A 57,671-nucleotide genomic window follows, 5' to 3' on the forward strand; every position below is an offset into this window, starting at 1 on the left:
CCGCGTCGGGCAGCAACAGCACGGCGAATGGTGCGAACTCGACCGCGTCGGGCGACAACAGCACGGCGAGCGGCACGAATGCGTCGGCGACGGGCGATAACAGCACGGCAACCGGCACGGATTCGACCGCGTCGGGCAGCAACAGCACGGCCAACGGTGCGAACTCGACCGCGTCGGGCAGCAACAGCACGGCCAACGGTGCGAACTCGACCGCGTCGGGCGACAACAGCACGGCCAACGGCACGAACGCGTCGGCGACGGGTGAAAACAGCACCGCCAACGGCGCGAACTCGACCGCATCCGGCGCGGGCGCGACGGCAACGGGCGAAAACGCCGCGGCTACCGGCGACAGCGCGACGGCGACGGGCAACAACGCGTCGGCGTCGGGCACGAGCAGCACGGCCAATGGCGCAAACGCAACCGCGTCGGGCGATAACAGCACCGCCAACGGCGCGAACTCGACCGCATCCGGCAACAGCAGCTCGGCGTTCGGTGAGAACGCGGCGGCAGCCGGCGACAGCAGCACGGCCCTCGGCGTCAACACGGTTGCTTCCGGTACGACGAGCACCGCTGCCGGCGCGAATGCTTCCGCCACCGGCGATTCGAGCACGGCGCTGGGCGGAAACGCGGTTGCGTCGGGCGATAACAGCGTCGCGACGGGCGCCGGTGCGACGGCGTCGGGCGCGAACAGCTCGGCGTACGGCACGAACTCGAGCGCGACGGGTACGGACAGTGTCGCCGTCGGTCAGGGCGCGATGGCGTCGGGATCGAATTCGGTCGCGCTTGGCACGGGTTCCGTTGCGTCGGAGGCCAATACGGTGTCGGTCGGTTCCGCGGGCAACGAGCGCAGGATCACCAACGTCGCGGCCGGCGTCAATGCGACGGACGCCGTCAACGTCGGCCAGTTGAACAGCGCCGTGTCGGGCATCCAGAATCAGATGACCGGCATGCAAAGCCAGATCGATACGCTCTCGCGCGACGCCTATTCCGGCATCGCGGCCGCCACCGCGTTGACGATGATTCCGGACGTGGACCCGGGCAAGACGCTGGCCGTGGGCGTAGGCACGGCCAACTTCAAGGGCTATCAGGCGTCCGCGCTCGGCGCGACCGCTCGTATCACCCAGAACATCAAGGTGAAGACGGGCGTGAGCTACAGCGGCAGCAACTACGTGTGGGGCGCCGGCATGTCGTATCAGTGGTAATCGCGTAGCGCTCCCCGCGCGCCGGCGCTCGACGCCCGGCCCGCGGGGCGTGGTTCGGGCCGTCGCATGCACGCATGCGGTGGCCCATTTTTTTTACGACGTTCGTCTTTGCTCGCTTCGTGCGAAGCCGTGCGCGTAATCGGCTTCGTTCGGGCAGAGCAAGCCGCCCGAGCCGACACGTGTCGGATGGCGCTGCTCTTCGAATGTGCGGGCCTGCCGGGATGCGCCGCCGCCGTGCTTGCGGGTGCGTGGATCAATAAACGGCGCATGCATGCGAAATGCAGCAGCCGCGCTTCAGTATCTCGGTCGACACGGACATGCGGGTATCCGGCAGGATGGCCTGCGCCGGAACGCGGGCTTTCTCGCAGCGTCCGCCCGTGCCTTCCTTTCGTTGCGACGATCGATGCCGAAAGATGCGGTGCGCTCAACCGCGCGGCGCTCGGCCTGCTGTGCAGCGGCTATTCGCCGATTCGCAACGCCGAGCGGACAAGATCGGCCGATTACCGCTATCCCGACAGTGACATCAAGCAAGCCTGCCGGCTCGTCGGCCGAGCGATCGTGCGCCCCGTGCGATTCGCCGGCGACTCCGAACGCGCCGCCGCACGATCCTTGCCGCTGTCGATCCGTTTCGCCGGAACAACTCGGTTCATAGGGATCGGCGCGTCAACGCCGGCGTTGGTGCGCCGGCATCTTCGATGCACGGCATGGGCGCAGGCAAGGCGCGCTTCGCTTCGATGCGCGGCTGCGAGCGCGCACATCACGCGTATCCGAACATGCTGGAAGCGGTCAACGTCTGCAACGCGCTTCATCCTGAATTCGCGGACTTTCGCATGCTCGCTCGATGTCGCCAAGCCAAGCCACGGCCTCGCGTCGTTCGGAGGAACTCATCCGGCATGCCGTGCCGTCGCGTCCCGCGTCGATTCGATCGTCGCCCGCCAATGGGAAAGCGCACAGAGCGATGTCGATTTCGACGCGTTCCCCGGTGATTGCCTGCTGTCGCACGATCCGCACCTGATCTCGCACCCGATCGGGAACCGCGGATGCCGACGTCGCAACTTCGATTGCAAAGGCAGCGCTACGGCGCACCTGCGCGCTTCACGGCGCTCGGCTCGGACACGATCGTCGAATCGCGCGCCGTTTCCGAGCAGCCCCTCGCATCGGGCCGCCAAGACAACGCGTGCGCTTATCCCGGCGCAATCGTTTCGTTATACGAAGGTCCTTGAACGGACGAGCCGAGCGGCGCGCGCTCTGTTTGCGCCGGTTTCGGCGGAATTGGCGGAATTGGCGGAATTGGCGGGGTCGTCGGCGGATTCCGCGGCATCGATCATGCGCGTCGCACGCGCGCGGCGAGACAACAGGGCGAACACGCGCAGCCGGAGCGGCCAGTTGACGGAACGTCAGGGATGCAAAGCATGGGATGTGCCGCCATGCCGTATACGAGTCGGCCGGTTCGCGCCTGGGTCGTCCGGGCAGAAATTCTAACTTTTTTGATGTTCGTCGAATGCTCGTTTGCATAAAAATGGATATCGGCCGCAGCAAGGCGGCCGCATGAGACGCATGCGACGCATCCGATCAAGAGAATAGCGATACGTTGATCCGGATGCGGCCGTCGAACGACAACGAGATGTCGGCGCCGGCACGACCGTTTTCGGGGCGGACGCCATTCTGTCGCACGCACGCTCATTCGAAAGTTCGATCGCGAATCGCGCGGCGTTCGGACTCCAGAATTGGCGCGCTCCGGGGAGCGCGTCTTCTTGCGATGCGCGAATCGGCCGCTTCCCGCGGAAGCGTTCGGCCCGGCGCGCATCGATCGCCGCTCGCGGCGCTTTTTTCGGAACGCTATTTTTTTTCGGCCCGGATGCGTGTCTATCTTCGCGAAATCCCGACGTGAAGATCCGTGAATTTTCAAATCATGTTAATTCCCGTTCGATTCAACGAGCGGATGCTTTTTTCTCTGGGTCAGGATCGTATTGGGCAATTGCGCCGCTCGGCTTTCGCGGCGAGGTCAATGGGAGATTTACTTGATGGAGCAGACGACGTCGATTGGATGGACGACTCGCTCGCATGCGCGATCCGAGGACTCGTGGGATCAGATTTCGCAATGGATTCTTTTTCTGGTGCCGGTCGTTTTCGTCGCGTTTTGCGTACTCCTGCTGTCGCTTTGGTACGTCGATATCTTGACCGGATGGTTGATCGTGGCTTTTGCGTTGCTCATTGAAGCCATGTTGATCGGCATCGGGTTTTTCGTTTTCGTGACGGTGCGGATATCGCGTTGGCAGCGGCACGAACACGATGCGAAGACGGCCCCGTGCTGCGCGGATCAGCAGGCGGACGAGGATTCGCCGATTCCGGTGGGATTCGACGGCGTGAAGACGGTTCATTGCATGTTTAAGTCAGGGCGGGTCGGCGCGTTTCGGGTAAGCTGTTACAACACGAATTGCCCGCTCATGCGCGAAGCGGACGAAGCCGAACGGCTGCCCCGGCGGACGGAACGAGCGTATTCGCACGAAGCGCTGCTGTATGAAAAATGAAAGGCGCAATGGAAACTCGAATACCGAACGGACGCGTTCGTGACTCGAAGTCGATGTGCGGCGTTCGGGCGAATCGTGCTCGCGAAGCATAGGCAGGAAAGCAGGCATTCGATATCGTGTTGCATGGAATGCGCATGACGGCGCGCCGGACATCATTCGCGCGCCGCTTCCGCGCTTTCCGCTTTTTTCGGAGCCGCCATGTCCAACGTTGCCCTGCATACAAGAAGTGTCGTCGTGGCTGACGATCATCCGATCGTTCTCCGCGCGGTGACGGACTACGTCAACTCGCTGCCGGGCTTTCGGGTGGTGGCGTCGGTCTCGTCGGGCGACGCGCTGCTGTCCGCGATGCGGGAGCAGGAGGTCAATCTCGTCGTCACCGATTTCGCGATGCATCAGGCGGATGACGACAAGGACGGCTTGCGCCTGATCTCTCACCTGATGAGGGCGTACGAGCGCACGCCCATCATCGTTTTCACGATGTTGACCAATAGCGGCGTGATCAGCCAGCTGTGCCGCATGGGCGTGGCGGGGCTCGTCGGCAAGGAGGAGGAGATCACCGAGCTCGGGCGCGTGTGCCTCAACGTCGCGCGCGGCGCCGGCCAGTCGTTGTCTCCCGGCATGGCGCACCGCCTCGCCGTCGCCGGCAGCATCAGGCCCGGCGAAGCGGCGTTCAATGCATTGACGCCGAAGGAGCTCGAGGTCGTGCGGCTGTTCACGGGCGGCATGTCGCTGACGGACATCGCCCGGACGCTGAATCGCTCGCTGGGGACGGTCTCGACGCAGAAGCGTTCGGCGATGCGCAAGCTCCATGTGGACACCAACGTCGATCTCATCAACTGCGCCCGAGAGCAAGGACTGCTCTGATGCAAAGACTCATGCAAGAACTCGAGGGATCGCCGCTGAGAAAGTTCCATTCGCTCGAGTCCAATTTGAAGCGCGAGCGCCGGGTCTTCGCGACCGTCATCGTGCTGCTCGTCTCGGCGGCCATCAGTATCGCGGCCATGACCGTCACCGGATTGTTTCAGACGGCTTTCCGGCAGGAGGAGCAATCCGCGCGCATCCACGAAAAGGAAGTGGTCGACGCTTTCCTGCAGCGCCGCATGATGTTGACGACGGCGAGCCTCGTGCTGCAGCTTCGAATGAACGGCGCGCCTTCGGCGCTGAGCGCGCCGGCGCCGAACGCGTGCACGCCGATGGCCCACAGCGCCCGCGACGACACGATCCTGCGCGAGAGCTGCGATTACACGGTGCAGTTGCTGGCCAACTCGGGGCAGACGCCGAGCGTCGAAATGGTGACGGCCGACAGTTCGGTCGGCTACGGATATCTGTTTCCCGCGGGCGACTTGAGCGCACTTCGCGCCAGCACCCCGTCCGAGCTCGTTTCGGCCGTGCTCGAGCGGTACAGAAAGCGCGGCCTTGATCCGCTCGACGCCGCGCGCAAGAAGCAGATTCTCTGGTTCGCGATCGGAAGCGGGGCGAGCGGCGAGGAGTTGCACATGATCGGCGCGTCCGTCGTGTTAAAGGACGACAGGCTTTACGCGCTCGTCCTGACCAGCGTGGACCTGCACAGCCTCGCTTCTCCGATCGAGCGCGCCGGCCGCGTTCAGCAGCCGGTCATCGTGGACGCGGACGGCGTGCCGCTCGTGAACGCGGACGACTCGGAAATGGTCCGCAAGGTCGACGAGCGGCTCGCCGCAAGACAGGACGGCCTGTACCACTGGATTCCCGGCTTCGGATGGGCGCTTCGCCGCCCGGCGCCGTTCTCCGGTTTCGGGCACATGATGTATCTGCTTCCGCTCGATCTGCAACTGCAGTCGATGCAGTACGAACTGGGTCTCGTCGGCGGCGCGACGCTCGTTCTGATCGTGTTGCTGCTCGTCGCGTTCCGATACTGGAACTACCGGTTTCTGACGCGCATCTACGAGGAGGCGTCGCGAGCGCTCGAAAGCGAAATGCTCAACCATCTGCTGGTTCATGCGACACCGGTCGGGTTGTGCATCGTGCAGCGCACGACGCTGGAAATCGTCGTCGCCAATCCGATCGCGCGCACGATGCTCGGCTTGCGGCTCTCGGACCGGCATTTGCCGCAGGAGCTGCAGAACGCATTCGAATCGTCGCTGGCTACGCAGGACACCCAATCGGACGACGCGCGCATTTTCCAGTTCCCGTTCACGCTGTCGCGCGCCGGGCATTCCGCCGTCCACATCGAAATCACGTACGCACCCGCGACGCTGAACGCGCGGGAGGTGTTCTTTTGCGCGATCACGGACATGACGGCGCACCACCAGGCGGAAATCCTGCTGCGCGAGGCGAAGCTGACGAGCGACGCGGCGGCCAAGGCGAAGGTGGCGTTCTTCGCGTCGATGAGCCACGAAATCCGCACGCCCCTGTCGTCGCTCGTGGGCAACATCGAGCTGATCGCGCGCGGGCCGCTCGCGCCGGAGCAGCAGGCGCGCGTGAAGGCGATGGAGACGTCGGCTCGCGGTTTGATGCAGATCGTCAACGACGTCCTCGATTTCTCGAAGATCGACGTCGGCGAGCTGAGCCTCATGGAGGAGTGGTCGAACATCGCCGATCTGCTCGACCGGTTGGCGCTCTCGCATGCGCCGCTCGCGACGCAGCAGGGGTTGAAGTTCTACGTGGTGTTCGAGCGAAGCCTGCCCGCGCGGCTTTACTTCGATCCCGTCCGGGTATCGCAGATCGTGAACAATCTGCTGAGCAATGCGCTGAAGTTCACCCCGTCGGGCAAGATCGTGCTGCGCGCCGGCTGGCATGCCGGCGAGCTCGAAATCAGCGTGACGGACTCCGGCATCGGCATTCCGGATGACCTGAAGCACCGGCTCTTCCTGCCCTTTACGCAGGGAGACAGCAACCGGCTGAGGCAGGCGCGCGGCACCGGCCTCGGCTTGTCGATCTGCGCGCGCCTTTGCGAGCTGATGAAGGGGCGCATCGATCTGGAAAGCACGGTCGGCGTGGGAACCCGCATCGCGGTGTCCCTGCCGCTCGACGCATCGGAGGGCGATTCGAGCAACGCGTACTGGACGCTTCCGTATCGCCGCGTCGCCGTGCTCGGCCGTGCACAGGAAAACCTCGAATGGCTGACCAATCTGTTCGACCCGGGCGTCACGGCCGTGACTGCCTTCGCGAATCCCGCCGATCCGATCGACGAGCATGCGCACGACTTCCTGATGGCCACCGACGAATTCGCGCCGGCCGAAGTGCGGGCGTGGTGGAAAAGGCCGGATTCGATCGTGTGGGTCGGGCAGACGGGGCCGCTCGTGCCGAGACGGCGCGACGGCGGCGGCGTGGAAATCAGCATATATAGCCTTGCGGGGGTGAAATCCGCGGCGCAGATGCTCGCCGCCGGCCGCACGGCGCTCGTCGATGCCGGGCAAGCGCCCCGAGGGGCGGAGGCGGGAATCACGGTGCTGATCGTCGAAGACAATCTTCTCAATCGCAGCCTTCTGTTCGATCAGCTCACGACGCTCGGCGTGCGGGTCATCGAGGCGAAGAACGGCGAGGAGGCGCTCGCGCTGCTGTCGAAGGAGCCGGTGGACGCCGTGATGACCGACATCGACATGCCGGTGATGGACGGCTTCCAGTTGCTCGCCGAGATGAGGAAGCTCGGCATGACGATGCCGGTGTACGCGGTGAGCGCGAGCGCGCGTCCTGAAGACGTCGCGGACGGCCGGGCGCGCGGCTTTACCGACTACCTCGCGAAGCCGGTTCCGCTGGAAGGGCTCGAGACGGTCGTTCGCGCGTGTTGCAGCGCGCAGACAGGCGAGCGCGCGCAAGACGACGCGCAGGACGATCTGCCCGACGTCCCCAACGTGCCGGCCGCGTATGCGCGGGTGTTCGTCGCGCAGACCGGTGGAGAAATCGCGGAATTCGACGCGATCCTGCACGAACGCGCGCTGCCGAAACTGAGACGATGGCTTCACGGCGTGTCGGGCGGCATCGCCGTTCTCGGGCCTTCCGCGCTGCATGAGCAATGCCAGGAGCTTCGGAGCTACGTGCGCGAAGCCGGCGAGTGGAATCGCGAGATCGAGCTGCAGGCGTTGGCCATTCGGGATGCGCTCGAGCGGATGGTCGCGGCGCTGACGAACGAATGATCGTCGAACGCCGGGGCCTGCCGGATCGGGGGGCGCTCCCCCGCGGGAAGGCTCCGCGCCGAGTTTCGCGCTTTGCTGCGGGTTCAGGCTCGGATTCGAAGATTTGTGATTCTCTTCACGCTCGACATGATTTAACGTTTCCTGAAGATTTGAGGGCGATCGGACCGGCGGGCGTCGGCGTCGTGCTGCGAGGCCGCCTTCCGGCGGGCGCGAAGCCGCGACGGACGCCGCCGCGACGGCGGCGTCTTTGGGAGAATGATATGGAAACGGGCATCACGCGTCGTAGGGGTGCATTCTTTGCCCGGGAACACGAAAAGGGACTTCCGTTGGATGAGGCCGATCTCGAGCGGGCGCTCGAGGCCGGAGAGCTCGTCATGGATTATCAGCCGATCGTTTCCGTCCGTTCGGGGGCCGTGACCGGCGCCGAAGCGACGATACGATGGGATCATCCGGATTGGGGGGCGCTGCCTCAGCGCGTCGTGTACGCCGTCGCGGACCGGCTGGGCGCAGCGCCCCGGATCGCCGGCCACGCCGTGGGCGAGGCCTGCCGGCAACTCGCGCGCTGGAAGCACGAGGGCGGCGGCGTGTCGGCGCTGTCGATGCGGTTCTCGGGCGCTCAGTTGTGCGCCGAAAGCGTGTTCGAGCGGCTCGCGCAATCGATTGCGGAATTCGACATCTCGAGCAGCCAGTTGACGCTCGAAGTGCCGGAAATGTCGGCGCCGGAGGAATCGCTGAGTCTTCTCGATCGTCTGAAGCGGTTGAGGCAGAAAGGATACGGCATCGTGCTCAGCGATTTCGGGGCGCATCACACGGCGATGTCGACGTTGATGGTGCTGCCCGTCACAGGCGTCAAGTTCGGCGCATCGTTCACCGAGCGTCTGCCTGGTTCGCCGACCGCGGAGGCGATATTGTCAAGCGTCTCGCGGCTCGCGCACGATCTGGGTTTCTCGTTGACGGTGTCCGGCGTCGCAAACGGGCGCCAGTTGGAGCTACTGCGTCGATATCGCGATATCGAGCTGCAGGGCGCCTATCTGTTCAAGCCGATGCGCGCGCAAGACTGGCACGAGCGCGTGAATCCGAGAGCGCTGTCGCAACTGAATCTGCGCGAGCCGCCGTTCTGACGCGGCGAGCGAGGCCGTTTGCGTTTCATCGCGCCGATCGCGATCGGGCGCGCCGGCAGACAGGCCGGCCACCGTTGCGGGCCAGGTTCCGAATCCGCTGCGCGAGCGCCGACGCAAGGGCTGCCGTCAGACGCGGCCGGCGCGATTCGCGCCGCACTCCGGCGCGCCGATGTCTGCGCGGGTCGTGGCGAACGGCGCTCATGCCGTTCTCGCGCGGCCCGAGAGCGCCTCGGTCGGCTCGGCAATGCGCGCGTGACACGCGCGGACGTTCTTCGGGCTGGACGGCGCGGGCAGCCGCTTTGCCGGCAGCGCCCGGCATGCGAGCCCGAATGCCGCGTCTCGCGCACGGCGAGCGCAAAGGCTGGGCGATTCGACTTTGTCGCGCGCCTGGTCGCGCGCGGCGAGCCGCGTGGAATCCGGATGCCGCGTCAGCGCCGCCGCGCGACATCGTCGCCGTTGCCGCGCGAGCGGTCCTTCGGGACCGGACACGGACATCGCGGCGGCCCTGGGCGGCGCGTCGAGGGCCGCGTCGAGGTCGGCTCGCGCCGGATCGCCGCCGAATACGCCGCTCGGCGCGCGCAATGCAACGCATGCGGGCCGCGACGAAAGCGCGCACGAGCACGCCGCGTGCGCATCGTACGACAAGGCGCGCCGCGCGGTCGCTCGCCGCATCCGAGCTTCGAAGATCCGGCCGCTCGGCAACGGCGCATCCGGCACCGGCGCGTGTTCCCGCGCTTGCAGGAAGTGCGGCGTCGCGTGATCGAAGCGGCCCGCGCGCGGCGCGATGTCGCTGACAAGGCGATACGGGGCCGGGGCTGACCCAACGCGGGGCCTCCCGGCCGCTCGAATGCCGTCGAGCCTGCCTGCGAGTTCGCATGCGATGGATGGGCGCAATGGCGCGACCGGCGAACGTTCGATGAGGTCCGTGCTCATTTTCCTGTCCTTACTCCATACGGTTGAACGGCGGATTCGCTCCCGCCGATGTCGGACGTTTCCGCCGAAGGCCGGGCTTGCGTTCGCGCCGATGTCCTCGGCGGTGCGTGGCGCGACGGCGTGCCGTTTGCAATCGGCACGAGCCGGCTCGTCCGGTGTCGACGAAAGCGGAGTGGCGACCGGCTGCCCCGCGCGTCGGCCGCTCGACCCCACGCCGGCGCAGCTCGGAGAGGCGGATGCGTTGCCCGGCCGCTCGCCGGCGACGCGGCGCGTTGCCCGCCGCGCACGCGCTCGACGCCGCTCGATGAACGCGGCCGTGCCGAGCGCGAACCCATGAACAGACATTGCCTTTCTTTTCTTACCGCGGAAATCGCAATTGTTTGAGACGCGGCCTCCATGTCGCCGCGCGTTCGCGATTTCGTCGTTGGCTGCCGCGTTGACTGTCGTCGGACTTGTCGGCCGCGCGCGTCGTGCCCGTGGGGCCGAAATTTCTAAGAACTCTGATTCAACGGTCGATTCGCGATCGGTACAGTCGAATGAATCCGGATAGGCGATGCGGGTGCGTTGCGCGATTTCGCCGATTGCCGCGACGGCGCGGCGTGTCGGGCGCGTTGCGTTTCGTGCGTGCTTGGGCGCCATCGACGGGAAACGCGCGGATGCCGCGCGATTCGTCCGCGAGCGCATGAGCGCAGATGGGCGTGCGTTGCGGGTTGCGGGCCGTCGCGTTCGGCAGCTTCCCGTGCATTACGCGGCAACTAATTTCCCGCGCCATCATTCATCGGCGTTCGCCATGGAGCCGCGCGATACGCGCCGTGCCGACGCTTCCGGCACGGCACGTTCGCAAGCCCGTTATCAGCGTGAAAAGGCCCTGGCCCAATACCGGCACGTGATCGCGGCAGCGGCGGCGTGGCTTTCGGCCGGTTGCTGCAGTTTTGGCGCTCCGGTCCGCCCACACGACGAGACGCAGGGCGAGTGTGCCGCGGCTCGATACCCGCCGGCACGCCCCCTTGTCGCCGCTTCGTTCGTGCTCTCGCGAACATCCGCATGACTCGGGGCCGCCGTGGCGGGCCGCGCCTTCGGCACGCGTTTTTTTCATTCACGACATCTCGTCGGTCTCGACCGACACGCAGGAGGGCACATGCCGTCAGTAGTGGTCGCATACGCACCGAGGAACCGCGATGCCCGGCATTCTGATTGTCGATGATCATCCCGCCATCGGTTTGGCGATCCGTACCGTGCTGTCCGGAAGGCAGGAGTTCGGGCCGATCCGCGAAGCGGCCAACGCAGTCGATGCGATGGCGCTCCTGCGCGAGCACCCCATCGAGTTGGCCATTCTCGACATCGAGATCCCGGGCGGCGACGGTTTCCGTTTGTTGAAGCGGATTCGTGCGGAAGGGCTGAAAACCCGGGTTTTGATTTTTTCCGCGATGGACGAAAAGATCTATTCGGTGCGGGCGAGCCAGGCTGGAGCCAACGGCTTCCTGAGCAAGCGAAACGACATGGCCCAGATCCTCAACGCCGTGAAGACCATCCTGTCCGGCTATCTGTTCTTCCCCGCCGAGGCCGTTTCGGCGCTCTACCACGATCGCGCGCAGGAAGCCGCGAACAGGATCGGCGGGTTGACGAATCGCGAGCTGACGGTGCTGCGCGGGCTCGCGCGCGGATCGTCGAACAGGCAGATCAGCGAGGATCTGTGCATCAGCAACAAGACGGTCAGCACGTACAAATCCAACATATTCGAGAAGCTCGGGGTGTCGTCGGTCGTGGGCTTGGCCGATTACGCGAAAAAGAACGGTCTGATCTGAGAACGATTCGCGGCAAGCCGCACCGCCGATCAATGGCGCAGGCGAGCCTCGTCGACATGAATACGATGTCATCCTGCATTTGGTCGAAGATCGGCCGCGCCGGGCGCCGCAATGCCGTCCGGCTGTCGGCCATCTTGTGTTTCGCGTCGGTTGGCGCTCATGCGGGCACGGCGAACCCGGAATATCCGCCGCGCAAACTGCAGTTGCACAGCATCGAGGACGCCAATCGGCACTTGTCCGCGGAGCCCGGTGATCGGAGCCGACCGCATTTGCCGAGGACGGTGCGGGTGGCGGTCGCGCGCGACGGCGGCGTCCCGTACAACCTGTATCGCGATCGCGACCTGTACGAAGGCGTGACCGCGGATTATCTCCACGTCATCCAGCATGCCGGCGGGCTTCGCTTCGAGATCTGGATGTTCGATACGCGCGCGCAGGCTCGAGCCGCGTTGATGAGCGGCTCGGTCGATCTCGTCGGCGGCGTTCGGCTGGACGCCGATCGGCACCTGCTTCGGTCGCGCCCGTACTTCACGGACCGGCGGGTCGAAGTGCGTGTGCTCGGAGAAAAAGGCCGGATGGAATCCGCGTCGGCGCCGCCGGAAAGCTATGCCGTGACGGCGGACGATTTCGGCAACGCGGCTTTTCGCGCCCGCTACCGGCACGAAAAGATCACGGCCTATCCGACGGCGCTCGGCGCGCTGCAAGCGGTGGCCTATCGCACGGCCGACGCGTTCATCGGCCAGGCCACCGAAGCGAACTACCTGATCGACCAATTGCAGTTGCCGCTGTCGATCACCAATTTCGCCGACGTGGACGCGCCGCCGTTCGTGTTCGCCGCCCGCGCCGCGGACACGGACCTGATCAACCATATCAACGCGGCGCTGCGAGCCATTCCGATTCGCACGGCCGGCGAAATCCAGCGACGCTGGTTCGGTTCGGCGAATCATTTCAAGATCCGTCGAGACCTCGTGCTGACGGAGGAGGAGCGCGAGTACGTGAGGACGCATCGCACCATTCGCTATGCGAGCGCGATCGATCTGCCGCCCTATATGTTCGTCGAGAGCGGCCGCGGAAAAATCACGGGCCTGGGCGTCGACGTCATGGACTTGATCGGCGAGCGCACCGGGCTGAGTTTCCAGCCCGTGTCCTTCGGCACTCAGCGGGAATGCCTCGCGGCGCTCGCGGACGGCAGGGTCGATTTGCTGCCGAACGTCGCGATCGGCGACGCACGCGAGAACTGGATGACATCGACCGCGCCGTATGCGCAGACGCTCTGGGTCATCCTCGTGCGCGCGGGCGATGGCGCTATCACCAGCACCGCGCATCTTGGCGGCAAGCGTATCGGCATCATGCCCGAGACGCGCGGGTTCCAGCGGTTCAATCCGGAACCGCTCATCGGCGAGCCGCAGCTCGTCGAGGCACGCGATATCCCGACGCTGTTCCGCATGCTTCTCGACGGCAGCGTCGATGCGATTTCCCTGCCCGGCACCACCGCCAACTATTTCATCGCGCAGTACGAGCTCGCGAGGCTGGTGAAGGCGGTGACGACGGTCAACGAGTCGGTCACCAGCATTGCGATGGCGGTGCGGCGCGACAACGAGCTGTTGCTCGGCATTCTCGACAAGGTGTTTCAGGCAACGCCGCCGGAGGATCTCGACGCCTTGCGGCGCGACCGGATGCGCTACCGCCCGACCAACGTGATCGCCGGTTGGTCCACCATGCAGCGGCAGCGGGTCGTCAAGGCGCTCACGGCGCTGTCCGTCGTGCTGAGCTTGAGCGCGGCCGCGCTCGGCGCGATTCGCTACGGCCAGCGACGCCGCGCGCGCGAGCTGCGCGAGAGGATCGCATTGCAGGATGCGCTGATCAACGCTTTGCCCTTCGCGGTCTACCTGCGCCAGGCGGACGGGCGCGTGGTCAGCTGCAATGCATCCTTCGCCGAGGCCTACGGGTTGCCGCGGGATGCGCTCGGCGACGCCGACGCGCTGCCTGCGTCGACCCTCCGGCAACAGGCATTGAACGCGATGCTCGATGAACTGTTTCAGGCCACGCTGACGGAGCGCCGGGCGCAATTCGCCGACAGAACCTTGGCGGACAACGGCGGCGATTCGGATCTGTTCGTCTGGACGGTTCCGCTCGGGTGTTCGAGCTCGGGCGCCGGCGCCGTGCTCGGCGGCTGGATCGACATCACGCTTCGCAAGCAGACCGAGCGCGCGCTGAAGCAGGCGACGCTCGAAGCGGAGACCGCGAACCGGGCCAAGAGCGCGTTTCTCGCGACAATCAGCCACGAAATCCGTACGCCGATGAACGCGATTCTCGGCTTGCTCGAACTGGAGCTCGGCCTTCCAGGCGCGCCGAACCGGGACACGATCTGGACGGTGCGCGAAACCGCGCAGTCGCTGCTGCGCCTCATCAACGATTTGCTCGACACGTCCAGGGCCGAGTCGGGGCAGCTTCAACTCGATCCCCGGCCGACCTGCGTCGTGAGCTGCGTCGAGCGGCTGTTGTTGATGTATCGGCGGCTCTGCGCGGAAAAAGGCCTGGCGCTGAACGCCGAAATCGATCCCGGCGTGCCGCAGACGCTGCAAATGGATGGCTTGCGGGTGCGTCAGGTGATCGGCAATCTGCTGGGCAATGCACTGAAGTTCACTGACCGCGGCGGCATCAGCCTGAGCCTGCGATGGCAATCTCGCGACGATTCCCGCGGGACGCTCGAGATCGTCGTGCGCGACACCGGCGTGGGAATACGCGCGGAAGACCAGGCCCGGCTATTTCAGCCTTTTGAGCAGGTGACGGGCGCCGGGGCCGGCCTCGACGGCTCCGGCCTCGGGCTCTGGATCTGCGGTACGCTGGTGGCTCAGATGCGCGGCCGGATCGCGCTGGAGAGCGAGTTCGGCGAAGGCACGCAGGTGCGCGTTTCGATTCCGCTGATGCGAGCGTCGTCGGACGATGCAATGCCGCCGGCGCTGCCGACACCGCGAGACTGGGCGTGCAAGCTGCGCGCGCTCGTGGTCGACGACCACGCGCCGAACCGCATGCTGCTGGTGCGCCAGCTGCACGCGCTAGGCTTCGAGGAAACGTTCGAGGCCGGCGACGGCGAGCAGGCGCTCGAACTGCTGGAACGGGAAACGGTGGACGTGATCCTCACCGATTGCTCGATGTCGCGCATGAGCGGCTATGCCTTCACCGCCGCGGTGCGAGCGGACGAGCGATGGCGTGATTTGCCGATCTTCGGATGCAGCGCCGACGCGCGCGCCGAAGCGCATGAGCAGGCGTTGTCCGCGGGCATGACCGCGTTCTTGGCCAAGCCGGTCGGCCTGCTGGATCTGGCGCATGCATTCGATGCACATCTTCGCGGTGCGGTGCTCGTCGCCCCCCGCGCCGCGGAAGCGGCCGCGGACCCGACATCCGATGCGATGGCGCTTGCCGCGCGCCACGCGCTGTATGCGATCGCCGGCAACGACATCGACGCGCGCAACGCGTTGATCGACACGCTCGTGCGGAGCAACGACGCCGATATCCGGGCCTTGCAGCAGGCGATGGACAACGGCGACGTCGAAACCGCGATCCGGACCGCGCATCGCATCAAGGGCAGTTCGCAGATCGTTGGCGCGGCGGAACTCGAGCATGGCTGCGTCCAACTGGAGCAGCGTCTGCGAGAGGACGACACGGCGGCATCGAGGGCGCACGCTGCGCGCGTCGTCGCGCTGTGCGCCGTCTTGCATGCGCATCTGCGCGCATTGCGGCAGCGCGCGATCGCATGAAAGGGCCTGCGCAGGGCAGGACGCCGATCTGACGCCGCGGCTGCATCGACCGAAGGCGCAATGCAGCGCGCCGCGTCGCTCGCTTCGTTCGTCGCGCTGCAATCATGAATCGGCGGCGAGCGGCACGTCGTGTTCGCCGCGTATTGCATCGAATCGCATCGCATCGAATCGCCACACGATCCTTCATACCCGAATGCGCGAACCGGTCGCGACGATCGCGGCGATCGCGTGCAGCAATCGCGTTTGCGCGAGATCGTCGCGGCGCGCCGCCGCGCGTCGCGTGACGAAACCACGTTCGATGCGATTCGGCCGGCGCTGCGAAGTTCGGCGACGAACGCGCCTGCGCCCGACGCAATCGGCAACGTGCCGGCCTCGCGCGCGGCCTCGCCGCGCATATCGCGAGCCTGCAGCCTGGAGCGTTGTCGCTCCATCCGGATTTCCGGGCGAGGTCCGGCTGGCCGCTCCGCGTGACGACAATCGATTTCTCCATTGAACGCCGCCGCACGGCGGCCCGCCAGCCGGGCAGATCCGAACAGATTCCATCGAGCCGTGCGGGCAGGACGGCCTTGACCCGAGCCCGGCGACGCCCCGGAAAATTCCGATGCCGTTCTCGGAAAAGCGTCGTCGCGTCTTCCGACGCGGCCTATCGCGTGCGACGGGCCTGAAGAAAAGAATAACGTCCGAGCCATTCAGCACCTGCGCCGACATCGACGGGCATGTGGGACAACCGCTCATTTCACGCCGGCCCCGAATTGGCCGGCGGCACGACTCACACGTTCCTTCATCCGGGATCTCACATGGCAGGCATCACGCTATCGATCGCCGACGATCATCCGATCGTCCTGCACTCGATCAAGCTGCTCGTCGAACCGCAGCCGTTGCTGCAATTGCGGCACGTGTGCAGCAGCGGGCGCGAACTCCTTTCCGCGTTGACTCGCGAACCGACTCATCTGGTGCTGACCGATCTCACCATGCCCGCGCAAGGCGGCTCATACGACGGCCTGGCACTGCTGCGCGCGGTGCGCGCGGCGGCGCCGCGCAGCAGAGTGATCGTCCTGACCGCGCAGAGCAACGCCGCGATATTGACGAAGGCGATGCAGCTCGGCGCGCGGGCGCTGGTCGGCAAGGCCGACCCGGCGCACGAAATCATCCGCGCCTGCATGCACGTCCACGCGGGAGCGACGCGCCATTTGTCGCCGGTCATGCGCAGGAACATCGAAGACGGCCAGTCCGCGCACATGCGCAATTGCAACCTGACGCAAAAGGAGCTCGACGTCGTGCGTCTGACGGCGACCGGGCTTTCGTTGTCGGAGATCGCGCTGCAGTACCGGCGATCGGTCAGCACCGTCGCATCGCAGAAATCCACCGCGATGCGCAAGCTCGGCATCCATTCCACGGCGGACCTGATCCGCTACGCCACTGAAAACGGATTGACATGAAAGCGACTCCGAACGCCGCGGCGGCGCGACGCGGCACATCGGCATCCGAAAAAATGGACGAATTGCGATTTTCACCGCGCGCAGCGACGTTCAGACTGCGTGCTTCGAGCGATGCCGACGCAGGCATGAGCGCCGCCGCCGTTTCGCGTTTCTTGCCGCGCGGGCGCTGGGCGCTGCTGTGGTTCGCGTTCGCCGCACCGGCGCCGAGCGCGCATGCGACGACGCTGCCGCAGGCCGTGGCGGCCGCGCGCACGTTCGATGCGGCGATCTCGGCCGCGCGTCACGGCGAGCGGGCCGGCGCGCAGAAGCGTTGGGAAGGGCTCGCCGGGCTGCTGCCGAAGGTGCAGCTCGAGGGCGCGTATACGCGCCAGGATCAGCCGAGCGCGTCGTACGCAGCCGGCGTGCGGCGCCATTACTACGCGATCACGCTGACGCAGCCGCTGTTCGACCTCGGCCGCTATGCCGACTACCAGCGCGGCGCCGCGCAGGCGAGCGGGGCGGAGGTGGAGCTCGCCAGCGCGCAGCAGCAGCTCGTGAGCAACGTTTCCGATGCGTTCTTCGAGATCCTGTATCAGCGCGAGGTGCTGCAGGCCACGCGCGCGGCCAAGGAGACCTTCGGTCAACAGCTCGAGCGTGCGCGCCTCGCGCTGAACATCGGTGAGGGCACCCGGACCGACGTCGACGAGGCTCAGGCCAATTACGACGACGCGCAGGCGCGCGAGATCGGTGCGCTCAACGATCTCGAAACCGCCGGCGGCGCATACGAGCGGCTGACCGGCCTGCGTGCGGCCGACGTCGATCCGCTTGCCGGCGTATGTCGCTCGCCGCCTTCGATGGCCGAACTGGAGCCGATGCTCGCGCGTGCGGAAGAGGACAACCTCGAAGTCCGCGCGGCCGCGTTCCAGCTCGACGAGGCGCAGGCCGACGTGACGACGGCGCGCGCGAGCCATTTGCCGGTGGTGAACCTTCAGGGCAGCTACGGCGGCAACTGGAGCCGCGCGCAGAACGGCAACGCGCTCGACGAGCTGTTCGGCACGACGTCGAAAACGCGAACGTCGATGATCGGCATCACGGTGACGATCCCGCTGTTCGCCGGCGGCGCGGCGGTGGCCACGTCGCGCGAAGCGTACAGCCGCCGCGCGCAGCGCCGCGATCAGTTCGAGGATGCGCGCCGGCGCGCGCGCCAGGATGCGCGCGCCGCGTTCCTCGGCATCGTCAACGGCGCGGCCAAGCTCAGGGCGCAGCAGCGCGCGGTGGAATCCGCGCGCAGCCGCGTCGAGTCGACGCATTACGGCCGCGAAGTCGGGCTGCGCACCAATGTCGACGAGCTGACGGCGCAGCAGAAGTATTTCGAGGCGGCGCGGGATCTTGCCGATGCGCGCTTTCGCTATATCACCGCGCGGCTGAAATTGTCGGCCGTGCTGGGCACGATCGCTCAGGACGACCTGAACGAATTTGGATGTTTGACCGTCGGCTAGGCGCATGCGGCCCGAGGTTTCATTGATGGATTGTCATGTCTGACTCACTGTTTCGCCCCGAGGCGCTCGAAGCCGGCAAGGGCAAGCTGATCGGCACGGTTGCGCTGTACTCGCCGCCTTACCGCTGGTTGCTCATCGCCATCGTGGCGGTCATCGCCGTTTCCGTCGCGGCGTTCATGGCGCTCGGCACGTATACGAAGCGCGAACGCGTGATGGGGCAGATCGTGCCCACCGCCGGCGTGCTCAATGTCAGCCCGCCCGTCACCGGCACGGTGGAAAAGATCGAGGCCCGCGAAGGCCAGCGCGTGCGCGCAGGCGAGCCGCTAGTCACGGTGTCGGCCGAGGTGACGACTTCGTTGGGCGACGCCCGCGAGATGGTTCGCACCCAGCTCGAGACGCAGCGCGAGCGGCTCCGGAGCGATCTGAGCGGCCAGACGGTGCTGGCCGACGAAGCGATTCGCGGGCTGAAGGATCGCGCGGCGACATTGGAGGGCCAACTGCGCGAACTTCAACTGCAGCACGCGCACCGCGTGCGCCAGGTGGAGCTCGCCCGCAGCCAGCTCGAGAAGCTGGCGATGATGCGAACTCAAGGCTATGCGTCGAATTCGCAGGTCGATCAGCAGGAAGCCAGCGTGCTCGACGCGGAGGCTCGCCTGCAGGATTCCGTGCGCGCGCGGCTCGACGTGCAGGGCCAGTTGATCCAGGTGCGACAGCAGTTGCGCGAGCAGCCGCTGAATGCACGGCAACGGCGCAACGAAACCGGACGCAAGCTGGCGGAAACCGAACAGGCCATCGTCGAGAACGAAGCGCGCCGCTCCGTCGTGCTGCGCGCACCGGCCGACGGCGTGGTGGGGGCGATGCTGTTCAAGGTCGGCCAGATCGTCAGCGCCGGACAGACCGCGGTGTCGGTGCTGCCCGCCGACGGCAAGCTCGAAGCGCAACTGATGGTGCCGAGCCGCGCCATCGGCTTCATTCATCCGGGGCAGACCGTGGTGCTGCGCTACGAGGCTTATCCCTACCAGAAATTCGGCCAGCAATTCGGCCGGGTGTCGGGCGTGTCGCGCAGCGCGCTGTCGCCGCAGGAAGTCGCGGCGTTGACGGGCCAACCGAACGTGCAAGAGCAGCACTACCGGCTGACCGTCGCGCTGGATCGTCAGGACATCGCGGTCTACGACCGCACGGAGCGCCTGCGTCCCGGCATGGCGCTCGATGCCGATCTCCTGCTCGACCGTCGCACGCTGATCGAATGGGTGCTGGAGCCGATCTACGCGCTCGGCCGTCGCGCGAGCGCCTGAAACCGAACTGTCACGAACCACCGGCTTGCCGCTCGCGGCGCGCATGCCGGCACTGAAATCCGAACGATGAGTATTCTGAATGCCTTGCGCTTTGGCTGGGGACGCCGGCTGCCAGTGATCCTGCAAACGCAGGCGGCCGAATGCGGGCTTGCCTGCGTGGGAATGGTGGCGGGATTCTTCGGCCACGATATCGACATGATGCATCTGCGTCAGCGCTTCACCACGTCGCTCAAGGGCGCCACGCTCGGCGACGTGATGCGCATAGCCCAGCGCCTCGGGCTGGCGTCGCGCGCGCTGCGGCTCGAGCTGGACGAGCTTGGCCAACTGCGGCGGCCCTGCATCCTGCATTGGGAGATGAGCCATTTCGTGGTGCTCAAGCGCGTCGAGCGCGATCACATCGTCATCCATGATCCCGCGCGCGGCGCGCGCAAGGTGCCGATGGACGAAGTCTCGCGCTGCTTCACCGGCGTCGCGCTGGAATTGCTGCCGACCGCCGCGTTCGAACGCAAGCGCGAGCGCGAATCGATTTCGATGCTGCGGCTGATCGGCAGCGTGCTCGGCGTGCGCTCGGCATTCGTCCAGGTGCTGACCTTGTCCGTCGCGCTGGAGTTGTTCGGCATCCTGACGCCGTTCTACATGCAGTGGGTGATGGATCACGTGCTGGTTTCGTCCGATCGCGATCTCCTGACGCTGCTCGGCATCGGCTTCGCGATGGTGGCGCTGTTCCAGACCGCCATCACGGCGCTGCGCTCGTGGGTCGTGACGTGGTTCTCGAGCCTGCTCAGCGTGCAATGGAGCGCCAATGTCTGCGCGCATCTGCTGCGGTTGCCGATGACGTATTTCGAGCAGCGCCATATCGGCGACGTGGTGTCGCGCTTCGGTGCGGTGGGCACGATCCAGAGCACGCTGACCTCGCGTTTCGTCGGCACCTTGCTCGACGGCGTGATGGCCGTCGTCACGCTGGGCATGCTGTTCGTCTACAACCGCACGCTGACCTGGCTCGTGATCGCGCTGTTCGCCGCATACGCGCTGCTGCGCGCCGTCGCGTACCGTCCGTTCCGGCAGGCCAACGAAGACCAGATCGTCTACGCGGCGCGGACCGAGACTCAATTGCTGGAATCGATCCGCGGCGTTCAAGCCATCAAGCTCGCCAACAAGCAGGACGAGCGCGTGGCGATCTACGCCAATGCGATGGTCGAGACCGCCAACAAGGGAATCGCGATCCAGCGCTTGTCCATCGGTTTCTCCGCCGTTCACGGACTGGTTTCCGGTATGGGCCGGGTCGCGCTCGTGTGGCTGGCCGCGCAGCAGGTCATCGACGGCAGCTTCTCCGCCGGCATGCTGGTGGCCTACATCAGCTTTGCGGATCAGTTCATCGGACGCGGCTCCGGCCTGATCGACGCGCTGATCGATTTCCGCATGCTGCGGCTGTACGGCGAGCGCCTCGCCGATATCGTGCTGACGGATGTCGAGGCCGACATGGAAGGGAGCGTCGCGCACATGCCGAGCACGCAACGGGATGCGCCGCCCGCGATCTCCGTTCGCAATTTGCGCTATCGCTACGCGGAAGGCGAACCGTGGGTGCTCGACGGCTGCTCGTTCGATATCGCCGCCGGCGAATCGGTGGCCATCGTCGGCCCCTCGGGGCAGGGGAAGACCACGCTGGCCAAGCTGCTGCTGGGGCTGCTCGAACCTCAGGAGGGCACGATCGCGGTGGATGGCGTCGACATTCGCCACATCGGCTTGCAGCACTACCGCGACCGCATCGGTTGCGTGATGCAGGACGACATTCTCTTCGCGGGCTCGATCGCGGACAACATCGGCTTCTTCGATCTCGAACCGGATCTGGCGCGGATCGAGGACGCGGCGCGGCTCGCGCAGATCCACGACGACATCGCCGCGATGCCCATGGGCTATCAGAGCCTGGTGGGGGACATGGGATCGTCCCTGTCGGGCGGGCAGTGTCAGCGTGTGCTGCTGGCGCGCGCGCTGTATCGGCGTCCGGACATTCTGGTGCTGGACGAGGCCACGAGCCATCTCGACGTCGCACGCGAACTCGCGATCAACGAGGCCGTCAGCGCGATGCCGATCACGCGCATTCTGATCGCTCATCGCCCCGAAACCATCCGCAGCGCGCAGCGGGCCTTACTGCTGGAAAACGGGCGCGCCGCGTTCGTACCGTTGCCCGTCGCGACGCGGTGAGGCGCGCGTCGGACGCGCGTCGCGCATCGGTGCGCATCGGCGCGCGACCGACGAGCCCGCTGACGATTCGAGCCGCCGGCGAACCGGCCTTTCTTTGTTCGCCAATCCACTATTTCAAAAGGAGTATTTCAATGCGTGAACTGACCGTGATGGAATTGGAGCATGTCGCCGGCGCAGGCTTCTGGTCGAGTCTGGGTGCCAGCGTTCTCGGCGCGCTCACGGGCTTCGGCACGGGCTTCTTCAAGGGCGGCGTGACGGGCGGCAGCACGGGCGGCATCGTGGGCGCGGGCATCATTTCGGCCGGCGTCGGTGCAATCGCCGGTGCGATCGTCGGCCTCGTGGGCGGCGCCATTTACGGCCTCATGAACGACTGGGCCCCGACGGCGTCGTGGTTCAACGAGAACATGAACAGCCTGCTCGATCCGACCTATCCGGCACTGAAGTAAATCCGGCGGCCGTCTTGTCCCGCGCGGCGCGACCGCTGCACGCCAAGTGCCGGGGACGAGACGGCTCCGTGTCACAACGTCGGAGTCCAGACGATCCGACGCTAACGAAGGAGCTGAAAATGCGCGAACTCAACTACATGGAAACGGCGAACGTCGCAGGCGCGTGGAGCTGGTCGGATATCACGACGAGCTCGATCATGGCGATGTTTCGTCCGGCGTCGAACGCCGAGCTCACCGTGAGGGAGCCGCCGGAGTTGACGGGCGGCGCGGCCGGATTGGGCGACACCTTCGGCAAGGTTGCCGCGGCGCTGCTCGTCGGCGGCGTACTGCTCGCCGGCGGCATCGGCGCGGGCTTGCTGTCGCTCGCACGTCGCTGATCCGACGGCCTGTCCGCATCGTCCCCCTCGCGCCGCGGCACGCGAGCGCGAGGGGGCATGACGCTGTCGCCGCAGCTGTCTTCTGCGTTGCGCATTTGGACGTTTTGCGATTTAAGGACTCCGAATAATGGAACAGAATGAATCGTTGTCCGCAATGCCACGCATGGCGCGACAACGATCAAACCCTGTTCAATCAAACGGAAAACGTAAATCGAATGAACCAGAAAATCGCCTTCGGCATTCTTTCCGCCGCTCTCGCACTGCCCATGGCCGCTCACGCATCGGACGGCACCATCACGTTCAATGGCGCAATCGAGGCGCAGACCTGCACGATCAGCGTGAACGGCGGTAACCAGGACGCCACCGTTCAGCTTCCGACGGTGTCGGCAAGCACGCTGAGCACGAAGGGCAGCACGGCGGGCGCGACCAACTTCACGATCGCGCTGAGCGAGTGCTCCGGCGACGCCACGCAAGTCCGCGCCTTCTTCGAGGCGGGCCCGAACGTCGACGCCACGAGCGGCAACCTGAACAACAACGGTTCCGCCACGCAAGTGCAGGTTCAACTGCTGAACGCGGACGGCGTCGTGCTGCAAGCGGGCGACGAGTCGCAGCGCAGCAATGCCGCTTCCGCTCTGACGGACGGCGCGGCAACGCTGGTCTACGGCGCTCAGTACTACGCGACCGGCGCCGCCACCGCGGGTGACGTTCAAACTTCGGTGACCTACTCGATCGACTATCTGTAAGCACCGTCGGCGAGGCTCCGTCGTCTGCATGGAGCCTTTTACGGCAAGGGGGGCTATTCCAGCCCTCCTTCGTAGGCTGGAATTCACTATGCTCTCATTCAGAACGCCGAAGCGCGGCCGCTCGCGGTTGCATCTCTTCGTCCTTTCCCTTGCCCTTGTCGTCAGCACCGAGGCGGCAGCCAACATCGTTCTGTTCGGCACGCGCGTGATCTATCCCGAGGGGCGGCGCGAAGTGTCCGTGCGCATGAACAATCGGGGCGATCAGCCCGCACTGGTTCAGGCATGGGTCGATCGCGGCGACACGACGGCGACGCCCGACAAGGCGGACGCGCCGTTCGTCATCACGCCGCCGATTTCCCGCGTCGAGCCCGGCAAGGGGCAGACGTTGCGGCTCTCCTTTCTCGGCGACGACGTGCCCGAGGACAAGGAATCGCTCTACTGGCTGAACGTGCTCGACATTCCGCCCAGGCCGAAGGCCGTCGAAGGTGAAAACCTGATGCAGCTCGCCATCCGTTCGCGCGTCAAGATATTCCTGCGGCCCGCGGCGTTGACCGACGAAGGGGCGATGGCCGCCGCGCAACAGGTGCGATGGCAGGTGCAGCGCGACGGCAACGGGCGCGTTCAAGGCGTCTTGGCGAGCAATCCCAGCGCTTACTACGTCAATATCGCGACGGTCGAGATCGGCCCCGAAGGCAAATCCGTCATTGCCGGCGAGGGGGCGATGATCGCGCCGGGCGCGACCCATTTGTTCCGTTTCGCCTCGTCGCTTCCGGCACAGCTCGAGAAGGCGCGCGTGGCGTTCGGCTATATCACCGACTACGGCGGCATTGCGCGCGGCGAAAGCACCCTCGGCACGCCCTGACACCCCCGGTTTCGCTCCGCGCCGCGCCTTGCCCCACAGCCGGCGGCGGCGCCCGGCGCGACGCACTTCAACCTTCAGTCACCATGGATATCAATCACTCGGCCCGTGCGAGGGCGGGGCGCGCTCGCGCGCGCCTGCCGGTTCTCAAACCACTTCCCGCAGCGGCGTTGCTGGCCAGCATGAGCGTGGCGCAGTGCGCGTCGGCCGCGAGCGATGGCGCATCCGCTTCCGCGCCGCGGCGCGAGCCGACGGCGACGCTCGCCAGCGCGAGCTTCGATCAGAATTTCCTGCGCTCCGGTTCGGGCGAGACCGTCGATTTGTCCCGGTTCGCCAACGGTAATCCGCTGCTGCCCGGCGAGTACCGCGTGGACGTCTACGTGGCGGATCGCTTCATCGGCCGAGAAACCGTTACCGTCAAGCAGGGCGACGGCTCCGAAGGCTCCGACGGCGGCGCCGCGCGCGTCTGCGTGTCGCGCACGCTGTTCGACCGCCTGGCCATCGACCCCGCACAGGTGCCTGCGGACACGCTCGCGCGGCTGGCCGACGCGGCCGGCTGCGTCAGCATCGAGGCGCTGTCCGACGATGCGCGCGCCAGCCTCGACACAGCGGAGCTGCGTCTCGACGTCAGCCTGCCGCAGGCGTTGATACGCCGCCATGCGCGAGGCTACGTCGATCCGGCGCTGTGGGATTCGGGCGTCACGGCGGGCATGCTGGGCTACAACGCCACCTTTTACCGCAGCGAATCCGGCAACCTGACGCAGCAGTCGGCTTACGTCGGCATCAATGCCGGCTTCAACGTCGGCGGCTGGATGTTTCGCCATAGCGGCTCCTACCAGTGGCGCGAACGCGAACCTTCACGCTACAGCTCGATCCGGACCTACGTGCAGCGCGACATCACGCCGCTGAAGGCGCGCGTGACGTTGGGCGAATCCAATACCAGCGGCGAAATCTTCGACACCTTCGCGTTCCGCGGCGTGCAGCTCGCCACCGACGATCAGATGTGGCCGGAGTCGATGCGCGGATACGCGCCGGTCGTGCGCGGCATCGCGCAAACCAACGCGCGCGTGACGGTGCGCCAGGGCGACGCGGTGCTGTACGAGACCTCGGTTGCGCCGGGCGAATTCGTGATCGACGATCTGTATCCCACCGGCTACGGCGGCAACCTCGACGTCACGGTGACGGAGGCGGACGGCCGCGTGCAGCAGTTCAAGGTGCCTTACGCGTCGGTCGCGCAACTGCTGCGCCCCGGCAGGACGCGCTACAGCGTGGTCGCCGGTATGGTGCGGTACGGCGGGTTGAGCTATCTGCCGAGGGTGATTCAGGCAACCGTGCAGCGAGGCTTGTCCAACAGCTTCACCGCGTATGCGGGAGCCCAGGTCACGAACGACTATGGGGCCGTGCTCGCGGGCGGCGCGTTCAGCACGCCCTTGGGCGCCTTCGCGCTCGACGTGACCAAGTCGTGGGCATCGGCCGCCGGCTTCAGGCGCAACGGCACCAGCGTGCGTGCGACGTACAGCAAGCTGATCACCGCCACCAACAGCAATTTGTCGGTGGCGGCGTACCGCTTCTCGTCGTCGGGCTACATGGACCTGCAAAACGCGCTGCAATACAGCGATCAGGCGCGGCGCGGCACGCTGAGCGATACCTCGTGGGTGACGAGCAGGCCGCGCAATCGCCTGTCGGTCACGGCAAGCCAGGGCTTCGGCTCGCGTGCCGGCAATCTCTACGTCAGCGGCTACAGCCAGAACTTCTGGGACCGTTCGGGCAGCGATACCCAGTTCCAGATCGGCTACAGCAACAATTTTCGCGCGCTCGGCTATACGGCTTCGATCAGCCGCAGCCGCACGTCGCTTGGGCGGATGGAAAACCTCTACATGCTGTCGCTGTCGGTGCCGCTCGGCGGCAAGTCGCGCGCGCCGACGCTCAACATGGCGGTGACCAACGGATCGGACGGCACCAGCGTGCGTTCCACCGTCAACGGCACCGCGCTGAAAGACAGCTCGCTCGATTACAGCGTCGGCGTGACGCGCAATTCGAGCCGCGACGTCGGCGCCAACGGGTCGGTGCTGTACCGCTCGCACTACAGCGCATTGCAGGGCAGCTTCGATGTGGCCGATCGCTACCGCGCGATGTCCGCCGGCGCGAGCGGCATGCTCGTTGCCGATGGCGGCGGCGTCACGGCCTCGCCGTACAACGCGCAGTCGATCGCGATCGTGGAAGCGCCCGCGGCGGCCGGCGCGCGCGTGCTCGGGTATTCGGCCATCGTGCTCGATCGCAACGGCCATGCGGTGGTGCCGTACCTGAATCCGTACCGGCTCAACGAAGTGTCCATCGATCCCAATGGGCTGCCCGACGACGTCGAACTGCTCACGACGCGGCAGCAGGTTGCGCCCCGGAACGGCGCGATCGTCAAGGTTCGCTACGGCACCGTGGTCGGCCGGCCGGTCCTGATCCGGGGAACGCTGCCTGGCGGCAGCGTGCTGCCGTTCGGCGCGTCCGTGGCCGATCCGGACGGCAACGTGGTCGGCACCGTCGGTCAGAGCGGGCGGTTGTACGCGCGCCTCGCCGACGGGCTCGAGAAGCTCGTCGTCAGATGGGGCGAGCGAGACCGCAATGCCTGCACGCTTGCATTGCCCGAGCAGGCGCCCGACGCGCCCGACGGCAAGACCGGTCCGCTGAAACATCTGCAGCGTTTCGACGCGGTGTGTCAGCCGTTCTCGACGGACGCCGATCAGGCCGCATCGATGCACCCGCGCGCGGCGACGCGGACATCGGGTTGACCGTGCGCTCCCGCGGCGGAGATTGCCGCGCGCATGGCGTTTTCTCACGATGATGAAAGGACGATTGTGATCAAGGAATACACACTGAAGCTTGGGCGCACGTCGATGCGGCGCCTGCTGCCGTGGGTGGCGCTGAGCCTGCTCTGCGCCGGCGCGGCGCACGCGACGCAGAACTGTTCGGTAGGCAGCGGCGAAAGCGTCGTGCTGCTCGATTTGACCCAGAAAATCCTGGTGCCGGAAGACGCGCCGATCGGCACCGTGCTGATGAGCGCCCACGGCGTCAGCCGTACGGCTCAATGCATGCTGAACGTCACGTATCCGTTGACGAGCGAGTACGCGTACGTGCGTCGTCCCGATCTGACCACCAGCAACAGGATCGGCAGCGGCCTCGCGATCTACGTGACCTACAACGGCGACCGCGGCAATTCCGCGGCCAACTGGAAGACCGACGTGCTGGTCGACTCGGCGGTCAAGAGCGTTTCGGTGCCGTTCACGGTGGACATCGAACTCGTGAAGATCGGGGAGACGCCCACGAGCTCCGACACCAAGCTGCCGAGCAACTACGTGCACGTGCTCAGCGTGGCGGACCCGAACCAGAACTTGCTGGCCCAGGGCGGCAACGCGATGTACTTCATCAGAGGACTGCAAGATGTCGTGGTGTTTACCAAGAGCACGTGCTCGGTTGTCGGAGACGCCAATCCCGTCGTCAATCTCGGCACGTTCGCGGCCAATGGCCGCTCGGGCCTCGGCTCCGGCATCGGTTCGACATCGCCGTCGCGGGATTTCATGCTGGAGCTCGACTGCAAGCAGGGCAATACCGGCGCGTTTTCGGTCGCGCTGACGTTGGACGGCCAGACCGCATCAGGCTATGACAGCGCCGGTGTGCTGGCGCTGTCGGCGCAGGCGGGCGCGGCGACCGGCGTCGGCGTGCAGGTACTGAAAGGCGATTCCGGCTCTCAGGCGGCCGTGCAGTTCGGTTCTGCCTGGGACGTCACCTCGCGATGGCAATCGGACGGACGAATCCAGCTTCCGTTTTCGGCACGCTATTACCAAACCGCCGACACCATCACGCCCGGCCCCGCCAACGCCACGGCGACTTACACCATCAGCTACATGTAGCCTCCACGCCCTTCGCCGCGCTATCCGGCGACGTGGTCGGATAGCCGCGGCGGCGATAGGCAGGCCGCGTTTTCGACGCGACGGAGCGCGCGTAATCACATCGCCGCCGCGTGAGCTTCTTTCGCATTTGGGCTGCTTTCGGAGAAGAACCGGTCATCCCTCGTTTCCCCGTCATGCCGGACAAGACGAGAACGCATGGCATCCGCCCATCCGCCCATCCGCCCATTCGAGCGCGAAGCGGTACGGCCGTGCAATGAGCGGCAGGCTTGACGGCAAGGTCCGCCAGGGAGGATCGGATTTGTATTCGCCTGTACCGAACATTACAATTTGGGACCGACTCCAGCTCGGCTTTCGCATTGTCCGGGTGCGAAGCGCCGGGTGCGCGCACGGTCCGATTCCGTAATTGGACCGTGATTCATGCATCAATTCGCTCTGCGAAGCCTATGTCCCATTCATCGAACATGATGCGTCGATTCCGAATGGCTCGAGCCGCGCGCTTCGTGCTGCTTGCTCTCGCCCTGCTGGCCGCCCTGCTCCTCGCGCTGCGCGCCTACGATGTTCGCAACGGGCCCGCGCTCGAACCCTGGCATACCTTCGTGCCGGACGAACTCGACGTCGAGCAACTCGACCGGAGCGGCTGGGACGGCTATTTGCGTCGCGAGGACGCTCTGTTCGAACAAGTCAAAACGCAAGTGAGCGAGCGCTTGCCGCCGGAGGCGCGCGTGCCTTCGAATCGTTATTTCGAAGGCAGTCCGATCTATCCGCCGCACTTCGAGCACGATTGGAACCGTTCTTACGAAATGCTGCCGGCCGGCAAGCCCGTCGGCGCGGTCGTGTTGCTGCACGGCCTGACGGATTCGCCATACAGCCTGCGCCACATCGCGCGGCATTATGTCGAGCGCGGTTTCGTGGCGGTGGGCATCCGGCTTCCGGGGCACGGCACGGTTCCCGCGGGCCTGTCGAACGTCGATTGGGAAACGTGGATGGCGGCGACTCGGCTTGCCGTGCGCGAGGCGCAGCGCCGCGCCGGCCCCGGCAACCCGATTCATCTCGTCGGCTTTTCCAATGGCGGCGCGCTGGCGATGAAATATGCGCTCGACAGCCTCGAGGACAGTCGTCTTGCCCGTCCCGCGCGCATCATCCTGGTTTCGCCGATGATCGGCATCACTCGCTATGCGAGGTTTGCCGGTCTCGCGGCGCTTCCCGCGCTGCTGCCGCCATTTGAGAGGGCCGCGTGGCTCGGCATCGTGCCGGAGTTCAATCCGTTCAAGTACAACTCGTTTCCGGTCAACGGGGCGCGCCAGTCGCATCGCCTCACCAGCGCGCTGCAGCAACAGATCGCGCGCCTCGCGCGCGCGGGCAAGCTGGACGGACTTCCTCCCGTACTGACTTTCCAGTCGGTGCTTGATTTCACGGTCAGCACCCGGGCGATTGTCAGGCGGCTCTATGCGATGCTTCCCGACAACGGCAGCGAACTGGTGGTGTTCGACGTCAATCGGCGCGCGAAATTCGGCGCGCTGATCGATCCGGCATCGACACGGGAACTGTCCAGGATACTGCCGACGTTGCCGGTGAACTACCGGCTCACGACGATCGGCAACGCCGCGGACAAACCGGAGGCGGCGCATGGGGGCGTGGTCGAGCGCACCGTCGAGCCGGGCGATATGGGAGATGCGGGAGATGCGGGAGATGCGGGAGATGCGGGCACGCACTTCCGTGATCTGGGGCTCCCCTATCCGCCGCAGATTTTCTCGCTGTCGCACGTGGCGCTGCCGTTTCCGCCCGATGACGCGCTTTACGGCTCGCAACCGGCGAATGCGGACAACCCGCGATACGGCGTTTCGCTCGGTGCGCTCGTGCCGCGCGGCGAGCGGGGCGTGTTGACGATCAGCCTCGATTCCATGTTCAGGATTTCGTCGAATCCGTTCTTTTCCTATCTGCTTGCCCGCATCGACGATGCGATTGCCACACCGGCGCGCGTGATCGGCGTTCGGCCCGACGCGACACGGCGCGCGAAAGCTCCGAACGCGATCGCATCGACGGAGCCGGACCCGGAATTCGAGGACATGCAGCGACGGGTGGTTGACCTCGAACTAGAACCCGCGACCATTCCCTGATCGCGCGCGGTCATGCGGCGGCCGTCCTGCACGGGCGAGCCGCCCGGCGCTTCCGCCACCTGAATGCACAAGAGACTCGGCGCGATGAATCCGAGCGTCATTTCCGCGCATGCCGAGGCGATTGACGCCCTGTCGCTATCGACCTGCGTCGCGATGGTGATGTTCGCGCTCGGCAAGCCGAGGGTTGGTGCCGTCGCGCTTTTCTCGATCGCCGCGCTACCGTTTCGCATGGAGCTCGCCGCGCCACACGGCGCGGCCCCCCCAACGTGCCGAATCACGATGCGTCGGGCGCAGCGAGCGAACGAAGTTGACAGTTGCTGCGTACCTTTTTTGAGCGTTCCTTGGGGCGTGCAGCCCGGTCGCGCGGAGCCTTCGTCATGAGGAACGCATACCGTCAATCTTCGGGCAAGCGAACCGACTTTTTCGAAATACTTCGATTCTCGAATTTCTTACATTTGAATAACCTAGGCTGGGTTCACGTCGTCCAGGTCGCGATCGTCAGGCGGCGGCTACGCGCCGTACGACCGCAATCGGCAAAACTCTTCCGGGCTTCATCTCGACCATCCATCTTGCTTCGAACCGGGAAGGCGCGGCATGCGAGCGCACCGCCGGGCAAATGGTGCGAGTTTGGCGCTGCGTTTGACGACATGCGACATCTCGCCACCGTATGACGCGAACCAATTATCTTGCCGCCGAGATGAAATCTCGTGGGAGATGGATTGTCATCGGGTTATGGAAAACAAGGCGGGGTTTGAAAAATCAGAGTGTGACGAAATGAACGCGTATCAACGATTTAAAGAGCTGAAAATCGAGCTCGAGGCACGTTTGGCCGAGGAACGAGCGGCGGCTAGAGAGGCTGTTCTCGCGGAGATAAGGTCTTGTGTCGGCGAGTTTGGTTTTTCCCCGGACGACATATTTTCCGCTGACGGGCAACGTGGCAGGCGAAAGATTCGGGCCAGATATTATGACCCCGTCAGTGGAGCGACATGGTCGGGAGCAGGGCGTGAGCCAACGTGGATTCGCGGCAAGGATCGAACGCAATTTGAATTGCGGTGCAGCGGTACCGATGGGCAAGACGCGTCTTGAATCCGCGCGTACACGCGGCCTGATGCACGATGCAGATCTCGGAGCCGCCGCCGGCGAACACGTTGAATCACGCCGCCCGATAGGGGTGATGCCGCCGCTGGCGGCGTGACGACGCAGTTGCAGGAGCGCATGGCCGGCGCATTCCGCGCATGCCGAAAGAGCAGCGAAATCGGCGCGCGACTCGCGCGTCAAGCGACCGATGCGGCAGTTGATTCCTGCCTTCCTGTACACGCGATGTGCGCGACACGCGACGGCGATCCGGACTTGAGGCGACTTTCACCGGAAGTCGACGGCGAATGATGTCGATGCGCGGCGCGCGCCGTCGAGGCCGCTTTCGCCGCTCTTCGTCAAGCGTGCGCCGCGGCCACGCGGGCTTCGGCGGCGAGGCCGTCCGCGGCGGCGCGCCATCCATGTGCGAGTCGGCAAGCGATCATCAGGAAGAGCACGGCCAGCGCGCGCGCGGGATTGCGAATGCACGCGTCGACCTGTTCGCTTCGGCCTTGCCCGAACACGCACCACAAACAGAAGTGCTCGCAATTGTTGGAGAGCAGCCGGTAATCGCGCTCCCCGAGGCGCGACGTCGCACGATCGACGACATCCGGGCCGGCATAGGCCGCCGATGGATGCGACACGACTTCGACGCCGAAGCCCGCCGCGAATTGCTCGATCGACACGATCTCGACGGGGCCGCCGCGGAGTTTGCCGGAAAGGCCGGCGTAGTGAACCACGTCGCCGTTTCCGATATAGATGCCGTGGTGCGCATAGCCGACGCGTTTCGTCACCAGATGCGCGCCGCTCGGAAGACCGAGTTCGGCCGCGCCGCCTGCGGATTTCGGTTGAATGTGCTGGCTCATCGCGCGCTCCTGACGATCGCGAAGCCGTTCGTCGCGGCCGACGCGGCGGCCGGAACGTCAGCCCGACGCCGCGTGAGCGCCGAACGCTTCGCTTGCTGTCACGGTTTCAGTATTGGCGGCGCGGCGGCGCGTCTCAATCATCCTGGTCGGAGATCGTTGTCCGATGAGTGCGCGAGATGTCGGAAATATCCGACATCGGCGAGAGGATTCGCCGACACTCGAACACGTGTCGGACATGCGCGGCGAGAATCGGCGAATTGCATTGCATGGGTTCGGCCGCGCACGGTTTCGCCGAAGGCGGCCGGCGTGCTTGCACTTGCCCGACCGCCCCGGCGGATGGAGGCAGGCAAGCGAATCGAGCCCGATCGATATGCTTCGCGTCGTGACGATGCGCCCGGGTCCCGCGCGTGCGCGCGACGAGCGACGGACGACGCCGGGCGCTTCCGTGCCGACCCCGCCGCCGAGATTCGTCACGGCGATCGTCGATTGCGCCGGCACGGCGCCATGCGGCGAGCCGATCAAGCGCGCAAGTTCTGCGCACCCGATCGGTGGCGATACGGCAAGCGCGGCGCGTGCGCCACGCGCCGGCGATTCAGAACGCAACCTGCAGCACGACGTCGAACGCGAGCACGAGCGCCGAGCAGATGATGCCGAGCGTGAGATTCGATAGCCGATGCTCGACGTCCGGATGCCGGCCGATCCACGCGATGATGAAGAACAGCCCGTCGAGGACGACTTGCAGCGCGAACACGATCAGCATCAGCGTGAATTCGTAGCCCGCCTGCGACAGCTCGCTGAAATGCCAGCCGTGCCGGCTGACCCAGTATGCGACGCGGTACGCTTCGTAGCCCGCGAGAAGCAGCGGGAACAGATAGGAGACGAAATAGGTCGGCACCGTCGCATGCCGGAGTTCGGGAAAGAAATGATGTCCGGTCCGCATGATGGCCTCCGATCCGTGAATGCGCGCGCATCCCGCGATGCCGCTCACGGTTTCAGCGTATGCATTCCGACAAAGCGCCGATTGACGTGCGTCAATCGGCCGCCACGGCCGCGCGTGCGCGCGCATCGGGTGGGTTCGGCGCGTTGCCCGCAGACGGGCTTGCATCGTCGGTCGCAATCCGCGTCGTGCGGCCTGCCGTGCGCCGCAACGCTTGCGACGCGGGACGAATGCGCGCGAAGAGCGGCGGGCGGGCGATGCCCGCTCGAACGCGGCGTTCGCGAGCAAGGCGCTTGCATCGGGGCAGGGCATCGGCCGGGACCGTGCGATGCGCGTCGTGTGCGTGCTCGGGCGGCGCGCCGAATCGGCCGTCGAGCCGAGTGCAAGGCCGCGCGAACGGCGGCGGCGGCCGTCGTCGGGCATCTCATTCGTTCGGACCGCTGCGCGACGAGTCAGTCGAGCATTTCATCCGCATGCATATAGGCGCGGCCGAGCGCGCGGGCGACCGCTTCGTGCGTGACGTGGCCGTCGCAGACGTTCAGTCCGGCGCGCAGATACGGATCATCGGCGAGCGCGCGCTTCCAGCCTTTGTTCGCGATCGCGATCGCATGGCGAATCGTCGCGTTGCCGAGCGCGAACGTCGACGTGCGCGCGACCGCGCCGGGCATGTTCGCGACGCAGTAATGAACGACGCCGTCGACGACGTAGGTGGGCTGCGCGTGCGTCGTCGCGCGGGACGTTTCGAAGCAGCCGCCCTGATCGATCGCGATGTCGACGACGACCGCGCCGGCGCGCATCTTCGAGACCATCTCGCGCGTGACGAGCCGCGGCGCGGACGCACCGGGCACCAGCACCGCGCCGATCACGACGTCCGCGTTGCGCACCGCATCGTCGATCGCATGCGCGTTCGAATGGAGCGTCGCGATTCGGTTGCCGAAGATCAGGTCGAGCTGGCGCAGGCGATCGACGCTGGTGTCGAGCACGGTCACGCGCGCGCCGAGCCCGACCGCCATCTGCAGCGCGCAAGTGCCGGCGACGCCCGCGCCGAGCACGACGACGTGCGCGGCCGGCACGCCGGGCACGCCCGCCATCAGCAGGCCCATCCCGCCGCCGGGGCTTTCGAGGTGCGCTGCGGCGACCTGAATCGACATGCGTCCGGCCACCTCGCTCATCGGCGCGAGCAGCGGCAGGCCGCCGCCGGGCGCGGTGACGGTTTCGTACGCGATGCAGACCGCGCGCGACTTCACGAGCGCGGCGGCCTGCGCGGGATCGGGCGCGAGATGCAGGTAGGCGTACAGGATTTGCCCGCGCCGCAGCATCGCGCATTCGGCCGGCTGCGGCTCCTTGACCTTGACGATCATGTCGGCGCGCGCATAGACGTCGGCCGCGTCGTCGGCGAGCATCGCGCCGGCCGCCGCGTAATCCTCGTCCCGCAGGCCGATCGCCGCGCCCGCGCTGCGCTGCACAAGCACCTGATGGCCGTGCAGCGCAAGCTCGCGCGCGCCCGCCGGCGTGAGGCCGACGCGATATTCGTAGACCTTGATTTCCTTCGGCACGCCAATCAGCATGATTCGTCTCCTCGGGTGATCGCCCGGCGTCGAGCCGCTGAGCTCGTTACGATCGTCTTGTCCGTGTCGCTGCGTCGATTTCTCGCGGATCGCCGTGCCGTTGCGCGCAGGCCGCAACGGCCTGCGTGGCCGCCGTCGCCGGCCGTTCGTCGCCGCGAAGCGCGGCGGCGGGATTACCGCGGACATCGCTCGAATGCGCGGGCCGAGGCAACGAATGTTTCGTTGCCGCCGCCGCGCGATTTATCTGCATTCCCGACGAAATGCCGCCGAGGGTCGGCTTGGCCGCCTATGTCCAACTGGCGTTCGGTGCGGCCTGACGTGAGGCGCGCCGCCCGCGCGTTCGCGCCGCGACGGATGCCGCACGCCGCCGGCCGATTCGACGCCGGATTGCGCACATGAATCGTCAACGCATCAATAACGGATTCTAGGTCGAAACGGACGGAAACCTTGCCGCTGCCGCATCGAACCTCGATGCTCGGCCCGACCGCTTGCTTTGCTTCTCGGCGCGCCTGTTTCGCGTTTCGACGGCGGCTCGTCGCCGGCACGGATGGCGCTGCGTCAGGCCGGCTTCGCTTTCAGGCATCGCGAGGGAGCGCCGTCCGGAACGCGCACGCGATTTCGCGTGATGGGCGTTGGACGGCGCGGGCGGCCGATCGGTCCGATCGGTCCGATCGGCGACGGAACGATGCGCGTGCCCGGCATCGGCGGCCGCCGCGTCGGGCGGACTCGCGCCGGCGACGTTGCCGATCGCCGGTGAACGGCCATGGTTGCCGTCGTTCGTCGACATCGATGTCGATCATCCGTCGCGCGCGACGATCGATGGACGCCGGCCTGCGTTCGATGCGCGGCGCGTCGGCCCGGACGCCGGCAGCGCCGCGACGCCCGGCTTCGACCGTTTCGTCGATGTCGATATCGACATTGGCGCTGGTGGCGGCGTAGGCGCCGGCATCGGCGTCGAGTCCGATCGACGTCACGCCCATTCGCGCCGCCCCGGCCGCCCTCCGATATCGACGCCCCTTCGCGACGCTCGCGCCGAATTCGTTTCGCTCGACGCCATCTGACGTATAACGAATGGTGGTGTCTGCTCTCCGGGAGGGAGACGATGGACGAAGTCCTTTTCGCAACGGATGGCGCGGTGTGCACGATCACCCTCAACCGGCCCGAGCGCCGCAACGCCGTCGACGGCCCGACCGCTTCGCAGCTGAGCGACGCGTTCGCCCGGTTCGAGGCCGACGCCGCACTTGCGGTGGCCGTTCTGACTGGCGCGGGCGGCAACTTCTGCGCGGGCGCCGACCTGAAGGCCGCCGGCGATCCCGCGCGGCGCAACGCGCTCGACGCAACGGGCGGCGGGCCGGGGCCGATGGGGCCGAGCCGCATGGCGCTGTCGAAGCCGCTCGTCGCGGCGGTGTCCGGCTACGCGGTCGCGGGCGGGCTGGAGCTCGCGCTGCTGGCCGACATTCGCGTCGCGGAGGAGGGCGCCGTCTTCGGCGTTTTTTGCCGGCGTTGGGGTATCCCGCTGATCGACGGCGGCACGGTCAGATTGCCTCGCGTCGTCGGCATGGGGCGTGCGATGGACATGATTCTGACCGGACGTCCCGTCGATGCGTCGGAAGCCAGGGAGATGGGGCTCGCCAACTATGTCGTGCCGAACGGCGAAGGGCTGGCTCACGCGACGCGCCTTGCCCGGCAGATCGCGCAATTTCCCCGGCAATGCATGTTGGCGGACCGGCGTTCCGCCTACGAGCAGTGGGATTTGCCGCTCGCGCAAGCGCTGCGCCGGGAAGGGGCGAGGGGCGTCCCGGTCGTGCTGGCGGAAGGCGTGGCCGGCGCCGCGCGCTTCGGCGCCGGGCAGGGGCGGCACGGCGCGTTTTCCGACTGAGGCGCGTCGCCGTCCAGCGTCGATAAAGGGGCGGCGATCGAACCGCCGGCGCGCTTTGATACCCGTTCATCGGGCAGGGAGGCGAACATGCCGAGGATTGCGAGAGAGCGTTTCGTCGCGGCGGCGCGCAGGGTGCTCGGCAGCGGGCCGGCCGCGTCGCTCGCGGCGTGCCTGGCGAGCGCGATGCTCGCCGTGGGGGCGGCGCGGGCGCAGCCGCCGTCGTTCGATTCGTACGCCGTCCCGGCCGGCAGCGCGCCGCACGATGTCGCGCCCGCGCCCGACGGCGCCGTGTGGTACACCGCGCAGGCGCGCGGCGCGGTGGGCCGCCTCGATCCGCGCGGCGGCAAGTCCGACTGGGTTCCGCTCGGCGAGGGAGCCGCGCCGCACGGCGTGATCGTCGGCCCGGATCGGGCGGCATGGATCACGGACGGCGGCCTGAACGCGATCGTCCGCGTCGACTCGAAGACGCTCGCCGTCACGCGCTTTCCGTTGCCGAAGGAGCGGGCGAACGCCAATCTGAACACGGCCGTCTTCGACACGCGCGGGCATCTGTGGTTTACCGGGCAAAGCGGCATCTACGGCGAGCTCGATCCGGCGAGCGCCCGCATGCGCGTGTTCGATGCGCCGCGCGGGGCCGGGCCGTACGGCATCTGCGCGACGCCTGACGGCAGCGTGTATTTCGCGTCGCTGGCCGGCAACTATCTCGGCCGCATCGATCCGGCGAGCGGCGCGGCGCAGGTGATCGAGCCGCCCACGCCGAATCAGGGCGCGCGCCGCGCGTGGGCCGATTCGACGGGGCGCGTGTGGATCAGCGAGTGGAACGCCGGAAAAGTGGGCGTGTTCGATCCCGCGACGCACCGATGGCGGGAATGGCGGCTGCCCGGTGAGCATCCGCATGCGTACGCGATATTCGTCGACGACCGCGACATCGTCTGGCTCAGCGAATGGAGCGCGAACGCGCTGGTGCGCTTCGACCCGCGCGCCGAGCGTTTCGACGTGTTGACGCTGCCGCGGCCGCACGCGAACGTGCGCCAGATGATGGGCCGTCGGGGAGAGGTCTGGTTGTCCGAATCCGGCACCGATCATCTGCTGCGCTACCGGTCTCGCGCGGCGGGCGACGGAAGCGACTGACGGCGTGCGCCGCCGCCGGAACGGCGCTCGATCGAGTCGCGGGGGCCCTGTCCGGGCTTTTGCGATGCTCGACGGCAACCCGGCCGCTCCCCGGCCGCGCCATGTGCCGACGTTGCCGCGCGCCGCGCATCGCTCGGGGCGACGCGCGGCTTCGCATGAGCATGAGCATGGATGCGTCGGATCGCGGATCGCGCATCGACGATTCTCCCGGCGCTGCATGAAGAGCCGGCGGCTCGCGGAGCGCGAGACGGCCAAACGCTGGCGGCGCGATGAACCCGCGCCGATCTCGACCCGCCCCGTCGAGAACGCGCAGCGCGAAGCCCGCCACGCGCACCGGCCTCCGCCTCGCACAAGACTTTCCACAAAAGCGAACAAACTTGTTCCGATTATTTCGCTTTCTGCGTCGGCTTGCTCCTCTTACCCTTGCCGTACCCGATTGCGCGCCGTCGCCCGCCGCCGGCATTCGCACGCGCAATCGAGATGACAATCGAAACCGGAGACATCACGTGTCGCAAGCCCGCCCCCTTGCAACTGCCCCCTATGCCCGGCCGGCCGGGACCTTCGCCCGCCTTCGCTCCATCTTCAGCGGCTCGGTCGGCAACCTGATCGAGTACTACGACTGGTACGTGTATTCGGCGTTTTCGCTGTACTTCGCCAAGGTCTTCTTTCCGGCCGGCAGCCAGACCGTGCAGCTCCTCAACACGGCGGCCATCTTCGCGGTCGGTTTCGTCATGCGGCCGATCGGCGGCTGGCTGGTCGGCCTGTACGCGGATCGCAAGGGGCGCAAGGCCGCGCTGCTGATCTCGGTGCTCGCGATGTGCGTGGGTTCGCTGATCATCGGCTTGACGCCCGGCTATGCCACCATCGGCATCGCGGCCCCGGTTCTGCTGGTTCTCGCGCGGCTGCTGCAGGGGTTGAGCCTCGGCGGCGAATACGCGAGCTCGGCTACTTACCTGAGCGAAATGGCCGACAAGACGAACCGCGGCTTCTATTCGAGCTTCCTGTTCGCGACGCTGTCGCTCGGCCAGCTGCTTGCGATGGCGGTGCTCGTCGCGCTGCAGCAGTTTTTTCTGAGCGCCGCGCAACTGGAAAGCTGGGGCTGGCGCATTCCGTTCCTGATCGGATCTCTGGCGGCGGGCGTCGCGATCTTCCTGCGCCGCAACATGGAAGAAACGGAATCGTTCGAACAGCATCGGCTGGGCAAGCGCAGCCGCACGCCGGTCGCGGAGCTGTTCAGGCACAAGCGCGAATGCCTGATCGTCGCGGGCCTGACGCTCGGCGGCACGGTCGCGTTCTACGCGTACACCACGTACATGCAGAAATTCCTGGTCAACAGCGCGGGGATGAGCAAGGCGGACGCGTCGATGGTGTCCGTCATCAGCCTGATCGCGTTCGTGCTGATGCAACCGGTGTTCGGCAGCCTGTCGGATCGGGTCGGCCGCCGTCCGCTGCTGATCGCCTTCGGCGTGCTCGGCTCGGTGTGCACGGTGCCGATCTTCAACGCGCTGACGACGGTCTCGACCATGGGCGGCGCGCTCATGCTGATCTCGGCCGCGCTCTTCATCGTCAGCCTGTATTCGTCCGTCAGCGCGGTCGCCAAGGCCGAGCTTTTTCCGGTCGGGATTCGCGCGCTGGGCGTGGGCTTGCCTTACGCGATCACGGTGTCGCTGTTCGGCGGGACCGCCGAATACATCGCGCTGTGGACCAAGAGCATCGGGCACGAAACCTGGTTCTTCTGGTATGTGTCCGCGTGCGTGCTGGTGTCGCTGCTGTGTTATCTGTGGATGCCCGATCCCAAGCAGGTGTCGCGCATCGATCAGGACTGAGTCGGGCCGCGGCGCATGTGATGGCGCGAGCGCGACGAATGTCCGCACCGGATTTCGCCGCTCGCGCATCACGCGGTTTCGATGCGCCGCGAGGGCGATCGCGGCGGACTCACCCGAGTCGGCGACCGTGAAGCGGCGCGGCGGGCAACGGGCGCGCCCGGCGACTCGGCCAGCCGACGCGCACGCGCGACGGGTTCCGCCCAGCTTGCGCAGGGTTCTTCTCACGCAACGAGGACGTAGCGATGACCGGACTTTCCCGCTTTTCCACCGCATCTGCGTGCGCGGCGCCGCTGCCGGATATCGAGCCGCCGCGCTTTGCAATGCCGCGCGGCGCGGTCGACACGCATGCGCATGTCGTCTCGGCCGACCCCGCCTACCGGATGGTCGACGATCGCAGCTACACGCCGCCGCCCGCGCCGGAAGAGAAGTATCTCGCGATGCTCGACGCAACCGGGATGGCGTACGGGGTGCTGGTGCAGATCAGCGTGTACGGCACCGACAACCGCTACATGCTCGAGGTGCTCGGCCGGCATCCGCGGCGATTGCGCGGCGTCGCGGTGGTCGCGCCCGGCGTGTCCGACCGCGAACTGGAGGCGATGCATGCGGCCGGCGTGCGCGGCCTGCGCATCAACGTGCTGTTCGGCGGCGGCATCGGCTTCGCGGCGATGGAGACGCTCGCGCATCGCGTGAACGATCTCGGCTGGCATCTGCAATTCCTCATGGACGTCAAGGCGCTGCCCGAACTCATGCCGCGCATGATGAAGCTGCCGGTGACGGGCGTCATCGATCACATGGGCCATACGCCCGTGGCCGACGGTCTGTCGGCGCCGGGCTTCGTCGCGTTGCGCCATCTGGTGACCGAGCACGGTTACTGGGTCAAGCTCTCCGGCGCGTATCGCATCAGCGAGCGATTCCCGGCCTTCGACGACGCGGCGCCTTTCGCGCGAACGCTGATCGACGATGCGCCCGAGCGCATGGTGTGGGGCAGCGACTGGCCGCATGTGTCGCTCGCGCCGCAGCGCATGCCGAACACCGGCGGCCTGCTCAATCTCGTTGCCGATTGGGCGCCCGACGAGACCGCTCGCCACAAGATCCTGGTGAGCAATCCGGCCCGTCTGTACGGCTTCGCGTAAGAGCGCCCGATAACGGGGGCATGGAGCCAATGGAGCCATGGAGCAAATGGGGCAGTGGGCCGACGGGCCAATGATTCACTGAGGCAATGGGGCCGTGAGGCCACCGGGCGCTTTTCATGCGCCAATCGCCAATGAGGAGGAGACAACACATGAACGGCAACAGCCAGGTGTCGGCGGCCGGCGAAGAACGCTGGTTCGCACGGATGACGGTGGTCGAGAAGCGGACGTTCGTCGCCGCGTTCGGCGGCTGGGCGCTCGATGCGCTCGATTTCATGGTGTTCACGTTCGTCATCGCGACGTTGATCGACGTATTTCACATCGACAAGGCCCAGGCCGGCATGCTGGCGACGATCACGCTGCTGTTCTCGGCGATCGGCGGCTGGCTGGCCGGCATCCTCGCCGACCGCTTCGGCCGCGTCCGCATTCTGCAGTTCACGATCCTGTGGTTTTCCGCGTGCACGGTGCTGATCGGCTTTGCACAAAACTTCGAGCAGATTGTTGTGTTGCGGGCGCTTCAGGGGCTCGGCTTCGGCGGCGAATGGGCGGTCGGCTCGGTGCTGATGGGCGAGATCGTGCGCACCGAATATCGCGGTCGCGCGGTCGGCACGGTGCAAAGCGGCTGGGCGATCGGCTGGGCGGTCGCGGCGATCCTGTACACGCTGTCGTTTTCCATGCTGCCGGAAAATTACGCGTGGCGCGCGCTGTTCTGGGCGGGCGTCGCGCCGGCGCTGCTCGTCGTGTTCATCCGCAGGAAGGTGCCGGAGCCGGAGCTGTTCCAGCGCACGCGCAAGCGCGAAGCGGCAAGCGCGAATCCGATGCCGGCCTGGGCGATCTTTTCTCCCGCTCTCGTCCGGACGACGGCCCTGAGCGCGCTGCTCTGCACGGGCGTCCAGGGCGGCTACTACGCGGTCACGACATGGCTGCCGACGTTCCTGAAGACGGAGCGCCACCTGTCGGTGATCGGCACCGGCGGCTATCTGCTCGTCATCATCGCGGGCTCGTTCGCCGGATACCTGACGGGCGCCCATCTGACCGACCGTCTCGGCCGCCGCGCGAATCTTCTCGTGTTCTCCGTGCTGTCGGGCGCGTGCGTGTTCGTCTATACGCAGCTTCACCTGTCGAACCAGCAAATGCTGCTTCTCGGATTTCCGCTCGGCTTCGCGGCGTCGGGGATCTTCAGCGGCATGGGCGCGTATCTGACCGAGCTTTTCCCGTCCGCGGTGCGCGCGAACGGGCAAGGGTTCGCGTACAACTTCGGACGCGGCATCGGCGCGCTGTTTCCGAGCCTGGTCGGCTATCTCGCGAAAACGGGCGGCCTCGGCACGGCCATCGGCATGTTCGCGGGCGGGGCCTATGTGATCGTGCTGATGGCGGCGCTGCTGCTGCCCGAGACGAAAGGGCGCGAGATTTCCTGACGCGAGCCGCCGTGCGCCCGCTCAGCGAAAATCCGCATGCCGCCGCACCAGCGCCAGCATCGACGGAATCAGCCCGCGCATGTCGCCGCGCCGCCACTGGAACGCATAGTTGAGCGGCGACAGCGGCGGCTCGCTCGTCAATTGCACGAGGCCGCCGCCCGTTCGCGCATCGGCCCAATCGGCGGGCAGGAAGCCGATGCCGACGCCTTCGCGCAGCATGCCCGCCACCGCGCTCCAGTTGTTGCAGGTGATGCGTCGCGGATGGTCGATGCCGCAGGCGAGCAGCCATTCGTCGAGGATGCGCGTGACGCCCGAGCCGGAAGGCAGAATGACGAGCGCATGGCGCGCGATCAGCTCGGGCGTCAACGTGCGTTCGCCGTCGACCAATTTCTCCGCGGCCATCCACGCGAACCGCGCTTCCGCCACCGGCTGCGACAGGATGCTGCCGCGCGACGAACGGCCCGCGACCACCGCGAAATCGAGTTCTCCCGCATCCACCTTCTCTTCGAGCGCCGCGCCGACGTCGACATACGGCTCGAGGATCAACTGCGGATGCAGTTTCTGAACGGCCGCGACGAAGCGAGGCAGCCAGGTCAGCGCCGACAGCTCGCCGACGCCGAAGCGCAGGCGGCCCGTCAATCCCTTGTCTTCCGCGAACGCGTCCTGCAACGCCGCGACGGCTTCCAGAACGCGAACGGCGGCCGGCAGCAGCGTTTCGCCGTCCTCGGTCAGCACGGCGCGGTGGCCGCTGCGGTCGAACAGCGTGCGTCCCACGGCCTGCTCCAGTTCGTTGATCCGCTTGGACAACGAAGAGATCGACAGGTGAAGCCGCTGCGCCGCCGTCGAGAAATTGGCGCAGGTCGCCGCCCAATAGAAGGCGTCCAGTTGCTTGAGCGTCGGAGTTGCCATGGTTCTTCGCTTTTATCGAACGATTTCGTTTGAAGATTATCGCTTTTTATCGATACATCGGCTGCATAGAATGGCAGCGTCGCATCAGGAAAGCCCATAGATGAGCACCCTTACCTCTCCCATCGCGGAAGACGGCCGGCCTGCGGCCAGCACCGGCAAGCCGCCGCGCGTCCTGCACGACGTGCTGAGCCTGCAAGACTTCGAGGCCAAGGCGCGCCGCGCGCTGCCGCGCCCGATCTTCGGCTACGTCAGCGGCGCGGCGGAAGACAACCGCACCCGCGACGACAACCGCGACGTGTTCGACGAATACGGTTTCGTCACGCGCGTGCTGTGCGACGTTTCCCGGCGGCAGCAGGCGGTGGAATTGTTCGGGCGGCGCTATGCGTCGCCGTTCGGCATTGCGCCGATGGGCATCTGCGCGCTGTCGGCCTATCGCGGCGACGTCGTGCTGGCGCGCGCCGCGCAGCGCGCGGGGATTGCGTCGATCATGAGCGGCTCGTCGCTGATTCCGCTGGAGGATGTGGCCGCCGCCGCGCCGGGTACGTGGTTCCAGGCGTACCTTCCGGGAGATGCCGAGCGCATTCGCGCACTGCTCGAACGCGTGGCGCGCGCAGGCTACCGAACGCTCGTGGTCACCGTCGACATTCCCGTGTCCGCGAATCGCGAAAACAACGTGCGCACGGGCTTTTCGACGCCGCTGCGCCCCGGCGCGCGCCTGCTCTGGGACGGGCTGACGCGGCCGCGCTGGCTGCTGCGCACGTTCGCGCGCACGCTGCTCGCGCACGGAATGCCGCACTTCGAGAATTCCTTTGCGACGCGCGGCGCGCCGATCCTTTCCGCCAACGTGCTGCGCGATTTCTCCGCGCGCGATCACCTCAGCTGGGCGCACGTGCGGCAAATCCGCGAGCAATGGCAGGGCGACCTGGTGATCAAGGGCATTCTCAGCGTCGAGGATGCGCTGATCGCGCGCGACGCGGGCGCCGACGGCGTGATCCTGTCGAACCATGGCGGCCGGCAGCTCGATGGCGCAGCGTCGCCGCTGCGGATCTTGCGCGACGTCGTGCAGGCCGTCGGCGACGATTACCCGGTGATGATCGATAGCGGCTTTCGCCGGGGATCGGACGTGCTGAAGGCGCTGGCGCTGGGCGCGCGCATGGTGTTCGTCGGGCGGCCGTTCAACTATGCGGCGGCCGTGGCGGGCGAGGCCGGCGTCGCGCATGCGATCCGCCTGCTGCGCGAGGAAGTGGACCGCAACATGGCGATGCTGGGGGTGAACGGCTGCGGCGAGCTCACGCCCGACGTGCTGATCCGCAAGCGCTGAGCGCGCCGGGGCACGGCGGGCTGCACGGTCGCATCCGCCGTTACGTCGCACATGATGCGTGCGGCATGGCGGAATGCGACGGCTCGCGGCGCTGCGTGCCGTGCCGTGTCGATTCTCACACTGCCGCCGCGATCGCGATTCGATCGTCGGAATTCGGCACAATGCCGGGTCGCATGCGATTCGGCCGCATGCGCCGCCGCTCGGCCTGCGACGTCGCGATTTTTCGGTCGCGAACGCGCCGGGCTGCATCGCTCATCGAGCGTGCCGCGCCGCCGCCGATCGCGCGGCCGCCGCCCAATTCGGATCGAAGGATGAGTCAACCGGCGAATATCGAGACGAACCGCCTGATTCTGCGCCGTTGGCGCGATGACGATGCGCGCGCGTGGGCGGCGTTGAATTCGGACGCCGAAGTCATCGCGTGGCTCGGGCGGCGCGCGCCGATGACGCTCGCCGACGCGCGCGACGACATCGGCCGCTTCGACGCGCATTTCGATGCGCACGGCTTCGGCCCGTGGGCCGTCGAAACGCGGGCCGACGGTGCGTTGATCGGCCTTTGCGGGCTTCGTCGCGTGCTCGAGGGCGGGCATCCGATGGCGCCGTGCGTGGAAATCGCGTGGCGGCAAGCGCGCCTTGCGTGGGGGCGCGGATACATGACGGAGGCGGCCCGCGCGGCGCTCGCGGATGCGTTCGGCGATCATCGGCTGGCCGAAGCATTCGCATGGACAGCCGCCACGAATCTTCGATCGCAACGCGTCATGACCCGGATCGGCATGCAGCGCGCGGCCTCGCGCGATTTCGACCATCCCGCGCTTCCCGAAGGACATTCGCTGCGCCGGCATGTCGTGTATTGCATTCGGCGCGAGACACCGCATGCCTGACGGATGCGCGCCGCGGCGCAAGTCACGCTCTGGCGCGTCGAACTTCTCGATCCAGCCGATATTCAGCCGATATTCAGCCGATACGAGGCGCGTGCGCGGCCGATCCTGCACGCACGGCTTCGTTCGCGCGCGAGCGCCGCTCGCTGCGCATTGCGCGACCCGGCGCGCGCAGCCGCGCCGTCACCTCAATTGCACCGCGGCGAGAAACAGCACCATGCCGCCGATCGCGCCGTCGAGCACGCGCCATGCGAGCGCCCGCTTGAACCACGGCGCGAGCAATCGCGCGCCGTAGCCGAGCGCGACGAACCAGATAGCGCTGACCGCCATCGCGCCGATCGCGAACGCGCTGCGCGCGCCTTCCGGTTCGCGCGCGCCCGCCGTGCCGATCAAGAGGAACGTGTCGAGATAGACGTGCGGATTGAGCCACGTGAACGCGAGCGTCATCAGCACGATCGGCCATGCGCGCTGCGCGGGCGGCGCGACGGCCGCGCCCGTTGCGTCGAGCGTCCCGTGCCCGGGCTTGAACGCGCGGCGCAGCGCGCTCAGGCCGAACCACGCAAGATACGCGAGGCCGACGTACAGCACCGCGTGAACGAAGGTCGGATAACGCTCGACGAGCACCGATGCGCCGCCGACGCCCGCGCCGATCAGGAGCATGTCCGACAGCGTGCAGAGCAGCACGATTTTGCCGACGTGCGAGCGCATGATTCCTTGCCGGAGGATGAACGCGTTCTGCGCGCCGATGGTGACGATGAGCGATGCGCACAGCATCGCGCCGTGGGAAAAAGCGATCCAGTTCATGTTCGTTGCTGATTCAGGCGATGGACTAATGGAACGAGAGGCGCTAGTCTGCGGTGATCGCCTGAGTAAGAAAAGCTAAATCATCTAATGCGGATTAAGGAAAACTGATGCTCGACTACGCGTTGCTCGATGCGCTCGCCGAAGTGATCCGTCACGGCTCGTTCGAGCGGGCGGCGAAAGCGCTCAATGTGTCGCCTTCCGCGGTGTCGCAGCGCGTGAAGCTGCTGGAGGAGCGAGTGGGCAGCGTGCTCGTCAAGCGCGGGCAGCCGTGCGTCGCGACGACGTCGGGCGCGCTGCTGTGCCGCCACACCGAGCGCGTGCGCATGCTCGAAGCCGAATTGTCGGCGCACGTGCCCGGATTCGCCGGCGCGGCAACGGGGCCGTGGCCGACGCTGCGCGTCGCCGTCAACGACGACAGCGTCGCGACCTGGTTCGTCGATGCGGTCGGCCCGTTTTGCGCGGAGAGCGGCACGCTGCTCGATCTCGTGATCGACGATCAGGACTACACCGCCGAGCGGATTCGCGACGGCAGCGTGCAGGGCGCGGTGACGGCGCTCGCCGAGCCGATCCAGGGCTGCCGTTCGACGCGCCTCGGCCGGATGCGCTATCACGCGGTGTGCTCGCCCGCGTTCCACGCGCGCTATTTCGGCAACGGCGTCAACCGCGACGCGCTGCGGCACGCGCCGTGCGTGATGTTCAATCCGAAGGACAGCCTGCAGGCGCGCTTCATCCGGCGCGTGACGCGCGTGGATCTCGATCCGCCGCAGCACTGGATTCCGCACGTCGCGGGCTACCTGCGCGCGTGCGAGGCGGGGCTCGGCTGGGGCATGTGTCCGGAGCGGATGGTCGAGCGTCAGATCGCCGCGGGCGAGCTCGTCGATTTGTCGGAGGGAAGAAGCATCGACGTCGAGCTCTACTGGCAGAGCTGGCGATTGTCGATCGGCTGGCTGGACGAGTTCAGCGCGGCGCTCAAGGCGAGCGCCGCGCAGTTTCTGGATTGATTCGGCGCGAGGAAAGGCGCGACGGCGGGCGCGGGATTACAGGCGATGCAGGCCGTCGAAATCGACGATGCGCACCGTCCGGCCCTGCATCTCGATCAGGCCGCGCTTGTGGAACTTCGACAGCGTGCGGCTGACCGTCTCGAGCGTCATGCCGAGATAGCTGCCGATGTCCTCGCGCGTCATCCGCAGGTTGAATTCGTTCGGCGAATAGCCGCGCTTCATGTAGCGCGACGACACGTCGAGCAGGAACGCCGCGACGCGCTCCTCGGCGTTCAGCGAGCCGAGCACCATCGTCTGCGACGTTTCGCGAACGATCTGCTCGCTCATCAGCTTGTGCATGCGCAGCTGCATCGTGCCGGCTTCCGAGCACAGCGTCTTCAGCGCGCTGTACGGGATCACGCAGACCGAGCTGTCCTCGAGCGCGACCGCGGTGCGCGGATGCGCGTCGTCGCAGATGCCGTCGAGGCCGAGGGCTTCGCCCGCGAGGTGCAGGCCGGTGACCTGTTCGCGGCCGTCATGGCGCGTCGCGATGGTTTTCAGCGATCCCGAGCGGACCGCGTACAGGTTGTCGAACGAGTCGCCTTCGCGGAACAGCGTCTCGCCGCGTCGAACCGGGCGGGCGCTGCAGATCACGGATTCGAGGCGCGCGAGCGCTTCGGGCGCGAGCCCCTGGGGCATGCAGAGGTGGCGCATCGCGCACGTCGAGCAGTGTGCGGCCTGGCGCGGCGCCCACGTGCTGGTGGCATGGACGGGAGCCGCGGCGGCGGCGGGTCGGGCGACGGGCGTAAGCATGATGGATGACTCTGAGGTTGAATCGGTAAAGCCATTGTCCCATCGCGGGCTAAGCCTGTTTAGCGACAAAACGCCGCGACTCCCCGTGCGATTTCCTTGTTCGGCCGCAACGCGTGGTTGCGGCGAAACATCGCAGCCGTTGCGTTCGATCAGTGTTCCCGATCTTCCGGATGCGCGGCGGCCGGGATCAGCAGCACGGGCAGCGCCGAGTGCCGCACGCACTGTTCGGCGACGCTGCCGAGCACGAGCCGCTTGAAACCGCGGCGGCCATGCGTGCCGAGCACGAGCAGGTCCGCGCCGAACGCTTTCGCGCCTTCGACGATGAGCGACGGCACGTCGGCGAGCGACGTCGCCTCGCCGATCTTCAGCGCGCCCTTCACGCCGGCTTCGTGCATCTTCTGCGCGAATTCCTTCGCCAGATCGTTGCCCTGCTGAAGCAGTTGCGTGCGCAGGATCGACGGATCGTAGCCGGGCACGTTGTAGTAGATCGCGGCGTTCTCCACGACGTAGAAGGGCTGCAGCTCCGCGCCGCTCGTCCTGGCGATGCCGAGCGCCGCGTCGAATGCGTGGCGTGCCGTTTCGCTGCCGTCGACTGCGACAAGAATGCGCTGATACATGATGTCTCCGTGGTGCGGTTGAGAAAAGATCGGCCGTTCGGCCGGCTGGGTTTGACGACGTCTTTTTACAAAGTAAACGATTACTGACTAGGGCGCAGCGAACTCGATACGCAGCGATCCGGCGCGGCGAAGTAAACGCGGCGCCGGACTTTTCAGGATTCCGTCGGTCGCGGCGGATTTTTTGCGCGCGATCGGCGTATCGGCCGGATCGGTTCGCGTCGCGTGTCGCGGCGCCGTAATAGACTTGGCCGAGCCCCGGGCACGTTCGCCGAGCGGCGCGAATCGATGCTGGTTTGAAACGCGTCGGGCGAGAGCGTTCCCGACATTTCTTACGACGATCGACGAAGGCCGCGTGCGAGCGCCGAGGCCGCATGCGCAAGGGCGCGGCCGTCGCGCCCGCCCGCCGCCCGTTTCGTTCGGTTTCGTCCAACCGGAAAAGGAGGACACATGCCGTATGTCGCGCTCGAGGTGTTGACCGAAGACGCCAACCGGTACGCGCTGCCGGACCTGATCGGCGTGGGCGGCGCTTCGCCCGATGTGCCGCATGTCTGCGAGATGCTGCTCGCGGACGCCCAGTGGCCGACGATTCAGGCATATCTCGATCGGCAGGAGCTGCCTTACAAGTTTGCGCGGCCGAGTACCGGGCGCAGAGTCGGGAGGAACAATCCGAGCTGGTAGGGCGGCGGCCGCGGCGAAGCGGGCCGATCGCCGGCCGGTGCGGGCGATGCCGGCGGCGGCGCGGGTGTCGTCGCCGTCGCCGTCGCTATCGCTCGCGCAGCCGATGGGCGGCGCGCCGTCGGCGCAGGACGTATCCGCAAATCGATTCACGCCGGCGCTTGGCGGACGAGCGTCGATCGTCGGCGTTCGTTCGGGCCGGCTTCTCGTTCGCCGAGAATCCCGGAAAGCGTTGATTTCCGAAAACGCGCGTGCATTCCGCGGCATGCGCTCATGTCCGCGATTCGCCGTGGCAGATGCCGTTCGCGTCATGTGAACGGATCGTATCCGTCGCGCCACGTCGGCCCCGGGAACCTGCTGCATCGCTTGTTCGCCGCGATGGCGGCGTGCCGCGCCTTATCGTTGCGCGCGGCCTATCCCGCGTTCGTATGCCGGACTCGTTCGCCGCCGGCCCAGCCCGCTCCGCCTGTCCGCGCGCCGATTCGAGCGAAGCGGCGCGCCGCGCCGTCTGGCACGATAATGCGATTCGCGTGTACCCGATCGGCGCGGCCCGTCGAGCCGCCCGATCGCACTGACTCGTCCGATTCACCCGATTCACCCGATTCGCCTGCGGGCGGCGCGCGCGGCATCGCGCCGCCCGCCGCCCTCGGCAGATTTTTCAATCCGGAGGAAGCATGCAGATCACTGGGGAGATGTTGATTGGCGCGACCGCGGTGCGCGGCACCGAAGGCACGATGCGCGCATTCGATCCGACGCACGACGTCGAGCTCGAGCCGGCGTTCGGCGCGGGCGGCGCGGCCGAAGTCGATCGCGCGTGCCGCCTTGCGAGCGCCGCATTCGATTCCTTTCGCCAGGCGCCGCTCGAGACGCGCGCGCGCTTTCTCGAAACGGTTGCCGAGCGCATCGTCGGGCTCGGCGATCAGTTGATCGAACGCGCGCATGCGGAATCGGCGCTGCCCGTCGCGCGTCTCGAAGGCGAGCGCGCGCGCACGGTCGGCCAGTTGCGGTTCTTCGCGTCGGTGGTGCGCGAAGGCCGCTGGCTGAGCGCGACGCTCGATTCCGCGCAGCCCGAGCGCAAGCCGCTGCCGCGCGCCGATCTGCGCTTGCAGAAGATTCCGGTCGGCCCCGTCGCCGTGTTCGGCGCGAGCAATTTTCCGCTCGCGTTCTCGGTAGCGGGCGGCGACACCGCGTCGGCGTTCGCGGCCGGCTGCCCGGTCGTCGCGAAGGCGCATCCCGCGCATCTGGGCACGTCGGAGCTCGTCGGGCGCGCGATCCGGCAGGCGGTCGCCGATTGCGGTCTGCACGACGGCGTGTTCTCGCTCGTCGTCGGCGCGGGCAACGCGATCGGCGAGGCGCTCGTCGCGCATCCGGCGATCAAGGCGGTCGGCTTCACCGGCTCGCGCGGAGGCGGCATCGCGCTGATGGGCGTCGCCGCCCGGCGGCGCGAGCCGATTCCGGTCTTCGCGGAAATGAGCAGCGTCAATCCGTTCTTCGTGCTGCCCGGCGCGTTGCGCGCGCGCGGCGCGACGATCGCCCAAGGCTTCGTCGAATCGCTGACGCTCGGCGTCGGACAGTTCTGCACGAATCCCGGGCTCGTCGTCGCGCTCGACGGGCCGGACCTGAAGGCGTTCGTCGACGCGGCCGCGCAGGCGCTCGCGCAAAAGGGCGCGCAGACGATGCTGACCTCGGGCATCGCGTCGTCGTACGAGAGCGCGGTCGCCGCGCGCCGTGCGGCGACGGGCGTGAGCGAAGTCGCGCAGGGCGTGCGCAGCGACGCGCGCAACGCCGCGCTGCCCGCGCTGTTCACGACGACGCAAACGCAGTTCGCCCAGGACCCGCGGCTCGAAGCCGAGATCTTCGGGCCGACGTCGCTTGTCGTCGTGTGTCGCGACGTCGGCGAGATGATCGCGCTCGCCGAGCACATCGAAGGGCAGTTGAGCGCGACGCTGCATCTCGAAGACGACGATGTCGAGCTGGCGCGCAAACTGTTGCCGACGCTCGAGCGCAGGGCGGGCCGCATCGTTGCGAACGGGTATCCGACGGGCGTCGAGGTTGCGCACGCGATGGTGCACGGCGGGCCGTTCCCGGCGACCTCGGATTCGCGCAGCACGTCGGTCGGCGCGCTCGCGATCGAGCGCTTCCTGCGGCCCGTCTGCTATCAGGACTTGCCCGCGGCGCTGCTGCCGGCCGCGCTCGCCGACGCGAATCCGCTCGGCCTCTGGCGCTTGCGCGACGGCCAGCTCGGCAGGGAGTGAACGCGATGCGCGAAATCGAATCCAGGCGCTATCCCGATCCGGCCGTGCGCGTGCTCGATCCGCGTTTCGACGCGCTGCGCATCCGGTCGGCGTCCGTCGAATGCCTGTTTCAGGGCGCGCGCTGGGCCGAGGGGCCGGTGTGGTTCGGCGACGGCCGTTACTTGCTGTGGAGCGACATCCCGAACAATCGGCTCCTGCGCTGGGACGAGCAGAGCGGCGCGGTCGGCGTGTTCCGCCAGCCGTCGAACAACGCGAACGGCAACACACGCGATCGCGCGGGGCGGCTCGTCACCTGCGAGCACCTGACGCGCCGCGTCACGCGCACCGAGTACGACGGCTCGATCACGGTGCTCGCCGAACGCTTCGAAGGCAGGCGCCTGAATTCGCCGAACGACGTGATCGTGAAGTCCGACGGCTCGATCTGGTTCAGCGATCCGGACTTCGGCATCCAGAGCTTTTACGAAGGCGAGAAGCAGGAGCCGGAATTGCCCGAGCGCGTTTATCGGATCGATCCGCACACGAGAGAGCTCGAAGCCGTCGTCGACGGCGTGCCGGGGCCGAACGGCCTCGCATTTTCGCCGGACGAATCGATACTCTACGTCGTCGAATCGAAGGGCCGGCCGCGCACGATCCGCGCTTACGATGTTGCGAGCGACGGCAAATCGGTGCGCAACGAACGCGTGCTGATCGATGCGGGAGAGGGGACGCCCGACGGTTTTCGCGTCGACGCGCACGGCAACCTGTGGTGCGGCTGGGGGATGGGCGCCGACGAGCTCGACGGCGTGCGCGTGTTCACGCCGGAAGGCGACGCGATCGGGCACATCGCGTTGCCCGAGCGTTGCGCGAACGTCTGCTTCGGCGGACGGCACAGGAACCGGCTGTTCATGGCGGCGAGCCATGGCTTGTATTCGCTGTACGTGAACGCGCAAGGGGTGGCGGGCGGTTGAGCGCGGGCGCGTCGCGATGCGCGTGGCTCGCGTCGCGGTTCGGCCTCCTGCGTTCGGGCGTTGCGCATGCGTTGCGTTGCGTCGCGTCGCAACGCCGTAGGTTGCGCCGCGCCGACGCGCACCGCGTGCAGGTCGGCTCGAGCGCGGCAGCCGGCGGCGCGGCGGCCGTTGTCGAAATCCGGATCGACGCTATCACCGCTTTCCGGGGCAACCGCACATCGATATCGACGCTGGTACCGGTACCGATTTCGCCGATGCCGCGAAAACCGATGACGCCGCATCGACGCGCGCGGCAACTGAGGGCGCGCATGTGCGTTTCGCGGTGAAGCACATGCGTTTCGTGAAGCGTGGTGAAGCGATGCGGCAGCGGCGATCGGCGACGTTTACCGTTCGTTACGCATTGCAAGCCGCGCGAGCGCAACTCCGTTGCGTGCGCGTCGGCTTATCTCGAAAAGATTCGGCATGCGCCGACCGGCGAAAACGCTATGCGTCGCGCCTGCGCGCACATTCAAACGCCCGAATCAAACGATCGGCCCGATTGAATGCGCAGTCGAGCTGGTCTCTTGGCATACGAATGCGAACGCGGCCGAACGGCGCGCCCGTCCTGCGGCGGTGACGATCGCCCGGCTTGCGAGCCGATGCCGCATCGGCGGCACGCAACAGCGGCACGCATCAGCACGCGCCGGCACGCACGCAACGACAACGCCGACATGCACGCCGACATCAACACCGACATCAACACCGACATCAACGCGGAATCGGCGCGAACTCGACGATGCGACCCGGCCGGCGCGGCGGATGATAAGGCAGCGCAAACTCGTCGGCCGCGCGCGCATCGCGCGACGCGGCGGCGTCGAACCCCTTGTCGACGACGGTATAGCCCGAGCGCAGCGCAAACTGCGGATGATTGCCGGCGGGCCGGCTGTCGAAGCCGGCGAAGCCGTCGGGCGTCTCGGGCATCGCATTGACGAGCGACGCGTTGCTCGTCGTGATCTGGTCAGGAGAAATCGGCCCGCCGCTTGCAATGCGGGCGGCCTCGCGGTTCTTGCCGTCGGTGTCGACGGTGCTGTCGTGCGTCGCGTCGTTGTACAGCTCGACGCTGCGCGGATGCGCGCGGCCGGCGTCGGCGGGCGCCCTGCGTTCGAACGGATTCATCGCGATCATCCTCGCGGCGCGACGCCCGGATCTTGCAAGACCCGTTCCGGGCAAGACGGAAAAGGACGCGCGTGCGAGCGCCGCCGTCGCGCCGCGTGTCACGCTTTCCAAATAATTATTTCAGCTAGAAGACGCGTTTTCTACAGAGTATGATTCTTTTCCGACAAAGCGGTGCGCGACATTTGGCGCACCCGCTTTCGCCCGCATCGGGCGCCGCGGCATCCTTAACGGACGGGTAGCGAAGAAGAAGGTAAAGGGGACTTAAGGTGGGCGGACTTATGCACTCTACGACTACGGCATTCACGCATCGCGGGTACCTGCTGAACTGTGCGCCGGCGCGCTCAAGCGACGGCTCGTTTCAGCCTTACGTCGTCATCTCCCGATCGAGCGACGGCGAGCTGGTCGCGAATCGTTTCTTTCCCTCCGATCTGCATTTCAACGACGAAGACGCGGCGATCGCGCATGCGCGCGATTGGGCCGTCCGATGGATCGACGCGAGCAGTCTCACGATTTAGGACGGCGCGGCGAAGCGCGCGGCGGCGTGCACGCCGCTGACGCGGCAAAAACGCGGTAATCTTGCGGAACCCGTCACTTTTATTGGACGGCCGTGCGCCGAAGCGCGGCCGTACGTTTTTGCCCATGTCGAAATCCGCCCGAAACTGGGACCTCGAACACATCGTCGCCGAGCTGCGCGAATCGCGCGAGAAGCTGCACCGGACGCGCCATCCGCGCGGCATTCGCGAACTGCCTTCGCGCGACGCGATCTGCACGATCGTCTCGGGCCTGCGCGCGTCGATGTTCCCGACGCATTACGGCGCGCCCGATCTGACCGACGAGACCGTCGACTACTACGTCGGCCACACGCTCGAAAGCACGCTGCGCCTGCTCGCCGAGCAGATCCGCCGCGCGCTGCCGTTCCTCCCCGAGCACGCTGACACGCCGCCCGCCGCGCTCGCCGAACGCGCGTTCGGAATCGCGCGCGAGCTGGGCACGCAACTGCCCGGCATCCGCGCGCTGCTCGTCAGCGACATTCAGGCCGCGTACGCCGGCGATCCGGCCGCGCAGCACATCACCGAGATCCTGCTCTGCTATCCGGGCGTGCTCGCGATGATGCACCACCGGCTCGCGCACGCGCTGTATCAGCTCGGCGTGCCGCTGCTCGCGCGGTTCATCAACGAGATCGCGCATTCGGCGACGGGCATCGACATCCATCCGGGCGCGCAAATCGGCCCGAGCTTCTTCATCGACCATGGCACGGGTGTCGTGATCGGCGAGACAGCGATCATCGGCGAGCGGGTGCGGCTCTATCAGGCGGTCACGCTCGGCGCGAAGAGCTTCCCCGCCGACGGCGACGGGGTGCTCGTCAAGGGCAACGCGCGGCATCCGGTCGTCGAGGACGACGTCGTGATCTATGCGGGCGCGACGATCCTCGGCCGCGTGACGATCGGCAAGGGTTCGGTGATCGGCGGCAACGTGTGGCTCACGCACAGCGTGCCGCCCGGCAGCAGCGTCGCGCAAGGGAAGATCCGCGAGAGCGACAAGGAGCAGATCGAGAAGGATTGAGCGGATGGCGCGGTTGCCGCTTGACGGCACCGCCGCGCTCGCTCACGCTGATTGCCGGCTTGCGGCTTGCGGCTTGCGGCTTGCGGCTTGCGGCTTGCGGCTTGCGGCTTGCGGCTTGCGGCTTGCGGCTCGTCGGCAACCGGTTGCCGCAGTCGCCCTTGCCGGATCAATGCTCACCGGCCGGCGAACGATGCTTGTACAGCACGTCCTGATCGACACGGATCAGGTTCTGTCCCGCGTCGACGACGAAATCGGCGCCGTTGTAGGCCGGCCCGGTCAGCAGCAGGATCGCGTCCGCGACGTCGTCCGGCCCGGCGATCCGCGCGAGCGGCGTCGATGCGCGGCTCGCGTGCTCGAAGTCGGCCTGCGTCTGGTCGTCGCTCGGCAGCATCAATCCCGGAAACACGGCGTTCACGCGCAGCACCGGGCTCGCCGACAGCGCGAGCATCTGCGTGAGATTGCCGAGCGCCGCTTTCGCGACCGTGTAGCTGAAATGGTCGCGATGGAAGTTTTCCTTGATCTTCTGATCGACGACGTTGATCACGACGCCCTGCGCGCCCGCCGCCTTCGCGCGCTCGTAGTACGCGCGCGTGAGCAGGATCGGCGCGCGGCAGTTGATCGCCCACGCGTTGTCGAACGCAGCGAGATCGAAGCTCGGCAGATGGTCCTGCCAGAACACCGACGCGTTGTTCACGAGCACGTCGAGACGGCCAAAGCGCGCGTAGACCGCATCGACGAGACACGCGATCGCATCCGCGTGCGCGAGGTCCGCCTGCAGCGCGACGGCCTCGCCGCCCGACGATTCGATTTCGCGCGCGACGGCCTGCGCGGCATCGGCCGAGCGGTCGTAGTGCACGGCGACGCGATAACCGCGCGCGGCGAAGCGCAGCGCGAAGGCGCGGCCCGCGCGGCGAGCGGCGCCCGTCACGAGCACGACGGGTGCGGTGGCTGGATTCAAGCTCGACTGCATTACGTATTCGTCAGGTTGACCGAGGAAGGATTCGCGACGATCGACAGGAATTCGCGGCGCGTAGTCGGATCGGTGCGGAACGAGCCGAGCATGCGCGACGTCACCATCTCGACGCCGGGCTTGTGGATGCCGCGCGTCGAGATGCACTGGTGCGCGGCCTCGAGGATCACGCCGACGCCCTTCGGCTGCAGCACGTCGAACAGCGTGTCGGCGATCTGCACGGTCATCTTTTCCTGGATCTGCAGGCGTTTCGCGAATGCGTCGACGAGCCGCGCGAGCTTCGAGATGCCGACGACGCGATGGTTCGGCAGATACGCGACATGCGCGCGGCCGATGATCGGCACCATATGGTGCTCGCAATAGCTTTCGAAGCGGATGTCCTTCAGCACGATCATCTCGTCGTAGCCGTCGACTTCGCTGAACGTGCGCGCGAGGATGTCGCGCGGTTCGAGCGCGTAGCCGGAGAAAAATTCCTCGTACGCGCGCACGACGCGCGCCGGCGTGTCGGCGAGGCCCTCGCGCGCCGGATCGTCGCCTGCCCAGCGAAGCAGCACGCGAACGGCCGCTTCGGCTTCGTCGCGGCTCGGCCGGGGCGTGGCCGGGGGAAGCGTCGCGGGCTTGCGAGCCGCGTTGCGGGCCGTCTGCTTGCTCGCCGTTTCGTTCGTCTTGTTGGCCGCCGCCTTGCGTACGGTCGGGGCCGCGCGCTCGCTCGCGGTCTTTCCTTTAGCCATATCCTCTGAACTCCGTGAAGACCGCCGATGCTGCGGCCGGTCGATCATTGTTTCATGCTTTCGCTGCGTGCGTGCGCTGTGGTTCGCTTTTGCGAACGACGGGCGTGCGCTGCCGCACGCGCGGCTCTGCGCGGTCATTTCGGTCATTTCGGCCATTCGTCGAGCGCGTCGTTGAATAGCCCGGCGACGACGCCGCGCAGCCACGCGATGCTCGGATCGTTGTGGAACTTGCGATGCCAATGCTGCTTCAGGTCGAAGCGCGGCAACGGCAGCGGCGGCTCGACGAGCGTGATCGATGCGTGCTCGGTCGCGTACGCGTAGCCGATCGCGTGCGGGACCGTCGCGATCAGGTCGGTGCGGCTCAGGATGAACGGCAGGCTCATGAAGTGCGGCGTTTCGAGCACTGCCCGGCGCGCGAGCCGCCGCTTCGCCAGATGCCGCTCGAGCACTTCCTGGCTGCGGCCCTCCGCGCGCACGACCGCGTGGCCGCACGCGAGAAACTGCTCGAGCGTGAGCGGCCGCTCCGCAAGCGGATGGCCGCGCCGCAGCAGGCAGATGAAGCGGTGCGTGAAGAGCCGCTGCTGAAAGAAGTTGGTGCCGCCGAGATCCGGAAAGTAGCCGATCGCGAGATCGACGCGGCCGTCCTCGAGCGCGTGCCCGACCTCCGCGTGCGGCAGCGAAACCGAACGCAGGTTCGCCTGCGGCGCGCGTTCCGCCAGCGCTTGCAGCAGCCTCGGCAGGAACACGATCTCGCCGACGTCGGACAACGCGATCGCGAACGTGCGCGCGCTCTTCGCCGGATCGAAGTCGTGCGGCGCGACGAGCCCGCGCTCGATGCTCGCGAGCGCGTCGCGCGCGGCGGGGATCAGCGCGAGCGCGCGCGGCGTAGGCTCCATGCCGCGCGACG

The 57,671-nt window shown here is 66.9% G+C and carries 51 protein-coding genes (1 of these 51 running past the window's edge); 37 read left to right on the forward strand and 14 right to left on the reverse strand.

The genetic code is table 11. From position 1 onward, the window contains the following. The 6 genes from WS91_RS26585 to WS91_RS26605 all read left to right on the forward strand — a co-directional run. Positions 1-1,202 (forward strand): YadA family autotransporter adhesin (locus WS91_RS26585; protein WP_197422283.1); only part of this gene is annotated, 1,202 nt, incomplete at its 5' end. A gap of 186 nt (positions 1,203-1,388) precedes the next feature. Next, the gene (locus WS91_RS36420; protein ID WP_156432515.1) at positions 1,389-2,684 is read left to right on the forward strand and encodes a hypothetical protein; all 1,296 of its coding nucleotides are present in this window, start codon (positions 1,389-1,391) and stop codon (positions 2,682-2,684) included. Between the two features lie 635 nt (positions 2,685-3,319). After that, positions 3,320-3,733 (forward strand): hypothetical protein, encoded by a 414-nt coding sequence (locus tag WS91_RS26590; RefSeq protein ID WP_038747557.1) that lies wholly within the window; start codon positions 3,320-3,322, stop codon positions 3,731-3,733. A gap of 198 nt (positions 3,734-3,931) precedes the next feature. Continuing rightward, complete coding sequence (locus WS91_RS26595) at positions 3,932-4,597, forward strand: response regulator transcription factor (RefSeq protein WP_038747402.1); 666 nt, start codon at positions 3,932-3,934, stop codon at positions 4,595-4,597. Beyond that, positions 4,597-7,845 carry a hybrid sensor histidine kinase/response regulator gene (locus WS91_RS26600; protein ID WP_059671331.1) on the forward strand — a complete coding sequence of 1,083 codons (3,249 nt, stop codon included), beginning with the start codon at positions 4,597-4,599 and terminating at the stop codon, positions 7,843-7,845. The genes WS91_RS26595 and WS91_RS26600 overlap by 1 nt, the downstream gene beginning before the upstream one ends. Positions 7,846-8,219: 374 nt before the next feature. Then, entirely contained in the window at positions 8,220-8,966 is a 747-nt protein-coding gene (locus WS91_RS26605) for an EAL domain-containing protein (protein WP_052145062.1), read from the forward strand. A 198-nt stretch (positions 8,967-9,164) separates the two neighbouring features. Here WS91_RS26605 and WS91_RS36425 read toward each other — a convergent pair whose 3' ends face one another. Beyond that, positions 9,165-10,538: a hypothetical protein gene (locus tag WS91_RS36425; protein WP_156432516.1), complete on the reverse strand. Its 1,374-nt coding sequence runs from the start codon at positions 10,536-10,538 to the stop codon at positions 9,165-9,167. Between WS91_RS36425 and WS91_RS36430 the strand changes: the two genes are divergently transcribed. The 17 genes from WS91_RS36430 to WS91_RS37000 all read left to right on the forward strand — a co-directional run bounded on the left by WS91_RS36430 (position 10,528) and on the right by WS91_RS37000 (position 31,515). Next, entirely contained in the window at positions 10,528-10,947 is a 420-nt protein-coding gene (locus tag WS91_RS36430) for a hypothetical protein (RefSeq protein WP_156432517.1), read from the forward strand. The two genes, WS91_RS36425 and WS91_RS36430, sit on opposite strands and share 11 nt — an antisense overlap. Positions 10,948-11,077: 130 nt before the next feature. Beyond that, positions 11,078-11,704 (forward strand): response regulator, encoded by a 627-nt coding sequence (locus WS91_RS26620; protein WP_059576955.1) that lies wholly within the window; start codon positions 11,078-11,080, stop codon positions 11,702-11,704. A gap of 32 nt (positions 11,705-11,736) precedes the next feature. Continuing rightward, positions 11,737-15,462: an ATP-binding protein gene (locus WS91_RS26625; RefSeq protein WP_059671333.1), complete on the forward strand. Its 3,726-nt coding sequence runs from the start codon at positions 11,737-11,739 to the stop codon at positions 15,460-15,462. A gap of 797 nt (positions 15,463-16,259) precedes the next feature. Then, the gene (locus tag WS91_RS26635) at positions 16,260-16,901 is read left to right on the forward strand and encodes a response regulator transcription factor (protein ID WP_059576946.1); all 642 of its coding nucleotides are present in this window, start codon (positions 16,260-16,262) and stop codon (positions 16,899-16,901) included. Positions 16,902-17,026: 125 nt separating this feature from the next. After that, on the forward strand, positions 17,027-18,379 hold the full coding sequence (locus WS91_RS26640) for a TolC family outer membrane protein (protein WP_226377262.1): 1,353 nt from the start codon (positions 17,027-17,029) through the stop codon (positions 18,377-18,379). 35 nt (positions 18,380-18,414) lie between these two features. After that, on the forward strand, positions 18,415-19,674 hold the full coding sequence (locus WS91_RS26645) for an HlyD family secretion protein (RefSeq protein ID WP_038747426.1): 1,260 nt from the start codon (positions 18,415-18,417) through the stop codon (positions 19,672-19,674). Between the two features lie 66 nt (positions 19,675-19,740). Next, positions 19,741-21,876 (forward strand): peptidase domain-containing ABC transporter, encoded by a 2,136-nt coding sequence (locus WS91_RS26650; RefSeq protein WP_059671335.1) that lies wholly within the window; start codon positions 19,741-19,743, stop codon positions 21,874-21,876. 131 nt (positions 21,877-22,007) lie between these two features. Beyond that, entirely contained in the window at positions 22,008-22,322 is a 315-nt protein-coding gene (locus tag WS91_RS26655; protein WP_038747431.1) for a hypothetical protein, read from the forward strand. Between the two features lie 119 nt (positions 22,323-22,441). Next, the gene (locus WS91_RS26660) at positions 22,442-22,699 is read left to right on the forward strand and encodes a hypothetical protein (protein ID WP_038747434.1); all 258 of its coding nucleotides are present in this window, start codon (positions 22,442-22,444) and stop codon (positions 22,697-22,699) included. A gap of 215 nt (positions 22,700-22,914) precedes the next feature. Continuing rightward, positions 22,915-23,442, forward strand: a complete 528-nt coding sequence (locus WS91_RS26665) for a fimbrial protein (RefSeq protein ID WP_038747437.1) — start codon at positions 22,915-22,917, stop codon at positions 23,440-23,442. A gap of 127 nt (positions 23,443-23,569) precedes the next feature. Beyond that, a complete protein-coding gene (locus WS91_RS26670; protein ID WP_038747563.1) occupies positions 23,570-24,304 on the forward strand; it encodes a fimbrial biogenesis chaperone in 735 nt (244 codons plus the stop codon). Between the two features lie 179 nt (positions 24,305-24,483). Then, the gene (locus WS91_RS26675) at positions 24,484-27,084 is read left to right on the forward strand and encodes a fimbria/pilus outer membrane usher protein (protein WP_226377329.1); all 2,601 of its coding nucleotides are present in this window, start codon (positions 24,484-24,486) and stop codon (positions 27,082-27,084) included. A gap of 33 nt (positions 27,085-27,117) precedes the next feature. Then, positions 27,118-28,203, forward strand: a complete 1,086-nt coding sequence (locus WS91_RS26680; RefSeq protein WP_082754699.1) for a fimbrial protein — start codon at positions 27,118-27,120, stop codon at positions 28,201-28,203. A 479-nt stretch (positions 28,204-28,682) separates the two neighbouring features. After that, positions 28,683-30,320, forward strand: coding sequence for an alpha/beta hydrolase (locus WS91_RS26685; protein WP_231752104.1), 1,638 nt, complete (start codon positions 28,683-28,685; stop codon positions 30,318-30,320). Positions 30,321-30,404: 84 nt separating this feature from the next. Continuing rightward, entirely contained in the window at positions 30,405-30,701 is a 297-nt protein-coding gene (locus WS91_RS36435; RefSeq protein ID WP_156432518.1) for a hypothetical protein, read from the forward strand. 393 nt (positions 30,702-31,094) lie between these two features. After that, positions 31,095-31,406 (forward strand): H-NS histone family protein, encoded by a 312-nt coding sequence (locus tag WS91_RS34710; protein ID WP_038747569.1) that lies wholly within the window; start codon positions 31,095-31,097, stop codon positions 31,404-31,406. After that, entirely contained in the window at positions 31,324-31,515 is a 192-nt protein-coding gene (locus WS91_RS37000; RefSeq protein WP_186448672.1) for a hypothetical protein, read from the forward strand. The genes WS91_RS34710 and WS91_RS37000 overlap by 83 nt, the downstream gene beginning before the upstream one ends. A gap of 238 nt (positions 31,516-31,753) precedes the next feature. Here WS91_RS37000 and WS91_RS26690 read toward each other — a convergent pair whose 3' ends face one another. The 4 genes from WS91_RS26690 to WS91_RS36440 all read right to left on the reverse strand — a co-directional run bounded on the left by WS91_RS26690 (position 31,754) and on the right by WS91_RS36440 (position 35,310). Then, positions 31,754-32,260 (reverse strand): lecithin retinol acyltransferase family protein, encoded by a 507-nt coding sequence (locus WS91_RS26690; protein ID WP_059671337.1) that lies wholly within the window; start codon positions 32,258-32,260, stop codon positions 31,754-31,756. A 592-nt stretch (positions 32,261-32,852) separates the two neighbouring features. Next, a complete protein-coding gene (locus WS91_RS26695; protein WP_038747449.1) occupies positions 32,853-33,200 on the reverse strand; it encodes a hypothetical protein in 348 nt (115 codons plus the stop codon). Positions 33,201-33,649: 449 nt separating this feature from the next. Continuing rightward, entirely contained in the window at positions 33,650-34,765 is a 1,116-nt protein-coding gene (gene ald, locus WS91_RS26700; protein ID WP_038747572.1) for an alanine dehydrogenase, read from the reverse strand. A 173-nt stretch (positions 34,766-34,938) separates the two neighbouring features. Continuing rightward, entirely contained in the window at positions 34,939-35,310 is a 372-nt protein-coding gene (locus tag WS91_RS36440; protein WP_156432519.1) for a hypothetical protein, read from the reverse strand. Positions 35,311-35,505: 195 nt separating this feature from the next. Between WS91_RS36440 and WS91_RS26715 the strand changes: the two genes are divergently transcribed. From WS91_RS26715 to WS91_RS26740, 6 genes are all read left to right on the forward strand, one after another. After that, positions 35,506-35,826 carry a hypothetical protein gene (locus tag WS91_RS26715; protein ID WP_152611691.1) on the forward strand — a complete coding sequence of 107 codons (321 nt, stop codon included), beginning with the start codon at positions 35,506-35,508 and terminating at the stop codon, positions 35,824-35,826. A 41-nt stretch (positions 35,827-35,867) separates the two neighbouring features. Next, entirely contained in the window at positions 35,868-36,644 is a 777-nt protein-coding gene (locus tag WS91_RS26720) for a crotonase/enoyl-CoA hydratase family protein (RefSeq protein WP_038747457.1), read from the forward strand. 87 nt (positions 36,645-36,731) lie between these two features. Further along, entirely contained in the window at positions 36,732-37,775 is a 1,044-nt protein-coding gene (locus WS91_RS26725) for a Vgb family protein (RefSeq protein WP_059576933.1), read from the forward strand. Between the two features lie 506 nt (positions 37,776-38,281). Next, positions 38,282-39,601, forward strand: a complete 1,320-nt coding sequence (locus tag WS91_RS26730) for an MFS transporter (protein ID WP_038747463.1) — start codon at positions 38,282-38,284, stop codon at positions 39,599-39,601. Positions 39,602-39,843: 242 nt separating this feature from the next. Then, positions 39,844-40,734, forward strand: a complete 891-nt coding sequence (locus WS91_RS26735; RefSeq protein WP_059671340.1) for an amidohydrolase family protein — start codon at positions 39,844-39,846, stop codon at positions 40,732-40,734. A gap of 149 nt (positions 40,735-40,883) precedes the next feature. Beyond that, complete coding sequence (locus tag WS91_RS26740; RefSeq protein ID WP_059671341.1) at positions 40,884-42,149, forward strand: MFS transporter; 1,266 nt, start codon at positions 40,884-40,886, stop codon at positions 42,147-42,149. A 21-nt stretch (positions 42,150-42,170) separates the two neighbouring features. Here WS91_RS26740 and WS91_RS26745 read toward each other — a convergent pair whose 3' ends face one another. Beyond that, positions 42,171-43,058: a LysR family transcriptional regulator gene (locus WS91_RS26745; RefSeq protein ID WP_038747470.1), complete on the reverse strand. Its 888-nt coding sequence runs from the start codon at positions 43,056-43,058 to the stop codon at positions 42,171-42,173. 100 nt (positions 43,059-43,158) lie between these two features. On the opposite strand from WS91_RS26745, the gene WS91_RS26750 reads away from it, so the two are divergent. Next, positions 43,159-44,379 (forward strand): alpha-hydroxy acid oxidase, encoded by a 1,221-nt coding sequence (locus WS91_RS26750; RefSeq protein WP_038747473.1) that lies wholly within the window; start codon positions 43,159-43,161, stop codon positions 44,377-44,379. 115 nt (positions 44,380-44,494) lie between these two features. On the opposite strand, the gene WS91_RS26755 is transcribed toward WS91_RS26750, so the two are convergent. Then, complete coding sequence (locus WS91_RS26755; RefSeq protein ID WP_059671342.1) at positions 44,495-44,677, reverse strand: hypothetical protein; 183 nt, start codon at positions 44,675-44,677, stop codon at positions 44,495-44,497. A 13-nt stretch (positions 44,678-44,690) separates the two neighbouring features. Here WS91_RS26755 and WS91_RS26760 point away from each other — a divergent pair, with 13 nt between their 5' ends. Further along, positions 44,691-45,257: a GNAT family N-acetyltransferase gene (locus WS91_RS26760; protein ID WP_059671343.1), complete on the forward strand. Its 567-nt coding sequence runs from the start codon at positions 44,691-44,693 to the stop codon at positions 45,255-45,257. Positions 45,258-45,437: 180 nt separating this feature from the next. Here WS91_RS26760 and WS91_RS26765 read toward each other — a convergent pair whose 3' ends face one another. Then, positions 45,438-46,058 carry a LysE/ArgO family amino acid transporter gene (locus WS91_RS26765; RefSeq protein ID WP_038747481.1) on the reverse strand — a complete coding sequence of 207 codons (621 nt, stop codon included), beginning with the start codon at positions 46,056-46,058 and terminating at the stop codon, positions 45,438-45,440. A 107-nt stretch (positions 46,059-46,165) separates the two neighbouring features. On the opposite strand from WS91_RS26765, the gene WS91_RS26770 reads away from it, so the two are divergent. Then, a complete protein-coding gene (locus WS91_RS26770) occupies positions 46,166-47,059 on the forward strand; it encodes a LysR family transcriptional regulator ArgP (RefSeq protein ID WP_038747484.1) in 894 nt (297 codons plus the stop codon). A gap of 36 nt (positions 47,060-47,095) precedes the next feature. On the opposite strand, the gene fnr is transcribed toward WS91_RS26770, so the two are convergent. Both fnr and WS91_RS26780 read right to left on the reverse strand, forming a co-directional pair. Then, positions 47,096-47,851, reverse strand: a complete 756-nt coding sequence (gene fnr / locus WS91_RS26775) for a fumarate/nitrate reduction transcriptional regulator Fnr (protein WP_038747485.1) — start codon at positions 47,849-47,851, stop codon at positions 47,096-47,098. 149 nt (positions 47,852-48,000) lie between these two features. After that, on the reverse strand, positions 48,001-48,468 hold the full coding sequence (locus tag WS91_RS26780; RefSeq protein WP_059576921.1) for a universal stress protein: 468 nt from the start codon (positions 48,466-48,468) through the stop codon (positions 48,001-48,003). Between the two features lie 447 nt (positions 48,469-48,915). Here WS91_RS26780 and WS91_RS26785 point away from each other — a divergent pair, with 447 nt between their 5' ends. From WS91_RS26785 to WS91_RS26800, 3 genes are all read left to right on the forward strand, one after another. Continuing rightward, a complete protein-coding gene (locus WS91_RS26785; protein WP_038747491.1) occupies positions 48,916-49,146 on the forward strand; it encodes a hypothetical protein in 231 nt (76 codons plus the stop codon). A 671-nt stretch (positions 49,147-49,817) separates the two neighbouring features. Further along, complete coding sequence (locus WS91_RS26795) at positions 49,818-51,398, forward strand: aldehyde dehydrogenase (NADP(+)) (RefSeq protein ID WP_059671344.1); 1,581 nt, start codon at positions 49,818-49,820, stop codon at positions 51,396-51,398. A 5-nt stretch (positions 51,399-51,403) separates the two neighbouring features. Beyond that, complete coding sequence (locus WS91_RS26800; protein WP_038747578.1) at positions 51,404-52,345, forward strand: SMP-30/gluconolactonase/LRE family protein; 942 nt, start codon at positions 51,404-51,406, stop codon at positions 52,343-52,345. Positions 52,346-53,092: 747 nt separating this feature from the next. Here WS91_RS26800 and WS91_RS26810 read toward each other — a convergent pair. Then, positions 53,093-53,509, reverse strand: a complete 417-nt coding sequence (locus WS91_RS26810) for a DUF3005 domain-containing protein (protein ID WP_038747502.1) — start codon at positions 53,507-53,509, stop codon at positions 53,093-53,095. A gap of 269 nt (positions 53,510-53,778) precedes the next feature. On the opposite strand from WS91_RS26810, the gene WS91_RS26815 reads away from it, so the two are divergent. After that, positions 53,779-54,015: an HlyU family transcriptional regulator gene (locus WS91_RS26815; protein ID WP_038747504.1), complete on the forward strand. Its 237-nt coding sequence runs from the start codon at positions 53,779-53,781 to the stop codon at positions 54,013-54,015. Positions 54,016-54,139: 124 nt separating this feature from the next. After that, entirely contained in the window at positions 54,140-55,063 is a 924-nt protein-coding gene (gene epsC / locus WS91_RS26820; protein WP_038747507.1) for a serine O-acetyltransferase EpsC, read from the forward strand. A 166-nt stretch (positions 55,064-55,229) separates the two neighbouring features. Here the strand turns inward: epsC and WS91_RS26825 are convergent, their stop codons facing one another. The 3 genes from WS91_RS26825 to WS91_RS26835 form a co-directional block, all read right to left on the reverse strand. Then, complete coding sequence (locus tag WS91_RS26825; RefSeq protein WP_059671346.1) at positions 55,230-56,033, reverse strand: SDR family oxidoreductase; 804 nt, start codon at positions 56,031-56,033, stop codon at positions 55,230-55,232. Further along, positions 56,033-56,764 (reverse strand): GTP cyclohydrolase I FolE, encoded by a 732-nt coding sequence (gene folE / locus WS91_RS26830; RefSeq protein WP_082758384.1) that lies wholly within the window; start codon positions 56,762-56,764, stop codon positions 56,033-56,035. The genes WS91_RS26825 and folE overlap by 1 nt, the downstream gene beginning before the upstream one ends. Before the next feature lie 143 nt (positions 56,765-56,907). Then, positions 56,908-57,671: the 3' portion of a LysR family transcriptional regulator gene (locus tag WS91_RS26835; RefSeq protein WP_059642235.1), read on the reverse strand. The gene runs 160 nt beyond the window's last position; 764 of the gene's 924 nt are visible here — the last part of the coding sequence; the start codon falls outside the window, past its right edge; its stop codon occupies positions 56,908-56,910.

The sequence above is a fragment of the Burkholderia sp. MSMB1498 genome (assembly GCF_001526245.1).
Taxonomy (GTDB): domain Bacteria; phylum Pseudomonadota; class Gammaproteobacteria; order Burkholderiales; family Burkholderiaceae; genus Burkholderia; species Burkholderia savannae.

What these genes read in the sequence shown, in the direction of transcription:
- WS91_RS26815 (WP_038747504.1), top strand. Translation starts at nt 53,779, where the DNA reads ATGCACTCTACGACTACGGCATTCACGCATCGCGGGTACCTGCTGAAC.
- WS91_RS26795 (WP_059671344.1), top strand. Translation starts at nt 49,818, where the DNA reads ATGCAGATCACTGGGGAGATGTTGATTGGCGCGACCGCGGTGCGCGGC.
- WS91_RS26785 (WP_038747491.1), top strand. Translation starts at nt 48,916, where the DNA reads ATGCCGTATGTCGCGCTCGAGGTGTTGACCGAAGACGCCAACCGGTAC.
- WS91_RS26600 (WP_059671331.1), top strand. Translation starts at nt 4,597, where the DNA reads ATGCAAAGACTCATGCAAGAACTCGAGGGATCGCCGCTGAGAAAGTTC.
- WS91_RS26635 (WP_059576946.1), top strand. Translation starts at nt 16,260, where the DNA reads ATGGCAGGCATCACGCTATCGATCGCCGACGATCATCCGATCGTCCTG.
- WS91_RS26640 (WP_226377262.1), top strand. Translation starts at nt 17,027, where the DNA reads ATGAGCGCCGCCGCCGTTTCGCGTTTCTTGCCGCGCGGGCGCTGGGCG.
- WS91_RS26725 (WP_059576933.1), top strand. Translation starts at nt 36,732, where the DNA reads ATGCCGAGGATTGCGAGAGAGCGTTTCGTCGCGGCGGCGCGCAGGGTG.
- WS91_RS26660 (WP_038747434.1), top strand. Translation starts at nt 22,442, where the DNA reads ATGCGCGAACTCAACTACATGGAAACGGCGAACGTCGCAGGCGCGTGG.
- WS91_RS26690 (WP_059671337.1), bottom strand. Translation starts at nt 32,260, where the DNA reads ATGAGCCAGCACATTCAACCGAAATCCGCAGGCGGCGCGGCCGAACTC.
- WS91_RS26740 (WP_059671341.1), top strand. Translation starts at nt 40,884, where the DNA reads ATGAACGGCAACAGCCAGGTGTCGGCGGCCGGCGAAGAACGCTGGTTC.
- WS91_RS26760 (WP_059671343.1), top strand. Translation starts at nt 44,691, where the DNA reads ATGAGTCAACCGGCGAATATCGAGACGAACCGCCTGATTCTGCGCCGT.
- WS91_RS26645 (WP_038747426.1), top strand. Translation starts at nt 18,415, where the DNA reads ATGTCTGACTCACTGTTTCGCCCCGAGGCGCTCGAAGCCGGCAAGGGC.
- WS91_RS26745 (WP_038747470.1), bottom strand. Translation starts at nt 43,058, where the DNA reads ATGGCAACTCCGACGCTCAAGCAACTGGACGCCTTCTATTGGGCGGCG.
- WS91_RS26800 (WP_038747578.1), top strand. Translation starts at nt 51,404, where the DNA reads ATGCGCGAAATCGAATCCAGGCGCTATCCCGATCCGGCCGTGCGCGTG.
- WS91_RS26695 (WP_038747449.1), bottom strand. Translation starts at nt 33,200, where the DNA reads ATGCGGACCGGACATCATTTCTTTCCCGAACTCCGGCATGCGACGGTG.
- WS91_RS26720 (WP_038747457.1), top strand. Translation starts at nt 35,868, where the DNA reads ATGGACGAAGTCCTTTTCGCAACGGATGGCGCGGTGTGCACGATCACC.
- WS91_RS26675 (WP_226377329.1), top strand. Translation starts at nt 24,484, where the DNA reads ATGAGCGTGGCGCAGTGCGCGTCGGCCGCGAGCGATGGCGCATCCGCT.
- WS91_RS26780 (WP_059576921.1), bottom strand. Translation starts at nt 48,468, where the DNA reads ATGTATCAGCGCATTCTTGTCGCAGTCGACGGCAGCGAAACGGCACGC.
- WS91_RS26825 (WP_059671346.1), bottom strand. Translation starts at nt 56,033, where the DNA reads ATGCAGTCGAGCTTGAATCCAGCCACCGCACCCGTCGTGCTCGTGACG.
- epsC (WP_038747507.1), top strand. Translation starts at nt 54,140, where the DNA reads ATGTCGAAATCCGCCCGAAACTGGGACCTCGAACACATCGTCGCCGAG.
- WS91_RS26605 (WP_052145062.1), top strand. Translation starts at nt 8,220, where the DNA reads ATGGATTATCAGCCGATCGTTTCCGTCCGTTCGGGGGCCGTGACCGGC.
- fnr (WP_038747485.1), bottom strand. Translation starts at nt 47,851, where the DNA reads ATGCTTACGCCCGTCGCCCGACCCGCCGCCGCCGCGGCTCCCGTCCAT.
- WS91_RS26680 (WP_082754699.1), top strand. Translation starts at nt 27,118, where the DNA reads ATGGCGTTTTCTCACGATGATGAAAGGACGATTGTGATCAAGGAATAC.
- folE (WP_082758384.1), bottom strand. Translation starts at nt 56,764, where the DNA reads ATGGCTAAAGGAAAGACCGCGAGCGAGCGCGCGGCCCCGACCGTACGC.
- WS91_RS36425 (WP_156432516.1), bottom strand. Translation starts at nt 10,538, where the DNA reads ATGGCGCCCAAGCACGCACGAAACGCAACGCGCCCGACACGCCGCGCC.
- WS91_RS26750 (WP_038747473.1), top strand. Translation starts at nt 43,159, where the DNA reads ATGAGCACCCTTACCTCTCCCATCGCGGAAGACGGCCGGCCTGCGGCC.
- WS91_RS36420 (WP_156432515.1), top strand. Translation starts at nt 1,389, where the DNA reads ATGGCGCTGCTCTTCGAATGTGCGGGCCTGCCGGGATGCGCCGCCGCC.
- ald (WP_038747572.1), bottom strand. Translation starts at nt 34,765, where the DNA reads ATGCTGATTGGCGTGCCGAAGGAAATCAAGGTCTACGAATATCGCGTC.
- WS91_RS26625 (WP_059671333.1), top strand. Translation starts at nt 11,737, where the DNA reads ATGGCGCAGGCGAGCCTCGTCGACATGAATACGATGTCATCCTGCATT.
- WS91_RS26655 (WP_038747431.1), top strand. Translation starts at nt 22,008, where the DNA reads ATGCGTGAACTGACCGTGATGGAATTGGAGCATGTCGCCGGCGCAGGC.
- WS91_RS34710 (WP_038747569.1), top strand. Translation starts at nt 31,095, where the DNA reads ATGAACGCGTATCAACGATTTAAAGAGCTGAAAATCGAGCTCGAGGCA.
- WS91_RS26765 (WP_038747481.1), bottom strand. Translation starts at nt 46,058, where the DNA reads ATGAACTGGATCGCTTTTTCCCACGGCGCGATGCTGTGCGCATCGCTC.
- WS91_RS26735 (WP_059671340.1), top strand. Translation starts at nt 39,844, where the DNA reads ATGACCGGACTTTCCCGCTTTTCCACCGCATCTGCGTGCGCGGCGCCG.
- WS91_RS26595 (WP_038747402.1), top strand. Translation starts at nt 3,932, where the DNA reads ATGTCCAACGTTGCCCTGCATACAAGAAGTGTCGTCGTGGCTGACGAT.
- WS91_RS36435 (WP_156432518.1), top strand. Translation starts at nt 30,405, where the DNA reads ATGAATCCGAGCGTCATTTCCGCGCATGCCGAGGCGATTGACGCCCTG.
- WS91_RS26770 (WP_038747484.1), top strand. Translation starts at nt 46,166, where the DNA reads ATGCTCGACTACGCGTTGCTCGATGCGCTCGCCGAAGTGATCCGTCAC.
- WS91_RS26665 (WP_038747437.1), top strand. Translation starts at nt 22,915, where the DNA reads ATGAACCAGAAAATCGCCTTCGGCATTCTTTCCGCCGCTCTCGCACTG.
- WS91_RS26620 (WP_059576955.1), top strand. Translation starts at nt 11,078, where the DNA reads ATGCCCGGCATTCTGATTGTCGATGATCATCCCGCCATCGGTTTGGCG.
- WS91_RS26650 (WP_059671335.1), top strand. Translation starts at nt 19,741, where the DNA reads ATGAGTATTCTGAATGCCTTGCGCTTTGGCTGGGGACGCCGGCTGCCA.
- WS91_RS26685 (WP_231752104.1), top strand. Translation starts at nt 28,683, where the DNA reads ATGGCTCGAGCCGCGCGCTTCGTGCTGCTTGCTCTCGCCCTGCTGGCC.
- WS91_RS26810 (WP_038747502.1), bottom strand. Translation starts at nt 53,509, where the DNA reads ATGATCGCGATGAATCCGTTCGAACGCAGGGCGCCCGCCGACGCCGGC.